Origin of the sequence: Oligoflexus sp., assembly GCF_035712445.1 — a bacterium.
Classification (GTDB): Bacteria; Bdellovibrionota_B; Oligoflexia; order Oligoflexales; family Oligoflexaceae; genus Oligoflexus.
Genome location: NZ_DASTAT010000126.1, coordinates 1 through 57,671, shown reverse-complemented (window position 1 = coordinate 57,671; position 57,671 = coordinate 1). Strand labels below are relative to the sequence as shown.

Annotated in this window: 31 protein-coding genes and 1 pseudogene (1 of these 32 running past the window's edge); 21 read left to right on the top strand and 11 right to left on the bottom strand. The window is 56.5% G+C overall.

All coding sequences use genetic code 11. The annotated features are described in order from the left end of the window. The 11 genes and pseudogenes from VFO10_RS26505 to VFO10_RS26455 form a co-directional block, all read left to right on the top strand. Window positions 1–299, top strand: partial view of a TetR/AcrR family transcriptional regulator gene (locus VFO10_RS26505; RefSeq protein ID WP_325145028.1) — the 3' portion only. It extends 301 nt beyond the left edge of the window; 299 of the gene's 600 nt are visible here — the last part of the coding sequence; its start codon lies off the left edge, out of view; its stop codon occupies window positions 297–299. Between the two features lie 101 nt (window positions 300–400). Further along, entirely contained in the window at window positions 401–1,699 is a 1,299-nt protein-coding gene (locus tag VFO10_RS26500) for a TolC family protein (protein ID WP_325145027.1), read from the top strand. Window positions 1,700–1,721: 22 nt separating this feature from the next. Further along, window positions 1,722–2,669 carry an efflux RND transporter periplasmic adaptor subunit gene (locus VFO10_RS26495; protein WP_325145026.1) on the top strand — a complete coding sequence of 316 codons (948 nt, stop codon included), beginning with the start codon at window positions 1,722–1,724 and terminating at the stop codon, window positions 2,667–2,669. Between the two features lie 29 nt (window positions 2,670–2,698). After that, on the top strand, window positions 2,699–5,860 hold the full coding sequence (locus VFO10_RS26490; protein WP_325145025.1) for an efflux RND transporter permease subunit: 3,162 nt from the start codon (window positions 2,699–2,701) through the stop codon (window positions 5,858–5,860). A gap of 364 nt (window positions 5,861–6,224) precedes the next feature. Then, window positions 6,225–7,487 (top strand): DUF1186 domain-containing protein, encoded by a 1,263-nt coding sequence (locus tag VFO10_RS26485; RefSeq protein ID WP_325145024.1) that lies wholly within the window; start codon window positions 6,225–6,227, stop codon window positions 7,485–7,487. A gap of 157 nt (window positions 7,488–7,644) precedes the next feature. Next, window positions 7,645–8,643 (top strand): hypothetical protein, encoded by a 999-nt coding sequence (locus VFO10_RS26480; protein WP_325145023.1) that lies wholly within the window; start codon window positions 7,645–7,647, stop codon window positions 8,641–8,643. Window positions 8,644–8,764: 121 nt separating this feature from the next. Beyond that, a complete protein-coding gene (locus tag VFO10_RS26475; RefSeq protein ID WP_325145022.1) occupies window positions 8,765–9,118 on the top strand; it encodes an Hpt domain-containing protein in 354 nt (117 codons plus the stop codon). A gap of 90 nt (window positions 9,119–9,208) precedes the next feature. Then, complete coding sequence (locus VFO10_RS26470) at window positions 9,209–10,891, top strand: hypothetical protein (RefSeq protein WP_325145021.1); 1,683 nt, start codon at window positions 9,209–9,211, stop codon at window positions 10,889–10,891. Window positions 10,892–10,990: 99 nt separating this feature from the next. After that, entirely contained in the window at window positions 10,991–14,068 is a 3,078-nt protein-coding gene (locus VFO10_RS26465) for an efflux RND transporter permease subunit (protein ID WP_325145020.1), read from the top strand. Between the two features lie 247 nt (window positions 14,069–14,315). After that, on the top strand, window positions 14,316–16,433 hold the full coding sequence (locus VFO10_RS26460) for a VTT domain-containing protein (RefSeq protein WP_325145019.1): 2,118 nt from the start codon (window positions 14,316–14,318) through the stop codon (window positions 16,431–16,433). Beyond that, window positions 16,394–17,068, top strand: a pseudogene (locus VFO10_RS26455) (endonuclease/exonuclease/phosphatase family protein); the annotation flags it as partial. The gene VFO10_RS26460 and the pseudogene VFO10_RS26455, both read left to right, overlap by 40 nt. Window positions 17,069–17,072: 4 nt before the next feature. On the opposite strand, the gene VFO10_RS26450 reads toward VFO10_RS26455, so the two are convergent. The 6 genes from VFO10_RS26450 to VFO10_RS26425 all read right to left on the bottom strand — a co-directional run bounded on the left by VFO10_RS26450 (window position 17,073) and on the right by VFO10_RS26425 (window position 26,528). Further along, complete coding sequence (locus VFO10_RS26450; protein WP_325145018.1) at window positions 17,073–20,894, bottom strand: ABC transporter transmembrane domain-containing protein; 3,822 nt, start codon at window positions 20,892–20,894, stop codon at window positions 17,073–17,075. Window positions 20,895–21,045: 151 nt separating this feature from the next. Next, window positions 21,046–22,038: an NAD-dependent epimerase/dehydratase family protein gene (locus tag VFO10_RS26445; protein ID WP_325145017.1), complete on the bottom strand. Its 993-nt coding sequence runs from the start codon at window positions 22,036–22,038 to the stop codon at window positions 21,046–21,048. Next, window positions 21,972–23,684, bottom strand: a complete 1,713-nt coding sequence (locus VFO10_RS26440; RefSeq protein WP_325145016.1) for a fatty acid CoA ligase family protein — start codon at window positions 23,682–23,684, stop codon at window positions 21,972–21,974. Before VFO10_RS26440 ends, VFO10_RS26445 begins: the two co-directional genes overlap by 67 nt. Before the next feature lie 30 nt (window positions 23,685–23,714). Then, complete coding sequence (locus VFO10_RS26435; protein WP_325145015.1) at window positions 23,715–24,611, bottom strand: alpha/beta fold hydrolase; 897 nt, start codon at window positions 24,609–24,611, stop codon at window positions 23,715–23,717. After that, entirely contained in the window at window positions 24,605–25,645 is a 1,041-nt protein-coding gene (locus tag VFO10_RS26430; RefSeq protein ID WP_325145014.1) for a 3-oxoacyl-ACP synthase III, read from the bottom strand. Before VFO10_RS26430 ends, VFO10_RS26435 begins: the two co-directional genes overlap by 7 nt. Window positions 25,646–25,943: 298 nt before the next feature. Further along, on the bottom strand, window positions 25,944–26,528 hold the full coding sequence (locus VFO10_RS26425; RefSeq protein ID WP_325145013.1) for a hypothetical protein: 585 nt from the start codon (window positions 26,526–26,528) through the stop codon (window positions 25,944–25,946). Window positions 26,529–26,963: 435 nt separating this feature from the next. Between VFO10_RS26425 and VFO10_RS26420 the strand changes: the two genes are divergently transcribed. From VFO10_RS26420 to VFO10_RS26390, 7 genes are all read left to right on the top strand, one after another. Then, window positions 26,964–27,956, top strand: a complete 993-nt coding sequence (locus VFO10_RS26420; RefSeq protein WP_325145012.1) for a vWA domain-containing protein — start codon at window positions 26,964–26,966, stop codon at window positions 27,954–27,956. A 251-nt stretch (window positions 27,957–28,207) separates the two neighbouring features. Continuing rightward, window positions 28,208–30,103, top strand: coding sequence for a 7TM diverse intracellular signaling domain-containing protein (locus VFO10_RS26415; RefSeq protein ID WP_325145011.1), 1,896 nt, complete (start codon window positions 28,208–28,210; stop codon window positions 30,101–30,103). Window positions 30,104–30,150: 47 nt separating this feature from the next. Beyond that, window positions 30,151–32,643 (top strand): hypothetical protein, encoded by a 2,493-nt coding sequence (locus VFO10_RS26410; RefSeq protein WP_325145010.1) that lies wholly within the window; start codon window positions 30,151–30,153, stop codon window positions 32,641–32,643. A gap of 163 nt (window positions 32,644–32,806) precedes the next feature. Beyond that, complete coding sequence (locus tag VFO10_RS26405; RefSeq protein ID WP_325145009.1) at window positions 32,807–33,040, top strand: hypothetical protein; 234 nt, start codon at window positions 32,807–32,809, stop codon at window positions 33,038–33,040. A 185-nt stretch (window positions 33,041–33,225) separates the two neighbouring features. Continuing rightward, a complete protein-coding gene (locus VFO10_RS26400) occupies window positions 33,226–34,746 on the top strand; it encodes a PfaD family polyunsaturated fatty acid/polyketide biosynthesis protein (RefSeq protein ID WP_325145008.1) in 1,521 nt (506 codons plus the stop codon). 164 nt (window positions 34,747–34,910) lie between these two features. Then, window positions 34,911–41,921 (top strand): SDR family oxidoreductase, encoded by a 7,011-nt coding sequence (locus tag VFO10_RS26395; RefSeq protein WP_325145007.1) that lies wholly within the window; start codon window positions 34,911–34,913, stop codon window positions 41,919–41,921. Continuing rightward, complete coding sequence (locus tag VFO10_RS26390; RefSeq protein WP_325145006.1) at window positions 41,921–46,783, top strand: beta-ketoacyl synthase N-terminal-like domain-containing protein; 4,863 nt, start codon at window positions 41,921–41,923, stop codon at window positions 46,781–46,783. Before VFO10_RS26395 ends, VFO10_RS26390 begins: the two co-directional genes overlap by 1 nt. 19 nt (window positions 46,784–46,802) lie before the next feature. Here the strand turns inward: VFO10_RS26390 and VFO10_RS26385 are convergent, their stop codons facing one another. Together VFO10_RS26385 and VFO10_RS26380 are read right to left on the bottom strand one after the other, a co-directional pair. Further along, the gene (locus VFO10_RS26385) at window positions 46,803–47,543 is read right to left on the bottom strand and encodes a PA14 domain-containing protein (protein ID WP_325145005.1); all 741 of its coding nucleotides are present in this window, start codon (window positions 47,541–47,543) and stop codon (window positions 46,803–46,805) included. Between the two features lie 119 nt (window positions 47,544–47,662). After that, window positions 47,663–48,289, bottom strand: a complete 627-nt coding sequence (locus tag VFO10_RS26380) for a DUF4337 family protein (protein ID WP_325145004.1) — start codon at window positions 48,287–48,289, stop codon at window positions 47,663–47,665. A 191-nt stretch (window positions 48,290–48,480) separates the two neighbouring features. Between VFO10_RS26380 and VFO10_RS26375 the strand changes: the two genes are divergently transcribed. Next, a complete protein-coding gene (locus VFO10_RS26375; protein WP_325145003.1) occupies window positions 48,481–50,463 on the top strand; it encodes a 7TMR-DISM family protein in 1,983 nt (660 codons plus the stop codon). On the opposite strand, the gene VFO10_RS26370 is transcribed toward VFO10_RS26375, so the two are convergent. The 3 genes from VFO10_RS26370 to VFO10_RS26360 form a co-directional block, all read right to left on the bottom strand. Next, a complete protein-coding gene (locus tag VFO10_RS26370) occupies window positions 50,464–53,127 on the bottom strand; it encodes a 7TM diverse intracellular signaling domain-containing protein (RefSeq protein ID WP_325145002.1) in 2,664 nt (887 codons plus the stop codon). It abuts the gene before it with no gap. Window positions 53,128–53,203: 76 nt separating this feature from the next. After that, window positions 53,204–54,220, bottom strand: coding sequence for a rod shape-determining protein (locus VFO10_RS26365; RefSeq protein ID WP_325145001.1), 1,017 nt, complete (start codon window positions 54,218–54,220; stop codon window positions 53,204–53,206). 34 nt (window positions 54,221–54,254) lie between these two features. Beyond that, entirely contained in the window at window positions 54,255–55,832 is a 1,578-nt protein-coding gene (locus VFO10_RS26360; protein WP_325145000.1) for an ATP-binding cassette domain-containing protein, read from the bottom strand. Window positions 55,833–56,322: 490 nt separating this feature from the next. Here VFO10_RS26360 and VFO10_RS26355 point away from each other — a divergent pair, with 490 nt between their 5' ends. Then, window positions 56,323–57,018, top strand: a complete 696-nt coding sequence (locus tag VFO10_RS26355) for a DedA family protein (protein ID WP_325144999.1) — start codon at window positions 56,323–56,325, stop codon at window positions 57,016–57,018. A 152-nt stretch (window positions 57,019–57,170) separates the two neighbouring features. Then, window positions 57,171–57,671: CPBP family intramembrane glutamic endopeptidase (locus tag VFO10_RS26350; RefSeq protein WP_325144998.1), on the top strand; the 501-nt coding region annotated here is incomplete at its 3' end.

Genomic DNA, 57,671 nt, shown 5'->3' with positions numbered 1-57,671 from the left:
TCCGAACCAACGGTTTGACGGCCGAAGTGATGAACGAAGCGAGCTGCACGCCAGCCATCCTGAAAGTGCGGACGAAATTTGGTGCGCAGCACATTGCGTTGCTCAAGCAAATCATAGATGAAGGCGTTAAGGCAGGGGAGTTCGAGACGACGGATTCGGAAGTTTCCGCGATGGCTATCTTCGTGGGGATGGATGGACTCGAGAAACCGTGGAGCTTTCCCGGCCGCGAACTGCCTTTGGAAGATAAGGCCCGAGCCTTGATCGAACTCTATCTTGTGGGACTTAAAAAAAGAACCTAGGTGCGATACGGTTATAATTTATGTTGAAGGACGGAACGATGATACGATGCAAGCTTAACAGCTGCTTACTCTCGGGGCTTCTAGCAATCACTGGAAGTCCTTTGTGGGCACAGGATGCAGCCAATCAGAAAATCTTAACTTTACAGGAAGCCGTGAATCGTGCGGTCACGAGCAACCCGAATGTGAGCCAGGCCCAGGCTGAGATGGATGCAGCGACGGAGCGCAAGCGTGGGGCGTGGACCAATATTGGGCCGCGGGCTTCAGCCACATACAGGGAAGCTCATTTCGCCGAAGAACAAAGGATTCCTTTTCCTGAAGGTTCCAGCACCCTCATTCGTCCCGAAGTCACAAAGTCGGGAAGCCTGACGATTGCGCAACCTGTGACCGGACTCTATGCAGCTGTGCAGTATGGTCGTTTCAGTAACATGCAGCAGGACTTCAGTTTCGAATCCTTGCGCCAGGCCAAACGCGATGTCGCGTTTCAAGCCGCAGAAGCTTTCCTGAATGCCTATCAGGCCCAGGAGCAGCTGGAAATCACCGCCGCATCTTTGAATGCAGCCAAGCGGCAGTATGAAGATGCCTTGGCCATTCAGCGCGTCGGGCGCTTGAGCCAGGGCGATGTGTTGAAGTTTCAACTGGCACTTTCTCAGGCGGAAACCAGGGCTGCGCAGGCCCGGACGACCAAGGAAGTGGCCTTCGCCATCCTGCGGCAGATGATTCAGGCGAAAGATGACGAAGCCCTGGCTTTGGAGCAGAACCTGCCGAAGCTTGAAGAGGAAACTGTCGACATACAAAAAGGTATCGAGCAGGCTCTGGCGCAAAGGCCGGAATCCAAAAAAGCTGAACTTGGCACAGAGCTCGCAGACTATAATAAGGATCTGGCCTATGCTCAATTCATTCCAAGTGTGAATGTTTTCAAAACCTGGGATCGGAATTTCGGTGAGGTAGGCGGCCTTGGTGGTGAAAAAGAATCCACCTATTACGGCATCAGCGTAACCTGGGATATCTGGAGCAATGGTTCCAGCATCTTCGCCGTTCGTGAAGCCATCGCCAACAAGGAAAAAGCCGAAGCCACACGCGTCAGCGCCACCGATAACGTGAAGCTCGATGTGATTCAGGCCTGGCAAAACTTCCAGGCTGCGAAACAATCTTTGAAATTCGCCCAGACCGGCGTGACTCAAGCGGAAGAAGCCTATCGCATCGACCAGACCCGGTTCAAGAACGGTCAGATCTCGGCAACCGATCTGATTTTCTCGGAAAGCGCGATGTCCACCGCCCAGGGCACCCGGGTTTCGGCGGAAACGCAGTATCTGCTCTGGCATTTCCGTCTGCAGCGTTCGATGGGCAAGGATCTTCCTCAGGCCCAGGCATCCCAAGCACCAGCACAAACCGCGTCGTGAGAGCGGTTAAGGAGAATATATCATGAAACGTAATCAGCTCATTTTTGTCGCCAGCGGTTTGTTGCTCCTCGGTTGTACTCAGAAGAAGGTGGATCTCCCTGCTGCTCCGCCGAAGCCCGCGGCGGCTGAACCCGCGCCTCAGGCTGCTCCGGCGGGTGATGCTCAGGCTGCGACCGCCCCGGTACCGGCTGCGACCGCCAGTTCACCGGCAGCAGCGCAAGCCCCGGCAGGCGCCGCGGCCCCGGCAGGATCCGCGACGCCGGATGGTAACGTGAACACGCGCCTTTCCGGTGAAGTTGCGTCGCAGACCAAATCGCAACTTTCATTCCGCGTCGGCGGTTTCATTCAGGATCTGAAATTCAAGACGGGTATGGCCTGTAAAAAAGGTGATGTCCTCGCGGTTTTGGATACCCGTGACTACAAGCTGTCCTTGGATATGGCCCGCTCGCAGAAAGAAATGGCTCGCGTGGCTTTGGGGAATGCGCAAAGCGAGTTCCAGCGGGAAGAGGAACTGAAGAAAGCCAACGTTTCGACCGAGTCCATGTTCGATAAGCTCAAGACGGGCTATGATAAGGCGCGCCTTGACCTTCAGATGGCCGATCTGAAACTGACGCAAGCCGAGCAGGCCATGCAGGATACGAAACTCACAGCGCCTTATGATTGCGTCGTGACCAAACAGCTGAAGAACGTCGGTGAGCGCGTGAATCCGGGTGATGCCGTGTTCGAACTCTATAATACATCGGATGTGGAACTGAACTTCCAGGTCCCAGAGCGTCTTGCTGGTAAAATCAAGGTCGGTGACAAGCTCAAGGTTTCGATTCCAGCCACTGGTTTTTCCGGTGATCTGGAAGTGGTTCGCCTCGTTCCCGTCGTGGAGCAGGCCAGCCGCACATTCCGAGTGATCGCGAAGGCTCCTGAACAGGACCAGCGCGTCGTCCCCGGACTGTATGCCGAGGCCCAACTCAACTAATTTCATAAACCTGAGGAACGGGTGCGATCATGATCCTTTCAGACGTTTCCATCAAGCGTCCGGTCTTTGCCACCATGCTCAACCTTGTGCTGGTGGTCTTTGGTCTCTTCGCTCTGCCACGGCTGGCGATTGACCAGTATCCGGACGTGGACTTCCCTGTGGTGTCGGCGACCGTGGTTTATCCCGGCGCTGACCCCGAGACTATCGAACAGCGTGTTCTCGATCCCCTGGAAAAAGCGGTGAACGGTATTTCCGGGCTCGATACCCTGCAGTCGACCGCTTATCCGAACATTGCGCAGCTTGTTTTGAAATTCAAGCTGGACAAGAAGGGTGATGTCGCGGCTCAGGAAGTTCGTGACAAGATCTTTGCCGTCCTGACCCAGCTGCCTGATGAAGCGGAGACTCCGATCATTCAGAAATTCGATGTCGGCGGCGCACCCATCCTGAATATTTCCGTGTCGTCGGACGGCCTGAGTTATGCCGAGCTGTCCCGTTATGCAGCCGACGTGATCCAGCCTTCCTTGGAGCGTGTGAACGGTGTGGCCCGTATTGATACCGCCGGTATTCGTGAACGGGAAATTCACATCCTCGTGGATCGCGAAAAGCTTTCGAGCTTCGGGCTGACTCCCCAGGACCTTGTGACCGCGGTTCAAAGCCAAAGCGTTGATATCCCATCGGGTAAGATCAAGACCAAGGAAAACACCTGGGCCATCCGCGTGAAGGGCAAGGCTCATGGAGCCGCCGAGATTGCGAGCCTGCCTGTTCAACTGAACGGCCGCACTCTGCGCGTCGGTGACATCGCCACCGTGCAGGATACGATCGCGGAAGAGGAAACGGCTGCTTATATCGGCAAGACACCGACGATCCTTCTGTCGGCGTCCAAGCAGGCCGGTGGCAACACCACGCAGATCGCGGATGATCTGCGCAAGGCGATTGATAAGCTGAAGCCTCAGCTGCCCCAGAATTTGAAGATTGATATCGTGACGGATAACTCGACCTATATCAAAGGTTCGATCGATGCCGTGAAGCTCGACCTTGTGCTGGGTGCCGTGCTCGCAACCCTGATCGTGTTCGTCTTCCTGCGCGATTTCTGGATTACGGTGATCTCGGCCGTTGCTCTGCCTACCTCCGTTATCGCGACCTTCGCGTTCCTTCAGTCGATGGGCTTTACGCTCAACATGATGACGACGCTGGGTCTGTCATTGGCCATCGGTATTCTGATCGACGATGCCATCATCGTGATCGAGAACATCCACCGGCATTTGGCGATGGGCAAGAAGGGTGCGGAAGCGGCGAAGGATGCGACCTCGGAGATCGGTCTGGCGGTTTTCGCAACGACCCTGACGATCTGTGCGGTGTTCGTACCTGTGGCCTTCATGGAAGGCATCATCGGTCGCTTCTTCTATCAGTTCGGTCTGACCGTCGCGTTCGCGGTTTTGGTCTCGCTCTTCTGTGCGTTCACCATCGCGCCTATGCTGTCGGCCCGTCTTCTGAAGCCTGGCGATCACAAGCCGCATAATCCCAAGGCGCTGAAGGCCTGGACGGCGATCGAGAACTCGCTGAATGCCCTGGATAACTTTTATCGGGGCATTCTGCAGTGGGCTCTGCGTCACCGTGCTTTGACTCTGAGTGGTGGTTTCGCTGTCTTCATTCTGTCCTTCCTCCTTCTAAAGTTTGTGCCTGTGGCCTTCTTCCCGAAAGAGGATAAGAGTCAGTTCAACATCAACCTTGTGCTGCCGGAAGGCACGAGTCTCGATGCCACGCGTGAACGGGTTTTTGAAGTGGTCGATCGCGTGCAGGCTTATCCCGGCGTGAAAACCGTGGTGGCGGCCTTGGCGGCGACCGGCGACAAAAAACCGAACAAGGCGAAGTTCGATGTCCTTTTGATTCCGAAAACCGAGCGGAGTTTCACGCAGGCGCAGATTATCCAGCGCATTCGTGATGACCTTGGTCCTGTCTATAATGTGAATGGCTCGGAATTTTCCGTGCAGGAGCCAGGCGGCGGTGGCGGCGGGGCGCGTACGGAGCCTATCCAGCTGGTCTTCCGTTCGGATAACTGGGAAAAATTGGTGGCCTTTACTGATCAGGTGAAGGAGCACATTAAGACCAATATCCCAGGCGCTGTGGATACCAACTCGACCAAGCCCAAGATCGCCCAGGAATTCAGGGTGGTCATCGACCAGGGCCGGGCGGCTGACCTTCAGGTTTCGGCGGCGCAGATCGGTGCCGTCCTGCGGGCGCTTTATGAAGGTGACAAGGTCGGTGAGATTGAATCGAACGGGAAAACGGTGGACGTGCGCCTCCGGATTTCGGATCAGGACCGCATCAGTGCCGGGGACCTGGGTGGTATCGCGCTGATGAACCGCAAGGGTCAGCTCGTGAATCTGGGTTCGATCGCCGAGATTCAGCCGGCAGCGGCGCCTTCGTCGATTGAACGTTTCAACGGTCAGCGGCAGATTACCGTTTATTCGGGTTTCACCGGCAAGGACTTGCGCGGTGCGATCGGGCAGATTCAGGCTTATTCGGCTCAGAATATGCCGCCGGAAGTGACGGTGAGTCTGACCGGTGAGGCCGAGGTGATGGCCGATGCGATCAAGGCGATGCTGCGTGCGCTCGCTATTGCGATCCTGCTGGTGTTCATGATCCTTTGTGCTCAGTACGAGAGTTATCTGGCGCCTATGGTGATCATGGCGGCACTTCCCTTGTCCCTTACCGGGGCCTTTGGTTCGCTGCTTCTGACCGGCCAGGTGATGTCGGTTTACACGATGATCGGTATCATTCTTCTGATGGGTCTTGTGACCAAGAACGGTATCCTCCTCATCGACTTTACGATGCAAAGGATTCGCGATGGTCTGACGGTGGACGCGGCCTTGCTGGAAGCCGGTCCGATTCGTTTGCGGCCTATCCTCATGACCACCTTCGCTGCGGGTGGCGGTATGCTTCCCATCGCGTTTGGCCATGGTGAAGGCGGGGAGGCCCGCTCGCCGATGGGTGTGGCTGTGATCGGTGGTCTTTTGATGTCGACTGTGCTGACTCTGGTTGTGGTGCCCTGTCTCTTCAGTGTCGTGGAAGAGTGGAAGGAACGCTGGGTTCATCGGAAGGAACGGAAAAAAGTTCCGAGCGGTGGCGGCTTTGCTCCCATCAGCTGGATGAAGAAAGCTCAGCAGAAAAACCCGCCTCCGGAGGTTTGAAACGGACGGGCGCTGGTTGCATGCAAGACCCCCTTCGGGGGTGACGGGGAATTTTCCAGCCGCCCCCTTCGCGGAGAGGCGGTGACGTTCGATGATGGCCAGCCGCCCCCTTCGGGGAAGTTTGATGTTGGCCACCCACCCCCTTCGGGGGTGGCCCCCTCGCCCCGCCATGAAAGTCCGACCCTATTTCCCAACACAAGCTGTGAAGTATGACAGAATTACTCCATCACGCCGCCGATGGCGCACCCTAGGCCGTTTTCAAGGTATTAACAGCTTGACATGACGGGGTCTTTCTCAACACTATGAACTGGTTGAAAGCTGAGGAATCGTCGGGATTGCTCCCTTGCAGAGGAATTGGAATCGTATGGGTGACCTGATTTTTTTGAGCCGCGATGATCTTCAGTATGTGCTCGATGGACTGTCGCATCGCGAGAATAAACAGCACTTCCGCCAAAGCCTCATCAAGGCCACGGCGGCCTCGCAGCGCATGATACCACATCTGACGCGCTGGCTCGAAACCGTTCTGGAAAGACCCGAGCAGGCCACACAACTTGGCAATCCGCTCAAGACCACAGCCTGTCTTTTTCTTCTGGCCTCCCTCGGCGAACGCAAAGCTCTTCCTTCCATCCTGGCCCTCATGCAGATGGAGGATCCGGGATACTATGACCTTGTCGAGGAGGAAGCGATCGAAAGCGCCAGTCGTATTCTGGCCTCGGTCAGTGAACCGGATGAGCTGATGGCCATCGCCCAGGATACGCGCTATGGTCTGGAGCTGCGTGAGAACTGCATCGATGCCCTGCTTTTGCATTACACCCAGGATCTTTTGGACTTTGAAGACCTCAGCGAATTCCTCTATGAGCAATGGCGCATCTTCCGCCCCGATGACTATGAATTCTGGCGAACCTGTCTTCTGACTTCATTCTATGTCGCGGATGAAAGGCACTACGGGGAAATTCAAATCCTGGCGCCCAAGATCAAGGAAAGCTATGGCCAGGATCTGATCCAGATGCTGAAATCCAAGGATCAACCCGACGGCTCGACCGTAAGAGCCAATCTCTTCGCCTGCCCGGAATTTCAACCGATCCGCGATCCCGTTTCCGAACTGCGCGATATGGTGGTCTTCGATATGATCGAATCCATCGCCGCTGACGTCCGGCGTCACGATTTGGATGACTTCGTCGATGAAGAGGATCAGACCGTCGCGACCCGCACGCTGCGTTTTCGCGTGCGCCCCTTCGCAATCAGCGATTTCTCCTGTTCGATCGAACTGCTCGATATCCACGATCTGCATGATCTGCATCTGGCTATCCAGGAAGCTCTGCATTGGGATGCCGATCATTGCTACTCCTTCTTTCTGGATAATCGCTTTCTGGGATCCGAGCAGCCTTACGAAGCCCCAGCCGATGGCGGCGAGGAAACGCTGATCCAGTTGAGTCACTTTCAATTCAAAGTGGGCCAGGAGTTCGCCTACGTCTTTGATTGGAGCGAAGAACGAAAATTCACCGTTCAGGTGGAAGCGATACTCCCCATTGATGATGACTCGGAAGAGGCGACACGCTTTGTTCCGGTTATTGAACGTCGCGGCACACCCCCTTTGCAGTATTCTCACAAACCCCAGCGCAGTTAAGCTCAGAGCTGGGGCAAATCCCGCATTGTTCGTCTCCCGGTATCCTGTTAGGATTGCACAAGTTTGAACTGTACAAATGCAGTATCAAGCCGCGAAACGTGGGCAAGGAAAAGGGCCTTGTCCGCGGATGGGATCTTATTTGTCTGAGGAGACAAACATGCTCAAACGCTTTTGTGTTGTGAATGCACTGATCGGAACCATGGGAGCCGTGGCTCAGGAAACGCCGAAGCCCGGCGTCACCGTCCTGCCTTATCCCGTGTGTCGCGAGGTCGATGGCGAGCAGCTTTGCGTGAATGCTTCCATCGCCGCCAGCACCAAGGAAGGCCGCAGCTTCGCAGCGGATTCCGATTGCAATACCGTACGCACGCAAAGACCTTTCCGGCCTTTGCCCGCGAAAACTCAAGGCGCGCCTGATGATCCGCGTCTGCAGGATCCTGAGTTCATGCAGGAACTGAATTGGGTCAAGGATCAGATTTTTGCGAGCGCCTGCAGCTGCTGTCATGATACCTCGGCCGGACGTGATTATGCGGCCTGGGATATCAATGGCGCCCATGTCTGGACCGAGCAGATGACCAATCGCGCTCTGGCGATCATGGCGGGAAGCCTGCGCACCGACCTGATGGGAACGTATCCTGCCGCCGAAAATTTTGGTTTCGATCGTTCGCAGACAGGAGCGCCGACCACCGACGTGCCGCGGATGCAGGCTTTTTTTCAGCGTGAACTCGACCGTCGCGGTGTGACCGCCGAAGACATCGCGAAATTTCCGAGCGCCAACGGTCCTTTCGAAGCGGTTCAGAATCAAAAACCAACAGCCTGTGCCGAAGGCCAGGGTGTGGATGCCAGCGGACGCATCCATTGGGGACCGACGCCCGCGCGTTATGTGTATGTGACCCGCGCCGATGCTCCGAATCCCCTGTCGCCGCCGAAGGGTGATCTGCCGCCAGGAACACTGTGGCGCTTGGATGTGCTGCCTTCACGCGACGCCATCACCACCGCGACCTATGGTGTGCTCGCGGACGGCAGCCGCCAGGGCTTTCCCAGCAGCGGAGCGCCTGAGGGGCTGCAGGACGGTCAGACCTATCGCCTTTATGCGACGCGCGATATTTTGCGGCCGATCGTCAACTGCACCTTCACCTATACCTCCAGCCGCCGCTAAGCTATCGCCCCGCCTCAGCCGCGGGGCTTTTTTGCGTTTTTTTCCAAGGCCTGCGATCTTCAGAAAACCCTTCATGTGCCGATACCAGCGTCACGGGATTACCCATGGAAGGAAGCGTCGCATGAATGCCCCAGCCTTTGACCTGAATCCTCTTCTTGAAGCGGTCAGCGGTGACCGGGAAACCATGAGCCAGGTCATCAGTATATTTATCAGCAGCACACGAGCTGATGTGGACGCTCTGCGCGACGCCATTGCAAAAAATGATAGCAAGGCAGTCAAATCCACTGCGCATCACCTGAAGGGCTCGCTGCTCGAAATGAATGCCAAAGCCTTGGTCACCTTGGCTCTCAAGCTGGAACAGCTGGGTGCAGCCCAGCAGTTGGCCGAAGCCTATCCTTTGTGGCAGGAGCTGGATGTGAAGCTCCGCAGTCTCGTCGCCGTCTTGAATGAAACTGAGTACCGACGCACGGCCTAGAGTGGAGTGCGCGATCTTCCCTGGTCAAAGCAGAGGGAGTTTGTCAGACTTGAAAAGTGCCCCCTAGCGTATCGAGGTCGCCATATTTCTATGCAGCAGACGGAAGCCGAAGCTGAACATCCCAAACTGTCCATCAAGCGCCTGGTGAAAACCGATATTCGCATCGTGGAACCCATGCAGATGGAAGCGTCGTTCGAACATCGACTGATGGTCAAGCAAGGCCAGGACGTCGTCTACCCGAAACGCTATAAAGTGGAATCCTACTTCGTCTTCCCGCCGCAGATGAAGGTGAATAAAAGCACATACCGCGTGGAAAATTTCTATCGCGATATGAAATCCTTTTTCAACTTCAGGATTCCCAAGCTCAGCTATAAGGAAATGATGGGGCTGACCGATGACCCGGAGCGTTCCCCGCTGCGGAAGATCCTGGCGGAAATCAGCGACGAAAGCCGACCGTTCAATGCTCAGCGCCAATCCTTCATCGAGGATGAGTCGCGCATCTTCGCCTGCTCGTTCTTTACGTTCTTGAAACGCAAAGTCAAACGCATGCAGACCATCCTGAACGAACTCAGCGCCAGCCAGATGCCGGATGAATCGCTGCGGCTCCTCGAAGAAGCCGAACGCGCGTTCCGCGACAGCCTTGTCAAGGTCTTCAATATTTATCATGAATGGCAGAAGGTTTCGCGTGAAGTGGTGGCGCGGGTGCCGGGTCTTCAGCATGAAATCCATTCCATTGATGAATATCTGATCATGAATATCAAGGACGTGGTGCTGGAGCTGGACCTCATCCTGCAGCGGCATGGCCTTTGGCCGGATCTGCGCGACCGCTGGCGGCAGCGCCTGCGGGCGATTCTGCGGTTGATGCGCATCTATTCCAAAAAAGAAAAGTACATCTGGGTCGACTCGCGCAGCCCGAGCATGGAGCTGGAGCAGTATTTCTATCGGCGAGGACTTTTGAAGCGCCGCATCTGGTCCGCCCTTTATCTGGATACGCGCACCAAGCCGCTTTTTTTCCTGCAGCAGCAGACTTCAGCCGTCGTGGCTGCGGGACTCGCGGGGGCCTGGGCTGTGCTGGCTGATGTGGTCCTGCGTCTTCAGAGCGGCCGTTCCAATATGAGCATGGAATCCATCGGGCTCTCGTCCTTCCTGCTCGGTACGGCCCTGATTGTGGCCTATATCATTCGTGATCGCATCAAGGACGTCGCCAGTGGAATGTTCAAAGGCGGCATCCTTGGAAATATGCCGGACAACAGCTGCAAAATTGTCTACGATGGAAATGCCGCTGAAGGCGAAACAATACATGTTGGCAATCAGGAAGAAAAAGTCAGCTTCAAAGATAGCACCAGGCTGCCGGATGATATCACGGCGCTTTTGGAAGCGGAAAGCGTGACGAGCCTTGAAAATGAAGCCTGCACAGTCATCCGTTACCAGAAAATACTCGACCTGCGCGGCGAACGCACCCGCGTCCTCAAGCGAAAGATCCGCGCAATTTACACCTTTTATCGCCTGAACGTCGGCGCGTTCTTGAGTCCTCTGGATGCCCCCTTCGCTGAACACCTGCTTCCGAACAGCAAGTGGGAAGCCGGCCTGCACATGCTGCCCAAGGTTTACCACATCGACCTGATCATCCGCGTCAGCGGCGACGATGAAACGGTCAAGGATGTCTACTATCACTATTATCAGCTGATCGTGGATAAGGAAGGCATAAGAAGGATCGACAAGGTCCGTCTGCCCGGTGACCTTGAAGAAGAACCTGTTACGGAAATGGCTTAAATTCCCGTAGCCTGTCTACCCTTTGCATCAAATGTCGTCTTGCACAATCGACTAAAGGCTTTTAAGCTCTTGAGTTGGACGTGACGTCGAGGGAAGCCCATGATTGAAATGTCAATTCGAAGACCCGTCTTTGCATGGGTCCTGATGTTTGCTCTGATTGTTTTTGGTGCCATATGCCTGAATCGCATGGGCATCAGTCAAATGCCGGACGTGGACTTTCCCGTTCTGAATATTTCAGTCAACTATGAGGGCGCGGCTCCTGAGGTCGTCGAAGCCGATCTTATCGTACCGCTCGAAGAACGCCTGCTCACGATCGAAGGCATCAAGGAGATGCGTTCCAGCGCCAGCCAGGGATCCGGCCGGATCACGCTGGAGTTTGATATCAATCGCAACATAGATATCGCGCTGCAGGAGGTGCAGTCGGCGATCAGTCAGTTCCGAATGCCGACCGGGACGGACCCTGCGATCGTGCGGAAGTCGAATCCGGAAGAAGACCCCATCCTGATCGTCTCGATATACGGGGACAAGGAATTCCGCGAGCTTTTGAACTGGACGAATAATTACCTGCTCGATCAGCTGCGCTTTTTGCCTGGTGTCGGCGCGATCGATATCGGCGGTTTCAGCGAACGCAACCTGCGGGTCTGGTTCGATCCGAAAAAATTGAATCAATACCAGCTGACCGTCAGCGATGTCGTGGACGCTCTGCGCACGCAGCATCTCGAAAGCGCGGCCGGGCAATTCACCGAAGGGGATCGTGAGCTGCGGGTGCGGTGGCTCGGCGAGGCGACGGCCGTGGAAGAGGTGGGGAACATCCTGATTCTGCGCCGTGGCGGGCAGATCATTCATGGCTCGGAAATTCGCATCAGGGATGTGGCGAAGGTGGAGGACGGGCTCTCGGATATTCGCCGGGTGGCCCGTTATGAAGGCAAGCCGACGATCAGCCTGCGCATCAGCAAGCAGCGCGGCACCAATGAAGTGGAGGTGTCCGAAGCCCTGCAGGAAAGACTGAAGGAACTGTCGCAGGACTTTCCCCAGGGCATCGGATATCGAGTGAACGTGGACTTCACGCGCTCCACCAAGTCGACCGTCGAACTCACCATGGAAAAAATCTGGATGGCCGGGGTGATCACCATCCTGGTCTGCTTTTTCTTCCTGGGAAGTTTTCAGGCGGCGCTGAATATCCTCTTCTCGATCCCGACGTCCATCGTCGGGACTTTTATCGTGCTCTATTTCTCGGGTTTCACGCTGAACCTTTTCACGCTCCTCGCGCTCACGCTCTCCATTTCGATCGTCGTCGATGATGCCATCATGCTCTTGGAAAATATCGTCCGGCATTATCGAATGGGCAAGGGCTCGTTCCGCGCGGCAGCGGAAGGCGCGAAGGAAGTTCTGCCGGCCGCGTCGGCCGCGACTCTGGCCATGGTTGCGATCTTTATTCCTGTCGTCTTCATGGAAGGGGTGATCGGAAAGTTCTTCTTTCAGTTCGGCGTGACCATCTCCGCCGCGGTTTTGATTTCGCTTCTGGAAGCTGTGACGATCACACCCATGCGTGCCGCCGCGCTTTTGCGCAACGAGCCGAAGGTGGGCCGCTTCGAGGCTTTCATGGACCGGGTTTTCGAACGCATCGGTCACGCGTATCGGGTGGTCCTGAAGCATACCCTTCACTGGCGCTACCTTGTTATCCTCGTGTCGCTGGTCGGCTTTGTGCTGTCACTCGGCCTTGTGAAAAAGATCCGTCAGGAATTCATTCCGCCCCAGGATCAGGATATCCTGATCATCAACGGCCAGGCGCCTCCCGGATCGTCTTTGGAATTCACCGATCAGCTGGCCCGGAAGGTGGAGGCCATCCTGAAAACCGTCCCCGAGATCGAAGCCTTTGCGACTTCGGTCGGAGCGGGTGGCGGGGGATCCGCGCAGCTCAACCAGGTGTTCTTTCCTTTGCGCCTTGTGCCGAAAGAAAAACGCGAGAAGACTCACGTCGAAATCATGGCCGATCTGCGCGCGAAATTCCGCGAGCTGAAAGGCATACGCATGAACATGCGGGATATTTCGTCACGCAATCTGAGCTCGGGTCGACAGAATCCCATCGGCCTCAGTCTAAGGGGGCCGGATCTGGCTGTGCTGGGCGCCAAGGCCCAGGAGCTGATTAAGAAGCTGGAAGATGAAAAGCTGGGTGTGGACCTCGACACGGATTATCGCGCGGGCATTCCAGAGCTGCGGATCGAGCCGAATCGCAAGGCGATGGCGGAACGCGGCGTGTCGGTGGATGCCGTGGGGCAGATACTGACCGCAGCGGTTGGCGGTCTTCGTTCGGGCCGCTATACGGCCGAGGGCAAGCGTTACGATGTGCGCTTCAAACTACCGGACGAGATGGTGCGTTCCGCCGAGGACATCAAGCGGCTTTATGTGCGAAACATTGCCGGGAACCTGATTCCCTTGCGCGAACTTGTCACCATCGAAGAGGGCAAGGCCTCGCAGTCCATCAGTCGGGTGAACCGCATGCGGGCGGTTTCCGTCTATGGGAACCTGGCCCCGGGACAGTCGCAGGCGAAGGTGCTGCAGCGATCGGAAGAGCTGGCTCAGGAAATCCTGCCGCCCGATTATATCTTTGCGCTTGAAGGGGCGTCGGCCGGTTTCAACGAGGCCTTCGCGAGTCTTTACTCGGCGCTTCTGATCGGTATTCTGGTGGCCTATCTGATTCTTGCGGTGCAGTTCGATTCCTTCGTGCATCCGATCTCGATTCTGATGGCGCTGCCTTTCAGCGTCACCGGCGCGCTTTTAGCCCTTTGGCTCACGAATCAGTCGCTGAATCTCTTTTCCTTCATTGGTCTGATCGTTCTGATGGGTATTGCGAAAAAGAACAGTATCATGCTGGTTGAGTTTGCCAATCATGTACGGCGTGAAAAGAAACTTTCGGTGGAGGACGCCCTGCTTGAAGCGTCGCCCGTAAGGCTTCGGCCGATTATCATGACCTCGGTGGCCACCGTGGCCGCGGCCACGCCCCTGGTCCTGGGCGGGGGCATGGGTTCGGAGGCGCGACTGCCCATGGGCCTTGCCATTATCGGGGGTACCATAGTCTCGACGCTGCTGACTCTTTTTGTGGTGCCGGCCTTCTATATGCTGCTCTCGAAGCTCGAAAATAAAAAGCGTCACAGCATGGAGACAGTTACGTCATAAGAAATTAGCGCTTGCCCGTCTGGGTTGGGCCCGTTACTCTCACAAGTCTTAAGTCATGATCCTGATAAAGGTTTTGGAGGTTCTGATGAGGGTATGGGCTCGTCTCCTGGTGCTGACATTTCTGATGGTTGATGCTGCGCCAGCCTTGGCTTTCTCCATTTTCATACACCCGTAAGAAATTCTACATGAATCATTCCGTCTTTCGCGCTGGCCTCAGATTTGCAAGGATCTCGGCGGGAGGTCGTCGATGGAAGAACTTTGGACGAAGGCCAACGCTTTTAGTTGGGCCGCGGGACAGAATGCATGGATCTATTGGGATGCGGCCAACTACTTCAAAGCTTTTATCGAAGCATGCTCCAAGGCCTCCCATGAAATCTACATCACAGGCTGGGATATCCATAGCGAAACGAACCTGGCTCCCGACTGGGAAGGCACCTGGGTTCCGCGCCGCTGGAGTCTGAATCAATTTCTCCTCGACCTTTTGGAGAGCAAGCCCGATCTGCACATCTATCTTCTGTGCTGGGATTACGCCCCCATTTATCTTTTGGAACGGGAAAAACTCCAGGCCCTGCGCTTCGGCTGGTTCAGCCATCCACGCATGCATTTTAAAATGGACGCCGCGCATCCCGTTGGTGCCTCGCAGCATCAAAAATTTGTGGTGGTCGATCAGAGCGTGGCCTTCCTGGGTGGATTGGATCTGACCATCCGCCGCTGGGATACCTGCGAGCACCTTGCGCGGCATCCGCTGCGTATTGATCCACAGGGCGAGGCCTACGGTCCTTATCATGATATGCAGATTGGTTTTAACGGTTCTCTCGCCGAGCGCATGGCGGAACTTTTCAGCGAGCGCTGGAAACGAGCCACAGGGGAGACGTTGAAAGCCCAAGCGCCCAGACAGGTCTTTGAGCCGAAAATGCTGCCGGGCGTTTATGCGTTTCATGATGTATCCATAGCCTTGTCGCGGACCATGCCGCCCTTCCGTGATTATCCCCCCTGTTTCGAAGTCGCGCAGCTCTATACCGATTGTCTCGAAGCCGCGCGTTCCCATATCGTTCTGGAAAATCAGTATCTGACCTCGCGGCATATCGTGGAAATCCTATCGCGGGTTCTGCAGAAAGAGGAAGGGCCTGAAGTGGTCATTATCCTGCCGGAACTCGCGGGCGGCTGGCTGGAACAGAAAACGATGGGGCTGATGCAGGCGCAGGCGCTTTATGCCTTGCAGCAGGCCGATGCGCATGGGCGCCTTCAGGTCTTCTTTCCTGAGCATAAGGATCTCGATAAGGGAAAACGCTATATCACCGTGCATAGCAAGGTCATGGTGGTCGACTCACATTGGATCTCCGTAGGGTCTGCGAATCTGAACAACCGCTCCATGGGCTTTGATTCAGAGGTCAATGCGACGATTCATGTGGAGAAACCCTGCCATGGGTTCACCGCGCACCTTCTCTCGCATCATACGGAAAGCAAGGCCACGGAAATTGAAAGGCATCTGGAGCGTGGAGGGTCTTTGCGCGAGGCCATTCGCATTTTGAATGCGGATTCGTCCAAACGCTTTTTGCAGGAATTCACCATCAAACCCACAGGCCCCATGCTGCTTGATTCCGAACTGGTCGATGCGGAGAAACCCAGTGTCCTGGAAGAGGGCATGGACCGCTGGGGCCAGATGATGCAGATCCTGGCCCGGAAGCTGGGGCTTTCGTCACCAACTGTGCTTTTGATCGGCGGCTCGGTCCTTCTCGCTATTTTTCTTTTTGGCCTTTACCTGATCTCGCGGAAATGGCCCTTTGATTTCTATCGCATGGTCGCTTTCTTCCGCGGAACGGGCGAGGATTCCTGGCTGCGTCATGCCCTGATCCCGGCAACCTTCGCTATCGGCGGGCTGCTCTTCATTCCCATCAATATCATGATACTCGCCACGGCTGCTCTGCTTCCCCTGGGTCAGGCGCTGCCGCATATCCTGTTCGGCATCATCATGAATGTGACGACCTCGTATTTTGTGGGCCATGCCGCGGGACGCTATGTTTTCCGGCGTTTTTTTGGGGGACGCGTGCGGAACGTTTTAAAGCGGGTGGGGAATGGCCACTTTCTGACTTTGGTGGCGCTCCGCATCGTGCCGGTGGCGCCGAACTCGCTCATTAACCTGACCGCTGGTGTGGGGCACGTACCGTTTTTGCGCTTTTTAGGCGCGACCCTGGTGGGTATGGCGCCCGGGCTTTTGCTGCTGGTCGTCTTTCAAAAGAGCCTTTTCAGCGTTCTCGAAAATCCTCAGGTGCTTTCTGTGCTTTTGCTGTTGGCCGTTGTCGCGTTCGCCCTCCTCCTGGCCCAATGGTCCTTACGACGATTCTCGCATTATGGACGATCATGAAGCGAACGGAGCCCATCAAGATCCTGAGCTACAACCTGCACCTCGGTCGCAGTGCCTTTCGCAAGAAAGCGATCGAGGAGAGCCTTGTGCAGACCATCTTGCGCGAGCAGTGCGATATAGTCATGCTGCAGGAACTTTGGATACCGGAAGATGCCGTGATCCTTTCCTTCCTGGATCATCTGCAGGAAGAGCTGCAGCATCGCATCTGTGGACCGACCGTGAAGTTCGCCACGGGCATCCAGGGCAACGGACTTTTAAGCTGCTATCCCATCGTTCACTGGCGCAATCACACGCTGCCGGAATCCACGAAACAGCAGCCGCGGGCTATTCTACACGCGGATGTGCGGCGGGAGGATGATAGCCTTCTGGCTTTGATCTGCACGCATTTTGGATTGACCCATAGGGAGCGGCTGGAGCATGCGCGGGAACTGGCGGCCTATATTCAGGAGTCCATTCCGCAGGAAAGACCCCTGATCGTCGCTGGCGATTTCAATGACTGGCCGGGGACCTTGAGCCACTATTTTGAAAAGGAGCTGGGGCTTCAGGAAATATTCCAGGCCACGCACGGCCGCCATCAGCGAACGTTTCCTGCCATATTTCCCCTCTTCTGCCTCGATCGGATCTATGCCCGAGGCTTTATTATCCAGGACGCACGGGTGGTGCATGAAGCCGGGTGGTTTGGAAGCTCGGATCATCTGCCACTGGCGGCCACGCTGGTGCTGCAAGAGGAGCGGCATAGGCTGATTCGCGGATCTGAATCGTTTTCACAGCGCCCTGGTCCATTTCCACAACCTGATCGCAAAGACCCAGGGTTTCGAGGCGGTGCGCAATGATCAGGACCGTGCGGTCCCGGCATTCCTCGGCAATTGTCTTTTGAATCAGAGCATCGGTCGCAACATCCACGCTGGCGGTCGCTTCATCCATAACAATAATGCGGGTATCCAAAAGCAGAGCGCGCGCCAGACAAAGAAGCTGCCGCTGTCCCTGGCTGAAGTTGGAGCCGTTTTCCTTGACCTCGGCCCTGAGTCCCCCGTCCAGAGTCGCGACCCAGGCGCCGAGATGCGCACGGCGCAGCGCTTCCAGAATGCGTTCATCATCATACTGCTGAAAGCGATCGAGATTGCTCCTGAGCGTTCCCTGAAATAGGATGGGATCCTGCGGAATGATCGCCAGCGAAGAGCGCAAGCGATTCAGAGGAATCATCCGCGCATCGACGCCATCCATCAGCACCCGCCCTTCGCTCGTTTCAATGAAGCGGAAAAGGATCTGAAAGAGCGTGCTCTTGCCCGCACCCGTGCGGCCGATGATGCCTACTTTTTGTCCCGCGGGGATCACAAGATTGCAGTGACGCAGAACCAAAGGCAGGCCCGGAGCATAACGCGCCGACACGTTTTCCAGGCGAATCTCTCCGCGCAAAGGCCAGACAGTATCGGGAGTCAAAGCTGGCGTCAGAGTCACCTCGGCTTCGGCCTCCAGATTTTGGAAGTGCTGCAGACGTTCGACTCCGATCAGGTTGGATTCCACCATCGTGAACGAGCGAATCGCATTGTTGAGATGCTCCCAAAGGCGCAGGGCGTAAACCAGTGCAAGGCCAGTCACGCCAGGAGATATCTGCCCTGAGCGAGCCAGAATTAAAATCATGGTGACAAGGCCAAAGGAAATCAAACCGCCCAGCAAGGGAATGCGGGCCGAGAACCAGCGGTTGAAAAGGATCACGCCATAGAACATCGACTGAAAGTGCGTAAGGATCCCGCGATAGCGATCTGTGAAATTTTCCATTTCATTATGCGCGCGGATCACGGTGGTGTTCTGCAGCGTCTCCTTGAAAAAAGCAAAGCGCGGGGACCGGGCCATGGACATCAGGCGCTGCGCATCCCGGCTGGCAAAGCGATATTTCTTTTGAAAGGTGTAGTAACCATAAAGCGCCGGAACGATGACCACGAGCAGCCAGGGAATCGTCACGGATAAAAGCACCAGGGCCGCCAGCGCATGGAAAATCGGTCCGAGCGTGCGTTCCAGGTTGGTGGCCACTTCGCGTTCCACCGAATCCACATCGCGGGAAAAACGATTCAGAATGCGGCCGATCGGAGTGCGATCGAAAAAGCGGAGCGGCGCCTTCAGAACAGCAGCGAAGGCGGCATCATGCAGCTGGGCACCGGCCTGCAGTGCACGGCGCAACCAGAGAAGCTGATGCGCAACCGCGGCAAGAACCGCTAAAAATCCCAAAGCTCCCCAAAGAAGGACGGCATGATTGGAAACATAAAGCGAATCAGGCCAAAGACGCCAAAACCAGGAGCTGTCGCTCGCGGGTCCGGACGGATGATTGGCCCAAAACGCCAGCCAACCGTTTTGAAGCAGAGGAAGGCTCACGGTCAAAAGACTCGCGGCCGCAAGCTGCGCTGCAACAAAATATCGCCCCGCTCCCCGTGGACCGAGCAGAGCGCGTCCGTAATCTTTATAGACCTTGAGCTGAACTGCACCGGAGGCCCGATCCTCGTCATCCGTCAGGCGCACAAAAGCTGCGGCGTCGTCCTTGGTCTCCGATTCTTCCTTCGGTTTTTTCTGCTCGGCTTCCTGCGCTTCGGCCAGGGATTCACGCTCCACGCGATTATAGAAGTTTTGAAAAGCGTCGCAACGTTTGAGCAGCTCAGGCAGCGGTGCCGCATCCACGATCTGACCGTCCTGAATGAAGACCACCTTATCAAAGAGATGCAGATGATGCAGCCGATGGGTGACCACCACGCGCGTGGCCTTGTTCCAAAGACCGAAAAGAAGACGCTCGACGAGCTTATCTTCGGTATCGAAATCCACAGCGGAAAGAGGATCGTCGAGCAGGACCAGACTCGGCCTCAAAAGCGCTGCACGGGCGAGGTTCACCCGCTGCTTCTGTCCCCCGGAAAGGTTGATGCCCTGCTCGCCAATTTCCGCGTGCAGACCTCCGGCCAGACGCTCCAGATCCACATCCAGGCAGCTGGCCTGGATCACCTGCTGGAGCCACTCGCGATCTTCAAGGGCGTGACCGAGCAGAATGTTATCCTGCACGCTGCCATTCACAATGAAAGCTTCCTGAGGCACATAGGCCAGACGTGGACGCATGCCCTTGGGCAACGAGGTCCACTGCGAAACACCGGAGAGACGCGGCACCTCACCCAGGAGCCCTAGCAGGAGGGAACTCTTTCCTGCGCCCACAGGGCCCACGAGAGCCACGGATTCTCCGGGCTTCACGTCAAGCGTCAGATTCTTTAAGACAGGATCGGCGGCGTCCTCGAAACGATAGGAAACATCCTGCCATTGGATACCGACAGGACCGGAAAACTGCGGACCCTTCTCCGGATCATCGAGCACAGGTGTTTGCAGCAAAGCCACGAGGCGATCGCCGCTGACCCGCGCTGCGGCCATTCCGGAGATGAGATCGGTTAAGCTGCCGACCATGTTGTCGAGCACGCCGAAGAGAGTCAGGCAGGCAAAGATCGTAGCGGCATCGAGAGTGCGGCCCAGGGCACTGGCGGTAAGAAAAGAAACCAGACCCACCAGAAGACTTCCCGCGAAGTAAACGAAGAGGGAGGTGGCGGAGTTATGAAAAAGACGTCGACGGGCCAGGATTTCCTGGGCGCGAATGGCCTGAACTTCGTTTTGCATGGGTTTTTCCCAGGCAAAGTACTTCACGATCCGCATACCCGCCAGCATCTGAGCCACGAGCGAAACGCGGCGATCACGGTGGCTCAGCATTTCGGCGTCGAGCCTTACAAAGCGTTTGATAACGAGGTGGGTCAAGGGCACGACGAGTATCAGAGTCGCAAGACCGGCGACGCCCGCCCAACCGAGCAGGCGAATCAGCATCGCCGAGGCCCCGAGGATGATCACGCTGCGGACCACGAGTTCCACCATTTCAAAAAGAGCGAAACCAATGGTGTCACTGTCCGAGCCCATGAGGTTCACGATATCCCCTGTAGGCCTGGATTGGCGTGAGGAACGGGTCATGCGCAAAGCATGATGGTAGAGGCGCATGTTGAGTCCACTGACCACGCGCTGCAGCATCTTCAAGCAGATGTGAAAGGAATGATGCTGGAGGATACCCGTCATCGACCCGCTTAAGCACAGCAGAAGCCCTGCGATCAAACCCATGCGCAAAGAGGCTTCGCCGGTGGCCGCAAGGGTCACGTACTGAACGAGCTGATAGACGAGGACGGGGGTCGCGAGTGTGCAGATCGCATAGGCCATGCCGAGGCTCAGCGATTTCATCAACTCGCGCCGCACGATCCAGACCATGGTGCGGATGAGCTGAAGACCCGTGGCCGCTTGAAAGGAAAGAAATTCCTGGGGCACCTGCCGGGGATCGCTCATGGCAGGAAGCGGCGGCATATCTTCGGCCTCGAGACTGCGCGTTTCGGCAAGGCGGATGATGGGAGTGGCCTGCAGAAAGAGCAGCGCGCGGAACCAGGCGGTAAATTTAGTAAGCATAGCGTCTTCCAAGGAGAGGTCAAAAAACCTCTGATTCCAAGATTTATGCCAGGGGGCAGGGTGAGCCAAGACACTGATTTAGCAGAGAATGTGAAAGAGTCCAAGGACTGGATCGGGACGCGTGTCCCGATTCAGACCGCTGTGCCCGGCTTTAGCCCTGGAGTGCCAGCCTCAGGCGTTGAAAGCCTTCCTTCATGCTGACGCGCGGTTGATAGCCCAGCTCGTCCCGCGCGGCTCGCGTATTATACCAGTGTGAGGTGCTCATCTGCCGCGCAGCAAAGCGGGTCAGAGGCGGTTCACCCTTAAGACGAAGCAGACGGAAGAATATTTCAAAAGCGCCCCCTAGAAAATAGGCGGCGCCTGCTGAAATGCGGCGCGTGACTGCGGGGAGACCCGCGGAATTCAAGATGGAATTGATGATATCCTCAAGCGGCATCGGTTCTTCATTGGTGATGAAATAGACCTTGCCGTCGATGGGGGAGCCCTTCTGCAGGCGATCATAGGCGCAAAGGTGAGCCTCGACCGCGTTCTCTATATAAACGGCATCCACCTTCTTGCCGGCTTCTCCGATCAAGCGCAAACGGCCTTTGCGGGCGCGATCCAAAAGGCGCGGGATGATGTGATTGTCACCCGGGCCCCAGATAAGATGGGGGCGCAGGGACACCGTCGCCAGATCGGGACCTGTGGCCGCAAGCACGAGCTTTTCCGCAATCGCCTTGGTGGCGGGATAGGCTGCCACGTAATGCGAGGGCAGGGGACTGGATTCGTCAATGCCCTCCTGATCCGTTCCACCAAAGCTGATGGACGGTGAGCTGGTATAGATCAGCCGCTTGATCCCGAGAGCGCGGCACGCGAGCAGAACATTCTGCGTGCCGATCACGTTGGCTTTATAATAATCCGCGTAATCACCCCAGACACCGGCTTTCGCACCGACGTGAAAGATGGTGGTGCAGTCGCGAGCCGCTTCCTTGACGATCGCAGGATCTGCAAGATCGCCCTGAAAGCAGCGCACGCCCATGGCTTCAAGTTCGGGATAACGGCCGCGATTCAGGGTGTGGATCGTATGGCCGCGTGCGATCAGTTGCTGGATGAGGGCTTTTCCAAGAAAGCCGCCCCCGCCGGTGACAAGGATTTTTTCCGCCATTGCGCTTCCGCCCATGATTTCAATTTCTCTCTGAATATTTTTGCGTTATGCCGGATGTCGACTGGAAAGCTTTCATGCGTGAGGAAGAGTTTGATATTCCGCGTGTGCTCGTGCGCAGCGCCCAGGCGTTTCAGGTCGATGAAAAGCTGGGTTTCCTCGTCACGGGTCAGACTCTTTTTGGGTTCGACGCAGAGCAAAGGCTTTTCCATCCCCGGCTGGCCCAGACCCACCAGAGCCGTGCGCGCGACAAGGGGATGCTTATTGAAGACACCCTCGCAGTTGATGGTGAAAAGATCGCCGTCCTGAGTCTGCACGCGATGCGACTTGCGGCCACAGAACCAAAGCCGGCCCTCGGCATCGAAGTAGCCCAGGTCGCCCATGCGATGCCAGATGCGGCCGGTCGCAGGATCCCGGATTTTAGCGAGCTGGGTGGCGCTTTCACGCTGATAATAGGTGCCAGTGACCTGGTCCCCGGACACCACGACTTCACCGATTTTACCCTGCGGCAGTTCCCATTCAGGATCCCAGCTGGCAATCGGCTGATCACTGATGCGAATGATCCGAACATCGGTGCGCGGCACCACGGTGCCGACGCAGATGCCGTGGCCCTTGTCCGTCAGGGCACTGGTTTCCCTGAGGATCATATGACTTTCCGCAATGGCCAGAGGCAGCGATTCGGTGGCGCCATAAGGCGTGTAAAGAAAACATTCCTCGTTCACGAGACGGCGGAACTGAGCGATCACCGCGGCCTGCACCGGAGCGCCGGCCGAGATCACGCGCCTTAAGGTCGGAAATTGCCAGGCGCGTTCCACGCCATAGTTTGCGACAGTCTTGATCAGCGCCGGGGAACCGAACATATTGCTGATGCCGAAGTTATGAATGGCTTCGGCGATTTTCTCGGGATCCACATCCTTCGGCCTTGTGAAATCCATTTCCGGAATCACAGCGCTCATGCCCAAGGCAGGAGCGAAAAGGGCGAAGAGCGGAAAGGTGCAGAGGTCCTTTTCGCCCGGCTGAATGCCGAGGGTGTCTTTCAAAAGCTGGACCTGGGCCAGGAAATTTCCATGCGTATAGACCGCGCCTTTGGGAGCGCCGGTGCTGCCGGATGTGAAAAGAATCGCAGCCAGCTCATGTTCACGCGCAGGTTCCAGGGGAACGCTTTGATTCCGGTCACCGGCTTCCTGCAGATCGGTGAGGCTCAGTCCCCCGAAAATCGCCCGCCGACTGATGGTGACCTTTCTTTTCCAGCCGCCGCCTTTCCAGCGAAAGAGAATGCGCGCCGCGTGCGCTGCGGGAATTCCGACAAAGGCCTCGGCCTGCGATTCAGCGAGGCAACGGCGCATATTGCGGAGGCCAATGCCCGGATCGATCAGAACCGGAACGGCCTTGGCTTTGAAAAGGGCGAAGGTGGTGATGAAAAATTCGAGCGATGGCTTCACCAGGAACGCCGTGCGCATGCCACGGCCAATGCCATAGGCCATCAGTCCGCGGGCCATGCGACTGCTGGCGTCATCGAGCTGCTGATAGGTGAGCCGCGTATAGGCCACGCGGCCCATCGCATCCCGCCCTTCAGGAAAGATCACGGCGTCCTGATAGGGATGGGCCTCGGCCATCAGGCTGAGGGTGTGGGCAATGTTATAGTCCATGTCGTTCCCTCGTGCGAGCGGCCGATGATTTCAAAGAGGATGGCGTTTCAAAAAATCGCGCATCAGGCTCAGGGCTTCATCCCCAAGGTCTTCCAGGATGTAGTGCCCGGCATCCGGGAAGCTGTGGTATTCAGCGTGCGGCAAACGCTTCTGCCATTCCGCAAGGAAATGACGATCGAAGACGAAGTCGCGTTCACCCCAGATGATCTGGAAGGGGATATTCCGGAACTGATCCAAATGCTGGCTCGTGTAATCCACCAGCTGCCAGGAGGGATGCTTCGCATTCAAAGGAATATCCTGGACGAAGCGATGCACGGCTATGCGCTGCTGCCAGGTGTTGTAGGGAAGACGATAAAGTTTGCGAAGACTGCGCGGCAGTCGATGGCGCTGACAGCAGATCCAGCTCGCGGTAAACGCAAACGCATTCAGGCCGCGAATCAAAAGCGCCCCGAGCACGGGCGTGCGGCTGAGCGTCAGAGCCAGGGGGAAACCCTTGGTGTCGGGCAGCGGAAAGCCGGAGCTGTTCATCAGAATGATGCGCTTGATCAGCTGCGGATTGCGGGTGGCAAAGGCGAGGCCGATCATTCCGCCCCAATCATGCAGCACCAGCGTGATATCTTTCAGATTGAGCTGGGCCACCAGGGCCTCGATATCGCGTACCCTCTGCTCCAGACGGTAGCTATACTGTCGATCATCGGGCTTATCGGAAAAGCCGCAGCCGATGTGATCGGGAACGACGATGCGATACTGCCCGCGGAATTGTTTCACGAGGTTTCGGTAGTAGAACGACCAGGTGGGGTTGCCGTGCAAAGCGAGCAGCACTTCGCCGCTGCCTTCATCGAGATAATGCATGCGCTGCCGGCTCACCTGGGTGAAGCGGCTCTGAAAGGGATAATACTGCCTTAGGATTTCCGTGCTTGCTACCATTCGAGCCCCAACATGAGACAATTGAGGCCGCTGCCGATGCCGAGCCAGCCGACCTGATCCTTGGGTAAGAGAAACCCGCCTTCATCGGCCATCGCCGCCGTCAAAGGCAGCGAGACCGTACCCATATTCCCGAGCATCGGGAAGGTTGCATAGTCTTTGTTTTCCGCAATGCCGAGGGCATTCAAAACGGATTTGCGATGACTCTGGCCGACCTGGTGCGAGATGATTTTATCCACCCGCTCATTGCGCCAGCCGAGTTCCAAAAGAAGCGCCTGCCAGGTCTTGAATCCCAGCGCCACGCCGTGCTTCATCACGTTGATGGCATCGGTGATCATGAACTGCTCAAACACCGTCTGCCGCAGACGCTTCACACCCCAACGGCAAAGGTCGTGATGCTGATGATCGTTGCGCATGACGCCACCCAGGAGGCGATGGGAACGACCGAGCGAAGGTTCGCTGCTCAGGACGACAGCCGCCGCGCCCGAACCACCCGTAAAAGTCGCGATGCTGTCCTTGAAATGCGGCATATCCGGATTCTGCAGGAGATGCTGCAGAGAATCCTCGTTCACTTCGCGCGCCGATTCACAGGAGACGACGACACCGATTTTCGCCTGGCCCAGTTCGATGCGATTGGCGATATCGATCATGCCGTTCATCACGCCGAGGCAGGCATTGCTGATATCGTAGACCGCGGCATCGGGTTTCAAACCGAGTTCGCTCGCAATGCGGCAGGCCGTTGCCGGTTCATAGAAATCACGACAGACGCCGGCATAGATCAGGACATCGACGTCGCTGCCGCGCAGGCCAAGGCCGGAAAGAGCCTTCTGAGCCGCGAGGATCGCGCCATCGGAAACTTTGAATTGCCTGGGCCACCACCGCCGTTCGCGGATGCCAGTGATCGCTTCCAACTGACCCAAAGGCAGTTTGAGCGCCTGGTACACGGGACGCAGGGCTTCTTCGAGGGAACGAGTGGAAACGACTTCCTGGGGAAGTTCATAGCCAATCGCATTTACGAAAACCTTCTGATATCGCATCGACAACCTGGAACCTGGAGCAAAGCTCGGTTTATGAAGCGCTGGAGAGTCCCATGGACTTTGAAAACAGCTCACGGATGGTAGCAAGGCAGCCGGACCCATGGCTAGCGTAAAAAGCCAGGCGAAGCGACGGTAATGAAGGCCATTACGGCGTTACGAGGCGCGAAGAAGAGTTAAAAAATCGCAATTAGTAGGTAAAAATGGCTTGATTGAGCAGAATGGGGGCCCGATGTCATGATCCGCTCGAATAATCAACGCATCATGACATCGTAGGGCCGCTGAAGGGGATGGGACTGGCTTACAAAGTCGTCAGGCATTCACTCACGCGGGCGCGACGCTCGGCATCGGTTGTGGCCGGGGCCGGTGGTGCGCGGTCCACGTAGTGAGTATAGCAACCGGTGGTGACACCGAAGCCTTCCTGCAATTTCTCACAGCTGACGCCCGAAACGGGTTTGATCCACTGAACGGCCACGCGATTGCCGTCGGCGGATTGTCCGCAGCTGATAAGTTTGGCTCCTGCGGCGGAATCCTTTTTCAAGGTTTCCGTCAGAAGATTCAGGGCACTTAATTTGCCCTGCAGAGTCTCCCAATCACAGCTGAACGCGGCCTTGGGCATGGATACGCAGGTTTTCGTCTCAAAATGCCAGGTGCGGCCGGAATCAATGCATTCCTTGACCGCGCCCGAGAAAGCGAAGATCACACGATCACCGTCGATGCAATCACCGATGCCTTTTTCATCCACTTGGGAAGGGACTTCAGGGGCTGGTTGTTCCACAGCGATGGCACTGGCATCCGCATCGGTCGCTGCCGCCTGCGATCCCGAAAAGTTCTTTTTTTCCGCGCAGGATACTAGCAAAAGCGCAAGCCAGATGACGTGTTTCATGTCTCACCTCCCGAGTGTGTCCCCAATTTCTTGCAAATGTCTGACCACTCGAAACCTGGAAGAGTTTCGCGATCTAAGGCGATGCGGTCCCGGCTGAAGTGTCGACATGAATCAGATATTTTGCATCAGGTTTGCTAAGTAATTGAAATCATGAGGAAGATCGAGGCTGTCTAAGCTTGACGATGGTATTGACCCTATGAAACCAGCGCTTTTTATTCCAAGTTAAGGAATTTATTTATTTTTTAGGAGATTCGTACGTGCGAAAAAGAACTGGAAAGCTGACGGTTTACGGGCGTTGACGAAAGATCTGCAAGAGCGGGGCCATGATTTTGCACATAATTATAAATGTTTTTTGAAAAGGCCAAAATCCGCCAATCGCGGTACGGGCCTTGCTTTATCACCCCTGAATGAACATCAAGCGGGAGTCACAAGCTTATGGTCACACTTAATCAACTCTCTATCGTCCTTCTTACAGCGCTGGCAGCTGCCTCCTGTAAAAGCGATTCTTCCTTTAAGGCAGGTATCGCAACGGAAACACCTGTGGTTCAGCCCACGCCTGAGCCTGCGCCGGTGGTCGATGAGGCCAATTCCAAGGCCCAGACTCCAGCCGTATTCGAGGATCTTGGCAGTCTTACCGACAAGCATAAGGTATCTTTGAAGGTGGATGTGGTCTTCGCGGTGGATACGAGCGCGAGTATGGACGACGAGATCCTCGCCGTTCAGAACAACCTTCAGAAACTGGTCTCGACCCTGAATGATGGAAAGCTGGATTCCCGCATCCATCTTCTTTTGGATCAGATCCTGATGCTGCCGGCCGGGAGTGATCCGAACAAGATCGCCTTCGTGCAGCAGCGCGTGGATTCCGGTGATGCGATCAGTCGCCTCAACCTTCTCTTCGGCGGCATGTACGCGGCCAGCTATCGCAATATAGATGGCACCGTCCAGGCAACGCCCATGCCCTTCCGCAAGGATGCTGCTCTGGAAGTCGTGGTCATCAGTGACGACAATGGTTCGGGCACGGGCAATCTCGCCGCTGATTTCGATCCGAGCAAGACGCTGAAAGCGACCTTCAACGCTATCATTGGTCTGCCGACTTCGGTGGCGAGCGATACCTGCAACCTTTCCAATATCGGCATGGAGTACATCACGCTCGCGGCCGCATCGAAAGGTTCCCAGCTCGACATCTGCGCTGCAGACTGGTCGGCTTTGATCACCCGGCTCTCGACTGACATGGTCAAGCGCAGCGTGACCTTTGCCCTGAGCAAAAAACCTGCGGATCCGTCGAAGATCATCGTCACGCTCGACAAGCAGAAGATGGCCGCGAACGAGTGGACCTATGACGCCAAGACCAATAGTGTCACGCTCACGAAGACGACGGCGGTCAAGGATGGTTCTGATATCACGCTCAATTACAATCCCGGAGCGTGAGAGAAGGATTTAGAGAAACCAGGGACAGGCATGCTGCCATCAGCCATGGCTGTCCCCTCACCAAGATATTCGAGTCGGAGAGGACCCCAAGGAAGGGTCTGGATCCGGAGTTCCATAAAAGGAACGAGCGAGGATCCGGAATATTGCAAAAAAATCCCCTTCGTCCTGCCCATCCTGCCTGGGCAGGATTTTCCCATTTAAAACGACACTCGTAGGCCGAAACCGGAGAGAACCCTTGAAAGGATTTCTCTGTGCTCGTGCGCCTGATCATGGCCATCCTCTTCACCTGGCTTTCCTCGAAGCCGGCCGTGGCTTATTTTAGCCATAGTGCAAAGGTGGATGGTCTGGAATACAAGGTCTACGCGCACATCGATCCGGGCTGTGCTTTGCCTTTGGAGGTGGAGAAACTGGAGGTCCTGCGGCAGCAGCTGGAGGCCAGTCCTTTGCCGGAATCGCGGATCTTCCAAGGCTGCTTCACGGCGCTCTTCGACGTCACGGTAGAGAAGGGGGGGACGTATTCCTTCATTCATAATGGATATGTGCAGCGGGTGCTGCTGCGTGATGCGAATCAGGCGACGGATGTTCCTCTGATTTACGAAAACGATGCGATCGTCGCTGATCTGGATCTGCCGCCTGGTCGGTACCAGATCTTCAGTCATGGCAAGGGCCTCGGGCCACTATCCGCTAACCAATGGGGGCTCGGCAATGCCCCCTATGTCGTCCGACCGAGCACTCAGTATCACCGTGCCTCCTTTCTGGTGGGAGCGGTGCGCGGCATCTGCGTGGGCGTCCTCGGGATCATGGCGCTTTTCTTTCTGTTCATGACGCGGGAAAACAATCGCGTGTTCCTGATATACGGGACCTTCATCCTCATCAACCTCCTTTTCATTGAATCCATGCGGAGCCTTATCGCGGAGCTTTTCGGCTTTCGGAGCGGGCAGCATCACTTTGCGCATTGGACGCTTTTCTCCCAGTCGATGGGAGCTCTCACGCAGCTGAGCCTCGGCGTCTTCTTTGGAGCGTTCTATGAGGTGAGGCGGAACTATCCGCGGCTCTATCGCTTCTTTCTCACGATCTATGCGCTCATCGTGCTGGAATTCGCCGTCATCCTTTTTAGAGTGCCCTATGGCAACTACTATATGTCCTTTATCATCCTGCTCGGAACCGTGACCATGATGTCGATCGCCGTCTGGTTTTCCGTGCGGCGCGGGGGGCTTTATCACCTGATGCTGCTGGGTTATGGCGTGATGCTGACCTGCACGCAGTACTTCGTCCTGAGCGCTCTGGGCGTGATCCGGGTCGAGAGCGTCTGGGGGCGCGATGTGCATCTGATAGGTTCCACGATGGAAGTGATCCTGTTCTCGATCGCGACCTCGCTGAAGCTCAATAACAAATTCGCCCAGCAGAAAAAAGAAAATGATCACGTGCTGGAGCAGCTGCAGAAAATCGTCTACCCGCACCAGCTCGAAAAAATCCGGGAAGGCCGCACTTTGGAAGAGACCATGCCTACAGGAAAGGCAGAGGCCTGCGTGCTCGCCTTCGACATCATCGCCAGCTCACGAATTCAGCACGAAAAGGTCAAGGATTTTATCGAACAGGCCATCGAACTTTGCGTGTCGACCATGTATGATCGTTATGATGCCAAACGTCTGGCGGCGGATGCCTATCGCATCAAGGTGCTCGGTGACGGGTTTCTGTGTTCGATCGGATTTCCTTTTCCGATACCCGATGGGGGATCCATTGATGAAGCCGCGGTCCGTCTTGCCCTGCGCATGGTTGCGACGTTCCGCCAGGTGGTCAAGGAATTCAATTATCATGAACCGATTTACTGCGCGATCGGCCTCGCTCACGGATCCATCGAGGCCTACTATCCGATGATAGGAACCAAGGAATATGATCTCTATGGGCCTGCTATTATTCTGGCGACACGCTACGAACAGCTGCGAAAACAGCTCTTTTCGCCCGAAGAAGCCCATTGCATCATCCTGCAGGAACGCGTCTATGAGCGTCTGACTCCCGAGCTGCAGGCCGCATTTTCCTGTATTGACCTCAAATCGCGACAGCTTCGTGTTCGTGACGATGACCATGCTCAAAGAGTTTACGTCTGGCAAAGCTCTGATGCCAGCAGCAATACCGGTGCGGCTTAAGGCTGAAGGCCAAGGCACCCAACGATCGAACCCGAGGGAGGACCAACATGCAATACCGATCCATCCTTCCGTATGCCGTGACAGCCCTGGTGCTGACGATGGCCTGCGGACGCGCTTCGTTCAAAAGCGTGGCGAATCCCGTGCCGACCAATCTGGGCGATGACGCGGCTGTCAAACCCGGATCGGGTTCCAATCCCGGGGATGTGGAAAATCCAACAGGTGGACTGCCGCAACCCTCACGCCCGGATCAGCCGGTGAATCCCATCGGCGTCGCGAACCGCGCGCCGGTCTTGACCTGCCCCGAACAGCTCACGCTTGGCGTTGGTGAATGGATCAGGGCCAATCTTTGCCGTGCGGTGGATCCGGATAACGATCCTTTGACGTTCAGCATGGGGCCCGGTTTGAGCTGTCCAGGCTATCGCATCAGCCCCTTGGGAATGGTGGATGGACGGGTCGGTGATATGAGCTGTGAACTGGAAATCATCGTGAGTGATGGAAAGCTCGAAGACAAGGCGACCATTCGCGTGGATGGCAACCGCTGGAATCAGACCATCGGCAGCGATCATGCAGCGCCGCGGGGTTTTTTCAATGAATCGGATGGGGCTCTGGCCATTTTCAATTGGCAGTTGCCGCAGCCGCATAGTCTTGTGTCCCTGGCCTTCAGCGATGATAAAGGCGAGCTGATGGGCTGGGATGGTCGCAGCGCGTCCCTGGCTCGCGGCAAGGTCATCCAGAATTTTGCCGACTGCCATCCGCTGACTCGTTCCGCGAATAACGGGCCTTTGGCTTTGAGTGCGGTGGGGAACTGTGGTATCAACCTCGCTGCTGTCCTGAGCGCCTCGGTGCCCGCAGCCAAACCCTGGGAAAAACGCTATCTGCGCTTTGCGGCATCCAACGGCATGAATCCAGGCGACACCTGGCTGTCGGCGATTCGAACCGTGGCCAACGTTCCGGATGGCATGACATTTATTGATGCTGATGAATGGCCCGCCGACGATTTTCCGTCCCAGCGCTTTGCTTACTGCAGCGGTGATCCGCAGGGCCGCACTCGCCGCAACTGCCGCTATGATTTTGCGATCGACCGTTATGAAGTGTCAGCAGCGCTGTCCTCGACTGCGCTCGCCAATCCCTTGGACCTTGATGCTGTGAAAAGTCCTTTGGTTCGTGAGGAGCACAAGGCTCTTACGGGTATCGGCGATACCTATGAAACCCAGTGTCTCGACTATCCTTGCCGTGTGGATTTGAGTTCGCGCGTGGATACGACCCGCACTGTGACCCAGGCCAATGGATCGAAGGTGGAATGGGTGGCGGCTAAACAACTTTGTTTGAATCGGACCTACGATTATGAATTCGCAGCCTGGGCCAAGGTCGATGATCTGAAGCCGGAAGATCGCTTTACCCAGAAGACTCCTTCGCCTTTGCGCAAGTTTCACCTCCTGACCGACAGTGAATTCATGGTTGCAGCGTGGCAGACTCCGGATACTTCGACCTTGTGTCAGAGCGAAGGTCGGCATCTTTCAGGTGATCCCCTGTGGTCGAGCTGCCGATCCTATTTCGGGGTGCATGATCTTTTCGGAAATCGCAATGAAATGACCGATGATATCCTGACGACCGAAACGAACCGCATCTATACGCGCCTTTCTCTTTATAACACCCAGGATGAATACAATCAGCTGGTGCCTTTGATCGGCGATGGGTCGGATTCCATTTTCTACACGAACAGCTGGGATCTCTCGGCGATGCTGCCCTCGCTGGTGACCACGACCGCGGGCACGGGCACCCTGGGACGCGGGGATACGTTCATCTGGAATACTCAGTATCCACTGCCTTATGCGCTGACGCGCGGCGGCGGTGAAACCTTCTTCTATGTCGGACTCAATCAAAGGGAAGCGATTGGCCGCTACTTTATCGAAGCCGGCCTGCCACTGCATCTTGAAGGCCGGGGCGACGGCTGGATGGGCGATTCCGGACTTCGCTGCGCTCTGCAGCCGCCGCAGCAGCTTTTGGGCAAGCGCTTCGTGAGCTTCGTCACATCCTCGACCCATACCGCGGCCCTGGGTGGGCTCAATGGTGCGGACGCGATCTGCAACGCGCGGGCGCAGGAGGCGGGTTATAAGCAAAGCTTCACGGCGCTTCTATCCGATGCCGCGACCGATGCCCGTATGCGCGTGAACATCCAAGGTCCCGTCTATAGCACCCGCGGCCTTCTGATTGCGGATAGCGCGGCTGAATTCTGGGATGGCAGCTGGAAGATGAGTCCTTACTATGATGAAAAAGGCGATCTGGTAAAATCCGTGCGCGAGATCTGGACCGGCAGTCAGCGCGTGGCCGGCACCGTGGGCTGGAAAACGGATGCAGCGGGCAGCGCGGGCTCATGGACCAGCGCTGATCGCGCGGCCTTTCCGAATGTGATGTTCGGCAAAATCTTCACCGATGCGGATGGCGCGCGCGCCTGGCTCGATACGCGGCGTTTCGGTGATTTCACTGCGGCCGCCAACAGCAGCAAGCGCATCCTCTGCGTCAGCCGCGAAGCCTTCTGAATTTTAATCGAGAGCGGCAGGATTTTCCTTCCTGCCGCGCTGATGCCCAGAAACCCGCCCCGAACTTCCTCTCAACCTCCTGTATCAAATGCCCTTTCATTTGTTGCTTGGCAATTCACTGAAGGCGATGGGATAATGAGCCCAAACTTCTGGAGAGCCGTTCATGATCGAACTGATCAAAGTTAAAGTTACGGAAAGCAATTTTCATGAAGATCTCTTGCCTGGTCGGGAAATCGAACTGAATCTGGCTCACGTTCGTTTTGTTGTCCACGATCAGGATTCCACGCTTCTTTTCTTTCAGAACGATGATTGCCTGCGTGTGAAACCAAGACTTGAACTGACTCGTTATGCCCGTACGCCCACAACACGTAGTGCCGACGCGAGCCCAACACTCTGAAGTTCTTTTCTCACATTTGTGGCGCGCCACTGCGCGCCATTTCTCCCATACTGACTGGGAAAATTGAAGGGTCCCGCGAAAAGTCGTCGCTTACGACCCGAAATCGTCATAAAAAACTGCTTTCGTTATGACGAGCTGCTCACTCCGGTCTGTCAGAGGGCGCGAGGCGTATAAGGATTTTCAGGATGCACAACGATCTAGATTTTCGTAACCAGTTGAGTCGCCTCAGCAGCGAGGTGGCCTGGACGCGTCCTGATGGACGGAAGGCCTTCGTGCCTCCGCTGAGGCTCAGTGATTTCGGTGATCCTGAATTCTGCCGCGAGCATGGTCTGCGCCTGCCTTATATGGCGGGAGCTATGGCGCACGGAATTGCGAGCGTCGACCTTGTCGTGGCTCTGGCGGATGCAGGCATGCTGGGCTCCTATGGGGCTGCAGGTTTGCCTTTGGAGCGCGTGACAGCTGCTATTGATGAGTTGAAAGGAAGGCTCGGGTCACGCACCTTTGCTGTGAACTTTATTCATAGTCCTTCCGAACCGGCTCTGGAACAGAAACTGGCGCAGCTTCTGATTGATAAGGACGTGCGCCTAATCGAAGCTTCGGCCTTCATGCGCCTCAGCAAGCCCTTGGTTTATTATCGTGTCAAGGGATTGCGGCGCAACGAAGACGGTACGATTGAAGCCCGACATCATATTATTGCCAAGGTTTCCCGCGTGGAAGTGGCTCGTCAATTTTGGGCGCCGCCCCCACCGGCTATGCTGGATCAACTCGTCAAAGAGGGCTTGATTACGGTCGATGAGCGGGAGATGGCCAGTAAAATTCCGATGGCTGTCGACCTTACTGTCGAGGCGGATTCGGGTGGGCACACGGATAACAGACCGCTCGTGACTTTGATGCCGCAGATGCTGGCTTTGAAAGAGCAGATGGAAACGGACTTCGCCTGGCCGATGCGCCTGCGCGTTGGGGCTGCTGGTGGCATTGCGACGCCGCATGCGGCGCTTGCAGCCTTTGCCATGGGCGCGGCTTACGTTGTGACAGGCACAATCAATCAGGCCTGTGTGGAATCGGGAACCAGTTCTGCGGTGCGCGAGATGCTGGCGGAAACCCAGCAGGGCGATATCATGATGGCGCCAGCGGCCGATATGTTTGAGATGGGCGTGAAAGTCCAGGTTCTGAAACGCGGCACCATGTTTGCCATGCGAGCCCAGCGCCTTTATGAACTTTATCGGCAGTATGCAAGTTTGGAGCAGATTCCCGAGAAGGATCGTCAGGTGCTGGAAGATAGCTTCTTTCGGCAAAGTCTGACCGCCGCTTGGCAGAGCACCGAAGCTTACTTTCAAACCCGTGACCCGCAACAGATTGAACGTGCGGCTCGGGATCCGAAACACAAAATGTCGCTTCTCTTCCGGTCCTATCTGGGGCAGGCTTCGCATTGGGCGACGCAGGGGCATGCGGAACGGCGGATCGACTATCAGATCTGGTGCGGTCCGGCGATGCCGGCTTTTAATGATTGGGTGCGCGGCTCCTGTCTGCAGGCGCCCACGGAACGCCGCGCGGTAAGCGTGGCCTGGAATCTTTTATATCACGCAGCTGTGTTGCAACGCGTGCAATTCGCAGCTCTTCAAGGCCGTTTTCTGGCAGCGCAGGATGATCTTCTGCGGCCATTGCCAGATGCGGAACTGCAGGAACGCCTGCACGGTGCCATTTAACTCGCGAAAAAATTAAGAGCCTATCCGAAAACCCCGGAAGGCAAGCCGACAAGAAGCGAGCAGCGGAGTTTGCGTCCGCTCATGAGCAGCGGAGCGACGAAGTCAACGAAGCATATCCGGGGGTTTTCGGATAGGCTCCAAGTTCCTCTAGAAGGTGATCCGACATGGTTCTTGAAACCAGGCCTGCTTCCTCCCGGAAATCAACTGATATCGCTGTGATCGGTGTCGGCTGTCTCTTTCCTGATGCCCAGGGTCTTGATGAATTCTGGCAAAGGATCAAGCAGGGCCACGATGCCATTGGCCCGGTGCCTTTGACTCACTGGCGTCCTGATGATTACTTCAATGCCGATCCCAAAAAGCCGGATCATACCTACGCGCAGACCGGCGGTTTTTTGAAGCCCTATGCGTTTGATCCTTTGAAATTCGGCATCGCGCCGACCGCGCTTGAAGCGACGGACAGCACCCAGCTGCTCGGCATGGTCTGTGCGCATGAAGCCCTGGTCGATGCGGGTTATGGTCCCGAACGCAGTTTTGATCGCGATCGGGTGTCCTGTGTGATCGGTGTCACCGGCACGCTCGAACTGGTGATTCCCTTGGGCGCGCGGCTCGGTCATCCGATCTGGAAGGCGGCGCTGAACAAGGCGGGTGTTCCTGCGGATCAGGCCCAAAAGGTGATGGATGAGATTTCTGCGGGCTATGTCCCGTGGCAGGAGGCTTCGTTTCCAGGGCTTTTAGGCAATGTGGTGGCCGGCCGTATTGCGAGCCGCCTTGATCTGGGCGGAACGAACAGCGTGGTGGATGCCGCTTGCGCGAGTTCGCTTGCCGCTGTGCATCTGGCCGCCATGGAGTTGGAATCAGGCCGCGCGGATATGGTGATCACCGGCGGCATGGATACCTTCAACGATATCTTTATGTATATGTGCTTCAGCAAGACGCCTGCGCTGTCGCCCACGGGGTCGGCTCGACCTTATGATGCGGAAGGCGATGGAACGATTTTGGGTGAAGGTCTGGGCGCTGTGATTCTGAAACGCCTGGACGATGCCGAGCGGGATGGTGATCGCATCTATGCGGTGCTGCGTTCGGTCGGTTCGAGTTCGGATGGGAAGGGCCAGGCGATTTACGCGCCGAGTGCGAAGGGGCAATCCAAGGCCCTGCATCGCGCCTATGAACAGGCCGGTGTGAGCGCGCGATCCATTGAGCTGGTGGAAGGCCATGGCACAGGCACCAAGGTTGGTGACGGTGTGGAGCTGGAGGCGCTGACTCGCGTTTATCGCGAGGTGGATGCTGACGCTGTGTGGTGTCAGCTCGGTTCCGTGAAATCCCAGATTGGTCACACCAAGGCCGCGGCCGGCGCTGCGGGCTTGATCAAGGCGGTGATGGCCCTTCATTACAAAGTTTTGCCGCCGACGATTAAAGTGAAAGAGCCGCATCCGAAGCTGGTGGGCTCGCCGTTTATTTTGAGTGACAAGGCGCGTCCCTGGGTGGGGCAAAAAGATAGTCCGCGCCGGGCCGCTGTCAGTGCCTTTGGTTTTGGCGGCAGTAATTATCATGCGGTGCTGGAGGAGTTTCAGTCCGAGAAAACGGCTTTGGATTGGGATCCCGAGGTGCAGCTGCTGGCTTTTTCTGCGGACAGTAAAGCCGGACTTTTGGCAGCGGTGCAGGGTGCGAGTGGGCTTTTGCAGAAGGGGCTGTGTGCCCGCGGGCTCGGTCGTCATCTGCGCGCGCAGTTTGCAAGTGATGCTGCGGAGCGTTTGACTTTTGTGGTGAGGAGCAAGGCGCAGCTGGAGGAGCGTTTGGCGGCTGCCGAACATTATCTGAAAACTGCGGATGGGGCGGCTCCGGCCTGGCTTTATCATGGTCAGGGCGCGGTGCCTGGGGAGCTGGCCTTTATTTATGCGGGTCAGGGTTCGCAGGAACCGGGGATGCTTCGCGAGCTGAGCTGTCTTTTTCCAGAATTTTTGACGAGTTTGCAGCAGGCGAACGAGGTGCTGCAGAGCGTGGAGCCGGATGCCCTGCGGCTTTCAGATCGCATTTATCCGGGTCAGGCCTTTGATGAAACGATGCAGAAGGAGCAGCGTCAGCAGCTGACGGAAACACGTTATGCGCAGCTCGCTCTTGGGACTTTGGGTTCGGCTTTGACCGAGGTTCTAGCCCGTTTTGGTGTGAAGCCGGATGCTGTTGCCGGTCATTCCTATGGAGAGCTTCTGGCTTTGCAGGCCGCGGGTGTTGTGCAGCGCGCGGATCTTTTGCGATTGAGTTATGAACGCGGGCGTTTGATGAAGGCGCTGGGGAAACCCAATGGTGCGATGCTGGCTGTGATGGCCAGTGAAGAGGATATTCGGAGAGTTCTGGACGAGAACGGGCTCCAGCTGGAATGGGCCAACTTCAATGCGGATAAGCAGGTGGTCCTGGGGGCTGATGCGGAGCTTTGTCAGAAGGCTGCGGCTGCGTTTAAGAAAGCCGGGATCGGATCGCGGCGCCTGGAAGTGAGTACCGCGTTTCACACGAGTTTTGTGGAGCCTGCGGCGGATGCGTTTTTGCAGGAGCTGATAGGTATTGGGTTTGAGAAGGCTCAGGCGCGGGTTTATGCGAATCTTTCGGGAGCGCTTTATCCTGAGGCAGATGAGGAGCGGAAGCTGACTCTGAGTCGTCAGCTGGCGCAGCCTGTGCGTTTTGCCAATATGCTACGGCAGATGCAGGCGGATGGTGTGCGGACTTTTATTGAAGTCGGTCCGCAGAAGAAATTGAATGGTCTCCTTAAGGCGGCAGTCGGTGAGGGGGCTTGTCTTTCTTTGGATGCCGAGGCCTCATCGAGTCTTCTTGGCTTCGGGCAGCTGCTGGCTCAGCTCGCGAGTCTTGGGTATCCAGTGAAGCTGGAGGTTTGGGATGCTGGGGCACAGATTCCGGTGCCAGCGCAGCAGAAGAATTTTACGGTGATGATTAGCGGGGCGAATTATCGCAATCCGCAGAAGACTGCGGGTGTGCAGGCGGCAGTTGCAAAGGCTGCGCCCGAACCCGCGCAAAGCCTTGCGCCGGCAGCGGCTTCAGCGCGTGCTTACGGAAATCAAACGGCGGGATCGGGTTCGGCGCCGCAGACGGCTGCATTCGCGCCATCGCAAGTTTACGGAAATCAATCGTTGGCATCCGCTGAATCGCGCGGCAAACCCGAGGTGGTTGCGTCCGCTGCATCGCGATTCAATGGCTCCAGCAGGCCCGAGACTTTTGCATCTACGGCATCGCGGGTGAACGGATCGAGCACATCCGGGACGGCGGCGTCCACGGCATCGCGGGTCAACGGATCGGGCATATCCGGGACGGCGGCTACCATAATGTCATCTCAAAAACATTCGCGCCCATCCGGCGTCGGTCATGAATCGAAAGATCGTTTTCCACAAGAGGGTACCATGTCTTCATCCAATGATTCCTGGCAGCGTCTTGAAAAAATCATGCAGGACATGCACGACATACAGCGTAAAACCGCCGATGCGCATACTCTCTTCCTGGAAAACCAAAGACAATTCCAATCGCTCCTGCATGGTCTGATGAGCGGCGAATCCATGCCGGCTCCAGCACCTTACGTAGCCCCACAAGCAGCAGCTCGGCCGGTTGCGCCCGCGCCACAGGCTCCGGCACGGCCTTCGGTTGCTCAAGCTACTGCCCCAGCACCACAAGCTGTGCGGTCGCCCATGCCTGCACCGACTCCCCCGGTGAAAGCGCCTGCTGCTCCTGTCGCGGCGGCTCCAGCGCCGAAAGTTACGGCGTCGGTGCCTCAACCCGCTCCAAAGTCATCTCCTGCGCCTCAGGTGGCTGGTGCTGATGATAAGCAGGTCTATGACGTCCTTTCGAGCTGCACTGGATACCCGGCAGAACTCCTGAAAGCCGATATGAATCTTGAAGGCGACCTTGGCATCGACTCCATCAAGAAAGTGGAAATCTTCTCGCAGCTGCAAAGCCATTATCCGCATATGGAAGCCGACGCCAGTCGTCTGGGTGAACTGCAGACAATCGGCGACCTGCTGAAACTGACACAAACGCAGTACGAAAAAGACGCGCGCGTCGGCGCTTGGGCGGCTGGTACTGTAGCCTTGGCGGCATCTTCGTCCGCCCAGGATCAGCAGACCATTCTGGAAATCGTCGCCGAGAAAACCGGATTTCCCGTCTCCATGCTGCAGCCGGGCATGGAGCTCGAAGCCGACCTTGGCATCGACTCCATCAAAAAAGTCGAAATCTTTTCCGTGATCCAGGAACGCCTGCCGCAATTGAACGGACTTGCCGCTGACGAACTGAATCGGCTGCGCAGCATTTCCGATCTTTTCGAAATGCTCGGTGGACCGGCCCAGGCGGAACCTGTCGATGACGTCTCGCCCTTGACCAAAATCATGAGCAGCGGCGCGGAAGAACTCGTTTATCAAATCCTGGCCGATAAAACCGGATATCCTCAGGAAGTCCTGACGGCGTCCATGAGCCTTGAATCCGACCTTGGCATCGATTCGATCAAAAAGGTCGAAATTTTCTCGGGCCTCGCAGAAATGATTCCTGGTCTGCAGAGTGCGACCCAGGACAAGGTCGGTGCATTGGAAACCGTAAGCGATCTTCTGCAGCTCGCACGGGAAGGCCTCGGTGATGCCGAGCAGCTGGCGGAACAATCGCTGCTCGAACCGGATCACCGACACGCAGACTGGGATCTGAGCAAAAAAAAAAATCCAGTCACAACCTCAACAAATGAAACGCTAGAACCCGCGCGGGCGGGTGCCACGGCCGCGGCCAGGGTGATTACCCTGGCTGATGCTCTGGACGCCGAGGAATTTGAAGAGGAAGCCGCTGATCCCCTCGATGCCCTCCATCTGCAAAGACTGGAAGCTGAAGTTTTCACTCCTGATGGCCAGGCTCGCTCCTGGCTGGCCGGCACGGAAGTCTGGATCGGCGACGACGGCAGCAATCTGGCCCGTAATATCATGCTGAAACTGCAGGAGCGCGGCCTTCAGGCCCGCCTTGTTTCACTGGCCCAGGCTGATCGTCTGCAGGTGCCCGAGGTCTTGCATGGCCTTATACTCCTGGCCCCCTTGAAACTCGAAATGCCGCCCGTGCGCTGGCTCGGTCACGCCTTCCGGCTTTTGCGTCGCTGCGGTCCTGCGCTTAACGCCCAGCCTGATCAAAGTCTATTTGCTGTTGTCACACGCAATGGCGGACGCTTTGGTTTGGATGGTCTGCAGACAAGCTCGCAAGTTTTTGGAGGCGCTCTGAGTGCGCTAGCCAAAACGGTGAAGGAAGAGTGGACGGGTATGCATGCCCGCGCCCTGGATCTGGGGCGCGATTTTACCGACGGCATCGAAGCGGCCATGCGCTGTCTCGATGGTCTTTTGCTGAAAGGTCCGGTGGAACTCGGCATCAGCCGCGATCAGCTCTTTCAGTTGAATCTTCACGATCAGTTCTATCCGCAAAACTCTGCGGCCGAACAGGCGATGGCGCCCGGAGACCTTGTCCTGGTCACCGGCGGAGCCCGTGGTGTGACAGCCGCGTCTTTGATTCCACTCGCCAAAGACTTTCAACCCAAATTCGTAATCTGGGGACGCACCGCGCTTGGTGCGGATGAACCCGAGGCCCTTCATTCTTTGAACGAACCAGCTGCACTGAAACGGGCTCTTTTGCAGATGAATCCTGAACTCGCCAATCCGCGTGACCTGGAAGGCGCCTATCGGCAGGTCATTCAGCAGCGGGAATTGCGTGACACCATTCGTGGCCTCGAAGACCTTGGTGCCCAGGTCGTCTATGAAGCAGTTGACGTCAGCCGGGACGCGGATCTGCGCACGGCTTTTCAAAATCTGTGGCAGAATCACGGTCATCCCGTGGGCGTGATTCACGGCGCAGGTGTTATTCGTGATAAGTGGATTTTGGATCAGAAGGACGAAGAGTTTTTCGAAGTGCTCGACACCAAACTCCGCGTCCTGCCGTATATCGAGGAATGCGCGAAAAAAGGCCTCCGCTGGGCCCTGCTCTTCTCGTCCTCCACCGCGCGCCTGGGACGGAAAGGGCAGGTGGCCTATGGTGTCGCGAACGAAGCCCTCAATAAATTCGCCCAGTATCTCAGCACGCAGTATTCGGCCTGTCATGGACTCGCCTTCAATTGGGGCCCCTGGTCCGGCGGTATGGTGAATGATGGCCTGAAGAAAATATTCGCGGCGGAAGGCGTGGCCACCATTCCCCTTGAAGCCGGCGCCGCGCTTGTGCATCGTGCGATAGCCCATCCTCAGGATAGCGTTCATGAACTCGTGGTCCTGGCCCATGGTGAAACGCTCGGCAAACTGGAACATGCACCTCAGCCGCTGGCCAGCTTTACGATCAGCATCGAGTCCGTGCCCGTTCTGCTGGATCATATTATCAAACAACGGGCGGTCGTCCCTGCGGCTTTGCTTTTGGAATGGATGGCCGCGGCAGCTCAGAATCTGGAGCCGCAGCTCGGCATCCTTCAGCTTCGCGATTTTAAAGTTTGGAAGGGCATCGTTCTGGATGCTGATCAAAGCCTTCCGGTTTGGATTGAACTGGTCTCTCCGGTCGGGCAACTGTCGCTTGAAATCGTTCTCTGCAGCCGTTCCTCGCAGCATAAAAAATTGCGTCATGCCAAAGTCCAGGTGCACATGGGTGCGCGTGACAATCAGGACGCCATCCCCGCAGCCGCGCCTTTGCCGGCCGATACCCTTTATCAGGGGCTGAATCCCTATCCCGAGATTCTGTTCCACGGTGACGATCTGCACCTGATTGAAAGTCTGCAAAGCTGTGCGCCTCAAGGCGTGGATGCCACGCTTGCTTTGGGGCATAAACCTGCGGAATGGGCGCGCGTTGGCCTTCCTGCGTCGTGGCTGATTTCCGGGGAAGTCGTGGATGCTGTTTTTCAGGCGGCGATCATATGGTCCACCCTGCAGCAAGGCAAACCCTGTCTGCCAGCCCAGGTCGGATGGCTGGAGATCCTGCAGCCTTTGCAGGGAAAATGCCGCCTGCAGCTGAGGGTTCGCCGCGCAGACGCCTTGCGTTTGATAGCCGATGCGGATCTGATCAATGAACATGATGAAGTGGTCATGCATTTCCGTGATGTGGAAGCCGTGCTCGATGCCGGACTTTCACAGGCCTTTCGCCAGACCAAACTGGGCTCCACTGAGCCTGGAATCGGAGCCATATAATGTCGATCGCCATAGTCAGCATGGGTCTTCGTCTGCCGGGAGCGCGCACCGCTCAAGAATTCTGGCAGCATATCGTGGATAGTCGTGATTTGGGTCGCCCCGTGGCCGAAGGCCGCTGGCCTTTGCCCGCCGCATATTTCCAGCAGCATCCCGAGGATCGTATTACGCACGATCGCGTTTACGCGCTGGAGCAGCAAACGGAATCGTCTGTGGGTTTGGAAATAGATGCGGAGGTCATGCAGGCTCTGGATCCGCTCTTTCACCTTGCCTTGGGAGCCGGACGCGATGCCTTCTTTGGATCACGGCATCAAAACCTCGATCGACAGCGCTGCGCGGTCATCCTTGGGAATATTGCCCTGCCGACCGCCAGTTCCGCAGCGATGGCCGCGGATTGGCTGCGCGGAAAAATGCGGACCTCCGATGCGAAGGCTGCATCTCAAAGCTGGAATCTTTCCCCCGCGGCTTTACCCGCATCCGTGCTCGCGCGTGCCCTTGGTTTGGGCGGAGAATCCTTTACCCTTGATGCCGCCTGTGCGTCTTCGCTTTATGCGATCAAACTCGCGTGTGATGCTCTGGAATCACGGCAGATGGATTGCGTGCTGGCCGGAGGTCTCAGTCGGCCGGATAGCCTTTATACGCAGGTCGGATTCACAGCGCTCCAGGCTCTCTCCCGCAAAGGGCTGTGCCATGCTTTTGATGAAAAAGCGGACGGCCTTATGGTGGGCGAGGGCGCCGGCATTTTCGTTCTGAAGCGACTCGACGATGCGATCCAGCATGGTGATCATATCTGGGCAGTCATTCGCGGTGCGGGCTTGTCCAATGATCGTGAAGGTCGTTTGATGGCACCATCCACGGAAGGTCAGCTGCGCGCAATGCAGGCGGCTTATGCCGAAGCCGGATGGCAGCCGCAGGATGTGCAGATGATTGAATGTCACGCGACCGGCACACCCTTGGGTGACAAGACGGAGTGGGAAACTCTGCTGCAGCTCTGGTCTGATGCTCCCTTGAATGCGCACTGCGTGCTCGGCTCTGTCAAACCCAACGTGGGTCATATGCTAACGGCAGCCGGCGCCGCAGGGCTGGCGAAGATTCTGATGGCCATGCAGGAAGGTGTTTTGCCGCCTACCGCGAACTTTGAAAAACTTCCCGCCAGCTGGAATAAAGAGCGGCCGCATTTTCGCGTGCTGCAGAATCCAGAACAATGGCAAGCTGACAATGGCCTTCGACGTGCAGCCATCAGTGGCTTTGGATTCGGCGGAATCAATGCGCATCTTCTCCTGGAAAAAGCGGTTGATGGTCACTCCTACGCAACGCAACCCGCTGCCACCCCTGGCTTGCGAAAAGTGGCGATCATTGCCGCCGCGCAGCTGGATGCAAGCGATTTCACGTTTGAACATTTTCCCGAGGAAGCGGACGCTGTCGCCGCAGACGCCTTCGCGCGGGCGGCGATTCCCTATGGACTCTTCCGCATTCCGCCGACCGAGTTGAACGAGATCCTTCCGCAGCAGCTATACAGTCTTTTGGCTCTGCGCAAACTCGATCTTCCCGAGTGGGATGATGCCATCCTGCAAAAGATGGCCTGCGTGGTTGGATTGGAACTTGATCCCGTCACCAATCTTTACGCCTGCCGCTGGGCGCTGCAGGCTGACGGTGACGCCGCTGCCGCCAATGCCCTGATCCCGCCTTTGAATGCGGATCGTGTGATCGGAGCGCTCGGCAGTATCGTGGCGTCCCGCATTGCCCGCGAAGCGCGTTTGGGTGGGCCTTCCTTCACCGTTTCGGCCATGGAAAACTCCGGCCTGAAAGCCCTGGATTTGGCTCAATCCGCGGTCGCTCGTGGAGAAACGCCGGCGGCTTTGGTTTTTGCGGTTGATATGCCCGGCAGTGCCCGGGGGCGTGCGCAGCTTGCCCTGCGACAAAAGCTTGGTGAAATACAAATGGATGTCGCTGTCGATAGCGTCGCCGCCATGGTGCTGGCTGATGCCGAATGGGCAGCTTCCCAGGGACTTCCCGTTCTTGCGGAAATTGAAAGCGTGCATCTTCACGCACGGCAGCCCGGAGCATCCTCCCAAGCCCCGCGCGTTGCAAACTATCGAGGCAGCGCGACGGCGCTTCTTGATGTCATTGAGGAACTGCAAAATCCCGCGTGGCGCTCGGAAGCCAGTCAGGAATGGAGAATTGTCGGCAGTGATCAGCAGCTGGGAACCTTGCGCCTTCTGCGCAAGGGGGCTCCGCTGCGCATGAAGCAGCTGCCGCAAAAACCGGGTCTTGTGATTGAACGGCGTGATCTTGAGGTGAGACTGGGTGAAACGGGATATCAGCCGCCCCTCCCGCCCCCTGATACAGACGTGGCGGAATTTCAGCCCCACGCGCTGACCGATAGCAACGCTGCAGACTATCAGCCGTCGCATGCGCCGGCCCCGTCCGCTCTTTGGCAGCAGCTTCTCGATCATCAAAAACAGGTCGCGGCCAGTCACGAGAGCTTCCTTCGCTATAGGGTCGAAGGCGATGCGCTCCTGCAAAACCTTCTGCAAAAAACTACGATTCCTTCCTTCGCGCAAGCGGAAGCCCCCGACACCCCTCGCTGGGTCCATGAACCATTCAACACAGCCCCGGCACTCTTCGATTATGCCGCGTGCAAGGAATTCGCCGCAGGCAGGATCGCCCCGGTTTTCGGCCCCGACTTCGCCGAAGTCGACAGCTACCCGACCCGTGTCCGCCTGCCCGATGAACGACTCCTTCTTTGCCATCGGGTGATGAGCATCGAAGGTGAACCGCGTTCTCTGGGTGAAGGCTTCATGATCACCGAGCACGATGTCTTCGCCGATGCCTGGTACCTTGACGACGGCCGCATGCCGACCAGTATCGCAGTCGAATCCGGCCAGGCGGACCTTATGCTTTCCGCATGGCTGGGCGCTGATTTCAAAACCAAAGGCCAGGCCGTCTATCGACTCCTCGATGCGAAGGTCTGTTTTCATAATCGTCTGCCCGCCATCGGCAGCACAGTTCGTTATCATATTCGCATCAAACGTTTCTTCGAACAGGGCGGAACTCTTTTCTTCCACTTCAACTTCGAAGCCACCGTCGACGGCGAGCCTCTGATGACCATGACCGACGGCTGCGCGGGCTTTTTCACCGAAGAGGCCCTTGCGGAAGGTCGCGGGGTGAAACGGAGCCAGCTTCAGCTGACACCCGCAGCCGGCCGATGGACCGGCGGCTATAAACCTCTGGTGCCGGTTGCGGACGCATCCTACGATGACGCTCAGCTCGATGCTTTGCGTTCGGGCGATTACGCGGCCTGTTTTGGTCAGGACTTCGCGCGACTTCAGCTCGATGCTCCCAAGCGTCTTCCCGGCGGCGATATGCGTCTTGTGCATCGCATTCCTGAACTGCAGGTTCACGGCGGACGCTATGGCAAAGGCCGCATCATCGGTGAAGCGGATATTCACCCCGATGACTGGTTTCTGACCTGCCACTTCGTTGATGACGAGGTGATGCCCGGGACTTTGATGTATGAATGCTGTCTGCACACCCTGCGCATATATCTGATGCGCATGGGCTGGGTGGGTCCGCGTGATAGCTTCAGCTTTGAACCCATCCCTGGTATCGTTTCGCAGCTCAAGTGCCGTGGCCAGGTGCTGGCGAGCACGCGGAAGGTGACCTATGAAGTCGAGATCAAGGAAATGGGTTACGGACCTGAACCTTATGTCATCGGTGATGCCCTTATGTATGCCGATGATAAACCCATTGTGGATATCACCAATATCTGTCTGAAAGTTCCGGGCCAGAGCCGCGAGTCGCTGGAAGCGCTGTGGCAGCAGCACGCGCCTGCACCTGCTTACACCTACGAAAACATCCTGGCCTTTTCCAGCGGCAAACCTTCGGATTGTTTTGGCCCGGCCTATGAAATCTTCGATGAGCAAAGACGCATTGCCCGTCTTCCGCGACCCCCCTTTCAATTTCTGGATCGGGTGGAATGGGTGGAAGGTCCCCTCATGCAGCAGCATGTCGGTACCGAACTCGTGGCCGCCTATGATCCTCCGGCTGACGCCTGGTACTGGGAGGCCGAAGGGAACGGCACCATGCCTTTCGCCGTCCTTTTGGAAATCGCGCTGCAGCCCTGCGGATTCATGGCCGCCTACATGGGCTCGGCGCTACTGAGTGAGCAGGATCTTTCATTCCGCAACCTCTCGGGGGATGCGAAGCTTTATCAGAGCGTGCGCCGGGGATCCGGTACCCTGCATATTCATGTGAAGAGCACCAAGATCGCCCGCTCGGGATCCATGATCATTCAGGATTATACCTTCGCCGTCAGCAACGCCGAGGGGCCTGTTTATGAAGGTTCCACCAGCTTCGGTTACTTCACGACCGAGGCTCTGGCGCAGCAGATCGGTCTGCGGCATGTGGCGCCTTGGAAAGAAGTGAATCCAGCCCGCACAGTCTATCCGGAAGGCGAGGGTTGGCCGCGTTCACCGATCCTCATGGTGGATGCGATTGAAGTGAAGGATGCACAGCGGGTCTTCGGTAAAAAAACAGTGCGAACGGACGAGTGGTTCTTCGACGCCCACTTCTATCAGGATCCTGTGATGCCAGGCTCTTTGGGTCTTGAAGCTCTTCTTCAAACGCTGAAGGCGGCCGCCCATGAGCGTTGGCCTGAGGTCGAGTCCTGGCGCATCAGTCCGGATTCCCGGCACAGCTGGACCTATCGCGGCCAGGTCCCACCACGCTCGGCGACGATCACGCTGGCGCTTGACATCAGAAATGCGGATGATGCCAGGCATCAGCTGACGGCGGATGGTTTGCTTTATCGGGATGAGCTGCCGATCTATTCGATCCAGGGGCTGAAGGTCGAGCCGGTCTAAAACCGGCCCCTGGGGCCTTTTATTCCATGCCGCTCGCAAGGGACGCGTCCGGGCGAATCATGCTGGTGGCTGGAATATAGGTGAATTCCGTATCCTGAGGGCCTTTCCAGTAAAGCTCCAGCGCAATATTATAGCGCGGACCCTGGAAATAACTCACACGGAAATTATGGACACCAGCTGACAGATTGCTGCGTCCCGTCTTTTCCCGCGTTTCATGCTGACCATCATTGTCGACAAGCTTGTCCTGGTCCAGATAAAGTATGGCGCCATCATCGGCGACCAGCTTGAATTCCCATTTTCCCGAACGCGGAACGTTCACCGCAAAACGCATATCAAGGGCGAACCACTCAAACAGTTTTTCCACGCCGGGAAAGCCTTCGGAAAAATTCCGCGTCTTGATATCAAGCTGGGACAGGCAGATCTTTTTGATCGCCTTCATCTTCTTGAAATCGGGCAGGGCTTTGGTATCAGGATGCAGTTGGTAGAGATCGCCGACGATTGGCCGGTCAGGAGTCGTCTCGCAGTCGGCAAAGATGGGCTTCGGCATCGGACTGCTCTCGCCATCCGCGGTGCTTTCCGTAACGTCAGCAGGCATGCTGGCCGTGGCCTCGGCGGCATCTTTTTCTGTGGGCTGATCCGCGCTGGTACCGGCGGCATCGACGGCTTGGGTCCGGGTTTGCTCGACCTGATCGCGAAATTTTTCATTGGCGCAGCCGGGCAGCAGCAGACCAAAAACCAATGTGAGCCACAATCCTTGCATGAGATTCCTCCTCCATGAGGTCGCACATTCGGACTGCATTCGGTGCAACGCACGGAGGAGTGGAGCGTGGAAACCTTACCTTTCGGTGAAATTCCCAATAATGAATAAAAATCAATTAGTTAAACCACAACCAGAGACGCCATCCAGAGCCCGCCCGCACTCAGGAAAAGTCCGACCGCTCCCGTGAAAACAGTAAACTGAAAGAAGGCCCACTTCATCGCAGGACGACTGATGATGATGCCAACCGAACCTGTCACGAGGCAGAGCTGAAACAGCATCGAGGCGATATCAAAAAAGTTGCCCGCGCTGTCGAGCGATTCCAGATAGCCATCATATTCCTTGGCCCCGACGATCAGTCCGAGCTTTCCATCCGTTGGTTGGATCCACTGATCCTCTGGAATTTGCCGGGATCCCATCAGAATCTCGGTTTTTTCCCTTTCATATTTTCGCACTTTGGCCTGCAGCTGCCCCACCAGCTTCTGCATGTCCTCCCTTTTATCCGCCGCGATGCTGCCTGATCCTAACAGCACCTGCAGAAGGTCCACCTGGCCTTCGACGATCGTGCTCTTGATGCCTTTGCTCTGATACCACTGATAGGAATTGTTGCGCATATTGCTGACCTTGATCTCGTCCGATCCATACTTTCCGGCAAAAAGATCATTGATCGCCAGCACCGCTGCAAAAATTGCAATCGTCAGGGGCATGGCCACTTCCAGATGATACTTCAAACGCATCCATGACTTCATCAAAGCAAGGCCCTCCATTGCCTTCCATCGAATGGGTATTCGCTATGATAATGAAATTAGCAATAGTTTTTAACTATGACAAGCGGAGTGATCGTTCATTCCATTAGGTAAGAACTCAAAAAAAGGTGAAAAGTGCTTTGAGTTATTAAGATTCCCCATTGAATGCCGATGCGCCCTGCACGAGAGGGAAAATGGGCTTAATAACAAACATTATGCTGCTCGTCCTCACTCTGCTGGCGTCACGACTGTCCGCGGAACCCATCGTCGTGCCTGCGAAGAACGAGCTGGCCGCTCTCGATATCTGGAATCAAAGCGAGTATCAGATTGATACGGAAGGCGCTATGGACCTTGCGCAGGTCCTGCGCGCGAGCGGCTGGAAAGCCACGTCTGATCATGCCTCATCCCTGCCTTATGTAAAAGGCGCCCTATGGATTCGGACCGTCCTCATCAACCGCAGTCATGAAAGTTTTCAACTGCTCCTCGATCATCCCTATGTCTTGACCGACGAAATCACTGTTCATCTGCAGCACAAGGGTCAGATGATCCAAATCATGACCGCCGGGGATCGCGTCGCGTCGGACGGAGCCGTGGCCCACAGTCGCAATCCGGTTTTCAGCCTGCGCCTTCAGCCTGGCGAGAATATACTTTATATCAAGGTGAAAAACTCGGCCCTGGTCAGCGGTAAATTCGACCTCTGGGAACCCATGCCTTACTTCAATAAGGTTAACAAGGAACTGGTCTTCGTCGCCGTCCTCCTCGGCAGTCTGCTGATCCTGGCCTGCTACAACCTCTTCCTCTATTTCTCGATGAAGTCCAAAGTCTATCTGCACTATGTGATTTATCTTCTCGCCTTCCTCAGCGTCCAGATTATTTTTTCCGGCGTCAGCCGTATCTTCCTGGTGGGCAGCAGCGAGGCCCTTGTCCTTTACTGGAACGAAGGCCTGCATGTGTCGGTGAAGATCGCCTGGACGTTCGCCTTTAGCTTCGCCGCACATTTTCTGAATCTCGAAGCCTTTCATCCGAAGCTTGCGCGTTTGGTCCGCATCGTGATGCTTTTTGTAGCAAGCAGTCTTCTGACCGGCTTCTTTCTGCCCTATCGTCTGGATTCCGCTTTCGTGGTTTTCCTGACTATTGCCTCCTCGCTCCTGCTTCTCGGTCTTGGGATCTGGTCCAGTCTGCGCGGCTATCGACCGGCAATCTACTACACGGCCGGCTGGGCCGTGCTCCTCATGGCGTCAGGGGTGATGGCGCTGAAGACGGCTGGACTTTTGCCCATCAACCTTTTCACGACCTGGGCGCAGATCCTTGGGGCTGCCATCGAAGGGCTGGTTCTCTCGCTGGCCTTGGGGGAGCGCTACAACTATCTGCAGAACAGATCCACGGCCGAACGCGAGATCTTCATCAAAAAACTGGTGGAGAAAGAAGCCTCGAAGGCGCATAGCTACAGCCAGCTCGAAAAGATCATCTATCCGCATCAGATCGAACTCATTAAAAACGGTTCGAATCTCGAACAGACCATGCCCACGGGCCAAAGCGAGGCCTGTGTGATCGCCTTCGATACCATCAGCAGTTCGAAGATTGACCGCAACAAAGCCCGCGCATTCCTGAATGATACCTTCGCACTTTGCTATCGCGATATGCTGGCCGGTTACAATCAAAAGAAGATGCAGGCCAGCGCCTATCGTCTCAAGGAAGTGGGCGACGGCTTTTTCTGTAGCGTCGGCTTTCCTTTCCAAACGCCGAATGGCGAGAATCCTGCTGACCTTGCCATGAAACTGGCGATGCAGTTTTCGAAGAATTTTCACGCCGAAGCCTTGCGCCATGGCTTTTTAAAGCCGCCTTTGGCTTCGATCTCTATCGTCTTCGGCGAAGTCGAGGCCTACTATCCTTCGGCCGGCGTCGTGGAATACAATATGTTCGGCCGTGGCATCATCCTGGCGGATCGCTATGAAAAATTGCGCAAGGGTGCTTTAAGGCAGCTGGTCCTGACCGGCAATCTGCTGGTGATCGACGCCCGCATCTTCAGCATGCTAAGCCCGAATTTTCAGGTTCTCTTCCAACGCTTTGATGTGGATTCGGTGCAGCAGACCATTCGCGATGATGAGCAGGCCAACTGTTTCTATTTCACAGAATTGCATCACGGAAACAGCCAGCCTCTTCCAGCCAGCGCCTGATCAGACAACCCGTTCGAGGCGCGTGGCATGCGGGGGTGGCAAGACGATCTGCAGATGAAAGCCCTGATTCTTTTCACTCCGAACTTCATAGTGACCATTCAGTTCCTGAACGGCAGCTGCCACAGCCGCAAGGCCCATGCCGCGTCCTGCCAGTTCCGTCACGCGCTCCGCGGTCGAGAAGTTCGGGTGGAAGATAAGCTCCATAGTTTCCTTTTCACTCAAAGGATGGGACGTATGGATAAGCCCGTGGCTGACAGCATGCGTACGGATCTGCTCGACATCCAAACCCCGACCGTCGTCCGAGATTTCGATTCGCAAGGCACCGTCCGGCAGCGAGAAGAATCGTAAAGCTATGGTCGCCTGGGCCGGTTTGTTCCCGCGGTCTTCGGGATCCTCGATCCCATGCACGAGCGCATTGCGAATCAGATGCGGCAGCGTTGTCAGCAGCGGCGCGAAGCCGTTATCAACCTTGATATCGGCGCCCTCTACCACAAGGGTCACGCTCTTCTGCAGTTGCTCCGCCACGCGATGGACCATGGGGCCCAGAGGGGTCGTGTAACTCTTCAAAGGCAGGGCCTTGACGGATCGCGACCAGGAATCCAGGCGTTTCAGCGCCGAAGGCGAAGCGACCGGCTCCAGGGTTTCCCGCAGCGCATTCAGATCGCTTTGGTCGACGCTGAAGGAGCTGCGGAGAGGTTGATCAAAGTCGAGGTGCAGTATGCCTTCGCTTTGCTTTAAAAAGCTGCGGACATGATCCGCGACGCTCTTGATGTCCGCGAGCGTGATGGGCGATTTGTCTTCGAGCAGATGCAGCCGCGCGACCCAATCATCCAGATTGAAGCTTGCGGCGTTGCCTTTCATCGTATGAATGATGGAATGAAGAGCAACCGCATCCTTTTGCGTCACGGAATGGGCGGCAGCCTCCAGATCCTTTTTGAAATCGGCGAGGAAAATGCGGAACGCATCCTGATCCTCCAGAATATGAATCAGGATATCCGCGCGGCGCAGACCTTCCTCGGCCGCGACCAGATCGGTGACGTCATTGATGGTGAGCAGCACGGCCGTCACCTGGCCTTTTTCCCGCGACTTCACCGCGGCCGCCTGCAGTCCGATCATGCGCCTGTCGATCGGAAAGCGCGTGGGCAGCTGCTGCATGGCGACTTCAGTCGGCAGGTCTGAATCGAAGATCTGCTGAATGGCCAGCATGAACTGCATTTCAAGGCGATTGCCGAAGCCGAGCTGCTGCGGCAGCAAGACCCCGACTTTCAGGGAGCGATTCAAAATCGTCTCGCAGGACGAGGTGAAGCCCGTCTGCAGATAGGAATTCCGATCGACGAGGAGAAAGCCCGAGCGGACATGGGACAGGATGGTGTTGATCTGCTCGGTGCGCTCCAGAATTTTCTGCTCCAAACCCTGATTCAGCTTCGTGACTTCATGCTCGGCCCGCTCGGCTCGATCGAATGTGCGAGCGAAGCGTTGGGCCAGAATCAAAGCCTGGCTGATCATCAGGTTCATGAGTCCATAATGAATCAAGGGCACCGAATTCAGAATGCGATGATGATAGAGAATGTCATGCGCGACCGTGGCGAAGAAAAGAAGATTGCTGGCCATGAGGAGTCGGGAACCATCCCGGCGACGTTTTGCAGCCCAAACGGCCGTGAAGATCGCAACCAGGCCGCTGAGAAGGATAATGATCTGGAAGAGCTCCAAAAAGCCTGGATAATAGCGGGCTGGGGCGACGACGATGAAGGCGGCCCAGGCCGACGCGATGTAGATAGACGGCAGATAGAGGAACCTGGGCGCCTCATGCGGATAAAGTTCCCGATAGAAGGCCATGACGAAGGCCGTGCCGCACGACACTCCAAGATACTCGACAAGGTAACGCAGTTCCATGGGCACGCCCGGCCAGATCTGGTAGAAAATGCGACCTTCGCCTACGAATCCCATGCGCACGGCAAGAGCCAAGCTCAGCAGCCCGAAATAGAGCGCACCGTTGCTGCGCTTCAGAAGGAAACGAATGTAGATGTGATAGATAGCCATGAAAAGAATGAAGCCGAAACTCAGCGCGTCCTGAATCGTCGCGCGCAGCGCTTCTTTGTGCAAGGCATCCGGCAGACCGATGCGCAAAGGCTGCGAGGATCCACCGTACCAGAAATGATGATTGGAAATCTGAAGGGTCAGGGTGTTTTCACCCTTTTGGCCCGAAAAGCGAATCTGGTTCGGGCGCACACCTGCGCTGCCGCCTTCCTGAGTCAAGGACACAGTTCCAAGATCCTGCATCAGTTCCCCGTTGATCCATATCCTCGAGGCGCTGTTCAGGATGGGGACGGCGAGCATCAGCTCCTTGGGCTCGTTCAAGTAAAGGCGCACATGATAAGTGGCGCTTCCCCAACGGCTTATGTCCGCGCCGGGAATCGCGGTTTTATACCACTGATTTTCCAGCGACAGGTAGCCTGTCAGCTTCCCTGCGTTGGCCGCCAGCTGATCGGGAGTGAGCAGCTGATTCCAATAGAATTGCCATTCTCCGCTGAGGGGTACGATAGGCTCTTCCTGCCAGTCGACCACACTCAAATCAACTCCACCCTGCACAGCAATGGGCGCCGCCGACATGCGGGTTCCGAGGAGCATGCTGAAGAGGAGAATGCTGAGGGAGATGACGCGCATGTTTATTCCTTACGTGACCCACTGTCCATCGGCGCCTCTTTTTTTTCATGAAGAGGCAAAGTTTGCCCGGCCACGCTCATGAACAGAGCTGTCTTTGCAGGGTCGTATCAGCAAGGATGGAAAGGTTGCCCAAAGCCACGGCCTGCAGGGGTTCAGCGACGGGAATGAATTTCAAAGGAAGATTGCGTTCCAGACCCAGGAGCACATGCCGCGACAAGGCTCCGCCACCCGTGAGGCGGATGCCGCGGTCCATGATATCACCGAGCAGCTCGACGGGCGTCTGTTCCAAGGCTTCCACAATGCAGGAAACGATCGCGAGCATATAGGGGTCCAAAATCTCCAGAAGTTCCTGAACCCGCAGGTCCAGTCTTTGCGGAAGGCCCGTGGTCAAAGACAGGCCCTTGATGCTCAGGACTTCATCAGCCTGCTTCAGATGCAGTCGACGTTTCATATCTTCCAGGGTCGCATGCCCCAAAAGCAATCCATGCCGTTCCTTGATGTAATGTTCGAGACGCTCATTCTCTGTGCGACCGTGCAGGCGCAAAGAACTCGCCGCCACGACCTCGCCCTGGACCATGACCACCGCTTCGACGATGCCCTTGCCCAGATCCACGATCATGTGACCATGAGAACGCAGAATATCCAGGCCGGAACCCACGGCGGCGGCCAGGGGTTCCTTCACCAAAAGCACGCGCTCAGGATCCAAAGAGCGGGCCAGATCGCGAAAGGCGAGTTTTTCAATCGGAGTGATCGCATGAGGAAAGGAAATGAGCACCTGATCCGGCGGCATGCGGATTCTGCTTTGCACCATCATACGGAGCATATCCACAGCGCCCTGAAGATGGACGATCACGCCGTCCTCCAGGGGCCTCACTGTATCCATGGCTTCGTTGGTGCGGCCTTCCATGCGCAAAGCCATCTGGCCTGCAGCCCAGGGCACGCGGGCACCATCCGGCCTCCACGCGTAGGCCAGGATCGAAGGTTCATTCCAGGTCTGCGCGTCACGGCTTCGGGACTGAATCAAGGTATTTTCCGTACCGAGATCAATAGCCAAATCGCATGACGAACCGAACAGTCTCTTCCACGTTCTCATAGATCACTCACCTGTTTTCCATACGTTAGCAGATTCAACGGGCTCTGACCAATTCGAAGCGCTGGTGGACCGCCAAATCCTCCAAAAAGCGGAAATCATGTGTGACAACAATCAGACTGGCGGGCAGCGCCCGCAACGTTGCGACCAGGCATTCGAGAGCGAAGAGATCCAGGTGATTCGTCGGTTCATCGAGCAGGATCAAATCCGGAGGCGTGACCCGCGTCGCCAGAAGAACCAGGGCTGCTCGGAGGCGTTGGCCCCCGCTCAGACGTTCCAGCGGTGTTTCCGCTTCACGCGCTTTCAAACCAAGCCGGGCGGCAATGGTTCGCCGTAAACCGGCATCCGCCAGGTAAACAGGATCCTCCCAGATCTGAAGCAGGCTCTGGGCGCGCGGCAGCATGCCAAGATCCTGATCGAGCAGAAACGCCTCGCGAAAACGCCGGTGAATGCTGCCCGCGCTGGGTTCGATCTGACCCATGATGATTTTCAAAAGCGTGCTCTTGCCGGAGCCATTATCCCCGATGATGGCCACATGCTCCCCGGCCGCCAGCTGCAGGTAGAGAGGCTCAGCCCAAAGGTCCGCCTCGGACCAGCGGTGCTGCAGCCGATCCAGGGCCAAAAGCGGACGATCGCCCGGCCGCCTTGTGCCCTTGGCGTCGCAATGCAGTTCCGGTTTTTCGATCAGCTTTTGAGCTTTTTCACGCAGCTGCTCCTGGAGCTGGGCAATTTTTTCCTCGTGCTGCCCATCCAGCCGGGCGCTGGTCGCTTCCGCCTGCATGCGGCGCAGGCCATAGGCGATGCGTGGCAGGCCGAGCTTTTCGCGATTTCTATAACCCTGCGCGGATTTTTTGGTTTGTTTTTCCCGCACTCTTTGCGCTGTGTCCTGGGCCTTGTCCAGCTCCTGGCGGGCTTCTTTCCAGGCCGCCTGGAAAGAAGCCTGCTGTTCCTCATAGGCAGCCTTATAAAAATCATAGGGTCCACCGTAAACCTGGACGCGGCCTGCTTCCAGCGCGAGCGTCAGATCCATGCAGCCGAGGAGCTCACGATCGTGACTCGCCACCAGACAGCCGCCACGATGTTTCTGCAAGGCGGCCATCAGCTTCAGCCGCCCCTCGCGATCCAGATGGTTGCTGGGTTCATCGAGCAGCAGGAAACTTTCCTCGTAAGCCAGGGCCAGAGCGAGTCGCAGCCGCTGCCAGGTGCCGCCGCTGAAGGTTCGGCTTTGGGAAAAATCCAAATCCTTGAGATCCCACTCCTGAAGTTTCTGCTCCATCGCCGCATAGATGGGCCAGCGTTCTTCCATGAAGGTCCAGTCTTCCACGCTGGCCTCATCTGTTTGAATCCTGCGCCCTGTGCGGATCATACTAAGGTCAGTGGTTTCCGCGCAGGTCTGGGCGTCGAGCTGCGACACATACTGAAGGTCCCTTGTTTCATAAAAAATGGAACCGGCCGTCGGTGCGAGTTGCCCGGCGATCAAAGCCAAGAGAGTACTTTTCCCGGCCGCGTTGGGTCCAACAAGACCGTGACGCGCGCGGGCAAGATTCAAATGCAATTGGTGAAACAGTGGATATTCGTCTGAATAGGCAAACGACAGATTGAGAATCTGTATCATATGCGTCCCTTGTAATTTCGTCAAAATAGGCTTGTGAACTCGATGAAAAATCAAGCTCAGGCAAGCGATACTATTGAGGAAAATCAGTGACGCATAAGGCGTCGGCGTTGGGGCCGACTGGGGACTCCTTCTTCAAGGTCCAGTTCTATTTATACAATTCGGTATTTAAACGCAAGTTCTTGATGGATGCACGTAAGCTCGGCTGTGCGCGGCAGTTTTGGAGACTGTTATCATAATATTCTTAAAGTCAGAATGTTAAGATAGGGTAAGCATGAATCCCTTTCCCATGCGCAGTTCGGACTTCAGTCCCTTCAAAATATGCCGATGGGTCAATATGCTGAGGCCTCTGCACCTGCGAGGAAACTCTAACTTTTTGCGACAGAATGTGATATCTCTGTCGGTTCCTGTGGGTTCGACCCTATTTGATGCCAAACCGATGGCCCTCTCCAGGGCTGATCTGGTGTCGACAGCTGCGTGAGAGGGAAAGTGAATGGGATTTTCGGAACAGGATTTGCTGAATTGGTTCACTCAATATGCTTATCAGCCCATTCTGATTTATTGCGCTATATTTTTGTTGATGCTGGCGTCCGGTTTTGGTTTGCCCGCGCCTGAAGAAATCACGCTCGTGAGTGCGGGCCTTGTCTGTTACATCGGCTCACGTCCCGATCTTTATCCACCACCTTATGTCGGTGCCACCGCGGTCAATCCCTACGTGACGGCGGGCGTCGCATTCTTCTCCGTTATTTTTTCGGACTGCCTCGTCTTTTTCCTGGGACGAAGGTTTGGCGGTCAATTTTTACGTTCACGCTACACTGCTCGCTTCCGTGCCCGCATGGACGACGTTGCCATATGGACCAAGAAGTACGGAATGTGGGCGGCAGGAGCCTTCCGCTTCACGCCGGGTCTCAGGTTTCCTGGGCACTTCGCCTGCGGCATGATGGGCCTGAGTACGGCGAAATTTGTGATGGTCGACGCCCTTGCGGCGGGAATTTCGGTCCCCACTCAGGTTCTGCTCGTGGCGTTCTATGGGGAGCATATCCTCGTTTATTTCAAGCAATTCAAAATCGTGCTGGCTGTGATCTTTCTGGTGGTGGGTATCTATTATCTGGTCCGCTGGTTGAAACGCCGCAGTGCCAACCGTAAAGCCCTATCGAACCCCCCTCCAGCCTCGGCCAGTGGCGAATAGCAAGGCCGACTCTGGGCGGGACGCAGGCCTGCCTCGCATCCGTCCCGGTAAACTCAAATTTCGTTTTCCACCATGGTCCCCTGGCTTGACCGCGACCTTTGGAACAGGCTAGCTTCGGCTTCTTCCTGTCACGTCGAAGAGGTCAGGTTTTTGTGTTTCAGCATCCGGCTTGGGTGATCGTCAACCTTCTCTTTTGGATCGTCCTGCATCCGTTTTTGCGGATGTTTGTCTATCCACAATGGGAATTGAAGCCCTTTATCCATGGCATGGAAGCGATGAGCGCGGCCCTGATCGCCCTTCAATGCGCCAGCCTTTGGACGCTTTACGGTCGGCCCAGACAGTGGGTCAGGCGTCATCACGCCCTCAGGGCCTTCGCGCTTCTGCCCGTGATCTGGCTGGTCAACAGCCTTGTGCTGTGGCTGCTGCTGGAATTTCATCTGGTCCAGGACCCGCTGCTCGAACCGCTTTATGACAGTCAGCACTTCATCCGATCGTATCCGCTCAGCTGGACGGCTCTCAGTTTTCTGCTGAGCGGTATCTTCGAGGAAATTTTCTTTCGCGCCTGGCTTCCGGATTTTCTGCAAAAACGCTGGCGTAAGAGTACCGCTGTGCTTGTGAGCGCCGTTCTTTTCGCAGTCGCGCACTGGTCGATC

Coding starts and splice junctions, on each gene's coding strand:
- VFO10_RS26495 (WP_325145026.1), top strand. CDS start 1,722: ATGAAACGTAATCAGCTCATTTTTGTCGCCAGCGGTTTGTTGCTCCTC.
- VFO10_RS26490 (WP_325145025.1), top strand. CDS start 2,699: ATGATCCTTTCAGACGTTTCCATCAAGCGTCCGGTCTTTGCCACCATG.
- VFO10_RS26485 (WP_325145024.1), top strand. CDS start 6,225: ATGGGTGACCTGATTTTTTTGAGCCGCGATGATCTTCAGTATGTGCTC.
- VFO10_RS26480 (WP_325145023.1), top strand. CDS start 7,645: ATGCTCAAACGCTTTTGTGTTGTGAATGCACTGATCGGAACCATGGGA.
- VFO10_RS26475 (WP_325145022.1), top strand. CDS start 8,765: ATGAATGCCCCAGCCTTTGACCTGAATCCTCTTCTTGAAGCGGTCAGC.
- VFO10_RS26470 (WP_325145021.1), top strand. CDS start 9,209: ATGCAGCAGACGGAAGCCGAAGCTGAACATCCCAAACTGTCCATCAAG.
- VFO10_RS26465 (WP_325145020.1), top strand. CDS start 10,991: ATGATTGAAATGTCAATTCGAAGACCCGTCTTTGCATGGGTCCTGATG.
- VFO10_RS26460 (WP_325145019.1), top strand. CDS start 14,316: ATGGAAGAACTTTGGACGAAGGCCAACGCTTTTAGTTGGGCCGCGGGA.
- VFO10_RS26450 (WP_325145018.1), bottom strand. CDS start 20,894: ATGCTTACTAAATTTACCGCCTGGTTCCGCGCGCTGCTCTTTCTGCAG.
- VFO10_RS26445 (WP_325145017.1), bottom strand. CDS start 22,038: ATGGCGGAAAAAATCCTTGTCACCGGCGGGGGCGGCTTTCTTGGAAAA.
- VFO10_RS26440 (WP_325145016.1), bottom strand. CDS start 23,684: ATGGACTATAACATTGCCCACACCCTCAGCCTGATGGCCGAGGCCCAT.
- VFO10_RS26435 (WP_325145015.1), bottom strand. CDS start 24,611: ATGGTAGCAAGCACGGAAATCCTAAGGCAGTATTATCCCTTTCAGAGC.
- VFO10_RS26430 (WP_325145014.1), bottom strand. CDS start 25,645: ATGCGATATCAGAAGGTTTTCGTAAATGCGATTGGCTATGAACTTCCC.
- VFO10_RS26425 (WP_325145013.1), bottom strand. CDS start 26,528: ATGAAACACGTCATCTGGCTTGCGCTTTTGCTAGTATCCTGCGCGGAA.
- VFO10_RS26420 (WP_325145012.1), top strand. CDS start 26,964: ATGGTCACACTTAATCAACTCTCTATCGTCCTTCTTACAGCGCTGGCA.
- VFO10_RS26410 (WP_325145010.1), top strand. CDS start 30,151: ATGCAATACCGATCCATCCTTCCGTATGCCGTGACAGCCCTGGTGCTG.
- VFO10_RS26405 (WP_325145009.1), top strand. CDS start 32,807: ATGATCGAACTGATCAAAGTTAAAGTTACGGAAAGCAATTTTCATGAA.
- VFO10_RS26400 (WP_325145008.1), top strand. CDS start 33,226: ATGCACAACGATCTAGATTTTCGTAACCAGTTGAGTCGCCTCAGCAGC.
- VFO10_RS26395 (WP_325145007.1), top strand. CDS start 34,911: ATGGTTCTTGAAACCAGGCCTGCTTCCTCCCGGAAATCAACTGATATC.
- VFO10_RS26390 (WP_325145006.1), top strand. CDS start 41,921: ATGTCGATCGCCATAGTCAGCATGGGTCTTCGTCTGCCGGGAGCGCGC.
- VFO10_RS26385 (WP_325145005.1), bottom strand. CDS start 47,543: ATGCAAGGATTGTGGCTCACATTGGTTTTTGGTCTGCTGCTGCCCGGC.
- VFO10_RS26380 (WP_325145004.1), bottom strand. CDS start 48,289: ATGAAGTCATGGATGCGTTTGAAGTATCATCTGGAAGTGGCCATGCCC.
- VFO10_RS26375 (WP_325145003.1), top strand. CDS start 48,481: ATGGGCTTAATAACAAACATTATGCTGCTCGTCCTCACTCTGCTGGCG.
- VFO10_RS26370 (WP_325145002.1), bottom strand. CDS start 53,127: ATGCGCGTCATCTCCCTCAGCATTCTCCTCTTCAGCATGCTCCTCGGA.
- VFO10_RS26365 (WP_325145001.1), bottom strand. CDS start 54,220: ATGAGAACGTGGAAGAGACTGTTCGGTTCGTCATGCGATTTGGCTATT.
- VFO10_RS26360 (WP_325145000.1), bottom strand. CDS start 55,832: ATGATACAGATTCTCAATCTGTCGTTTGCCTATTCAGACGAATATCCA.
- VFO10_RS26355 (WP_325144999.1), top strand. CDS start 56,323: ATGGGATTTTCGGAACAGGATTTGCTGAATTGGTTCACTCAATATGCT.